Source organism: Pseudoalteromonas sp. NZS127 (assembly GCF_015864805.1).
GTDB classification, from domain to species: Bacteria; Pseudomonadota; Gammaproteobacteria; order Enterobacterales; family Alteromonadaceae; genus Pseudoalteromonas; species Pseudoalteromonas nigrifaciens.
The window spans coordinates 1-43290 of sequence record NZ_JADYWN010000027.1 but is presented as its reverse complement, the minus strand read 5'-3'; the positions used below and the strand labels follow the sequence as shown (position 1 = coordinate 43290).

General features: G+C 39.7%; 38 protein-coding genes and 6 tRNA genes. 36 read left to right on the top strand and 8 right to left on the bottom strand.

Translation table 11 applies throughout. The features are described 5' to 3' along the window. Nucleotides 1-515: 515 nt before the first annotated feature. The 5 genes from I6E78_RS17320 to ihfA all read left to right on the top strand — a co-directional run bounded on the left by I6E78_RS17320 (nt 516) and on the right by ihfA (nt 6051). Nucleotides 516-1571: a DUF2066 domain-containing protein gene (locus I6E78_RS17320; protein ID WP_197182993.1), complete on the top strand. Its 1056-nt coding sequence runs from the start codon at nt 516-518 to the stop codon at nt 1569-1571. Then, a complete protein-coding gene (gene hda, locus I6E78_RS17315) occupies nt 1571-2281 on the top strand; it encodes a DnaA regulatory inactivator Hda (RefSeq protein ID WP_172459224.1) in 711 nt (236 codons plus the stop codon). Before I6E78_RS17320 ends, hda begins: the two co-directional genes overlap by 1 nt. 84 nt (nt 2282-2365) lie before the next feature. Beyond that, on the top strand, nt 2366-3346 hold the full coding sequence (pheS, locus tag I6E78_RS17310) for a phenylalanine--tRNA ligase subunit alpha (protein WP_011328576.1): 981 nt from the start codon (nt 2366-2368) through the stop codon (nt 3344-3346). 15 nt (nt 3347-3361) lie between these two features. Further along, complete coding sequence (pheT, locus tag I6E78_RS17305; protein WP_086994471.1) at nt 3362-5749, top strand: phenylalanine--tRNA ligase subunit beta; 2388 nt, start codon at nt 3362-3364, stop codon at nt 5747-5749. Between the two features lie 2 nt (nt 5750-5751). Continuing rightward, nucleotides 5752-6051 (top strand): integration host factor subunit alpha, encoded by a 300-nt coding sequence (ihfA, locus tag I6E78_RS17300; protein ID WP_011328574.1) that lies wholly within the window; start codon nt 5752-5754, stop codon nt 6049-6051. 66 nt (nt 6052-6117) lie between these two features. On the opposite strand, the gene I6E78_RS17295 is transcribed toward ihfA, so the two are convergent. Continuing rightward, complete coding sequence (locus I6E78_RS17295) at nt 6118-6918, bottom strand: DUF2989 domain-containing protein (protein ID WP_089368513.1); 801 nt, start codon at nt 6916-6918, stop codon at nt 6118-6120. A 199-nt stretch (nt 6919-7117) separates the two neighbouring features. Between I6E78_RS17295 and I6E78_RS17290 the strand changes: the two genes are divergently transcribed. The 9 genes from I6E78_RS17290 (at nt 7118) to ccoG (ending at nt 18805) form a co-directional block, all read left to right on the top strand. Next, nucleotides 7118-8560, top strand: a complete 1443-nt coding sequence (locus tag I6E78_RS17290) for a glyceraldehyde-3-phosphate dehydrogenase (RefSeq protein ID WP_011328572.1) — start codon at nt 7118-7120, stop codon at nt 8558-8560. A gap of 174 nt (nt 8561-8734) precedes the next feature. Further along, nucleotides 8735-9862: a M14 family metallopeptidase gene (locus I6E78_RS17285; protein WP_011328571.1), complete on the top strand. Its 1128-nt coding sequence runs from the start codon at nt 8735-8737 to the stop codon at nt 9860-9862. Between the two features lie 148 nt (nt 9863-10010). After that, the gene (locus I6E78_RS17280; RefSeq protein WP_011328570.1) at nt 10011-11678 is read left to right on the top strand and encodes an alanine/glycine:cation symporter family protein; all 1668 of its coding nucleotides are present in this window, start codon (nt 10011-10013) and stop codon (nt 11676-11678) included. A gap of 58 nt (nt 11679-11736) precedes the next feature. Continuing rightward, nucleotides 11737-12063 carry a hypothetical protein gene (locus tag I6E78_RS17275; protein WP_011328569.1) on the top strand — a complete coding sequence of 109 codons (327 nt, stop codon included), beginning with the start codon at nt 11737-11739 and terminating at the stop codon, nt 12061-12063. A 1-nt stretch (nt 12064) separates the two neighbouring features. Then, on the top strand, nt 12065-12346 hold the full coding sequence (locus I6E78_RS17270; protein WP_011328568.1) for a YeaC family protein: 282 nt from the start codon (nt 12065-12067) through the stop codon (nt 12344-12346). Further along, a complete protein-coding gene (locus I6E78_RS17265) occupies nt 12336-15017 on the top strand; it encodes a DUF349 domain-containing protein (protein ID WP_197182992.1) in 2682 nt (893 codons plus the stop codon). Before I6E78_RS17270 ends, I6E78_RS17265 begins: the two co-directional genes overlap by 11 nt. A 93-nt stretch (nt 15018-15110) precedes the next feature. Continuing rightward, nucleotides 15111-15665: a DUF1439 domain-containing protein gene (locus tag I6E78_RS17260; RefSeq protein ID WP_011328566.1), complete on the top strand. Its 555-nt coding sequence runs from the start codon at nt 15111-15113 to the stop codon at nt 15663-15665. 192 nt (nt 15666-15857) lie between these two features. Beyond that, nucleotides 15858-17276 carry a sigma-54 interaction domain-containing protein gene (locus tag I6E78_RS17255; protein WP_197182991.1) on the top strand — a complete coding sequence of 473 codons (1419 nt, stop codon included), beginning with the start codon at nt 15858-15860 and terminating at the stop codon, nt 17274-17276. Nucleotides 17277-17422: 146 nt separating this feature from the next. Next, entirely contained in the window at nt 17423-18805 is a 1383-nt protein-coding gene (ccoG, locus tag I6E78_RS17250) for a cytochrome c oxidase accessory protein CcoG (RefSeq protein WP_182679092.1), read from the top strand. A 78-nt stretch (nt 18806-18883) separates the two neighbouring features. On the opposite strand, the gene I6E78_RS17245 is transcribed toward ccoG, so the two are convergent. Beyond that, nucleotides 18884-19798 carry a M14 family metallopeptidase gene (locus I6E78_RS17245; RefSeq protein WP_011328563.1) on the bottom strand — a complete coding sequence of 305 codons (915 nt, stop codon included), beginning with the start codon at nt 19796-19798 and terminating at the stop codon, nt 18884-18886. A 250-nt stretch (nt 19799-20048) separates the two neighbouring features. Here I6E78_RS17245 and I6E78_RS17240 point away from each other — a divergent pair, with 250 nt between their 5' ends. After that, on the top strand, nt 20049-22244 hold the full coding sequence (locus tag I6E78_RS17240) for a UvrD-helicase domain-containing protein (RefSeq protein WP_197182990.1): 2196 nt from the start codon (nt 20049-20051) through the stop codon (nt 22242-22244). A 49-nt stretch (nt 22245-22293) separates the two neighbouring features. Here I6E78_RS17240 and I6E78_RS17235 read toward each other — a convergent pair whose 3' ends face one another. Continuing rightward, the gene (locus I6E78_RS17235; protein WP_197182989.1) at nt 22294-22881 is read right to left on the bottom strand and encodes a hypothetical protein; all 588 of its coding nucleotides are present in this window, start codon (nt 22879-22881) and stop codon (nt 22294-22296) included. Nucleotides 22882-23126: 245 nt separating this feature from the next. Between I6E78_RS17235 and I6E78_RS17230 the strand changes: the two genes are divergently transcribed. Further along, entirely contained in the window at nt 23127-24758 is a 1632-nt protein-coding gene (locus I6E78_RS17230) for a cyanophycinase (RefSeq protein ID WP_197182988.1), read from the top strand. A gap of 78 nt (nt 24759-24836) precedes the next feature. On the opposite strand, the gene I6E78_RS17225 is transcribed toward I6E78_RS17230, so the two are convergent. Then, nucleotides 24837-25235, bottom strand: coding sequence for a YkgJ family cysteine cluster protein (locus I6E78_RS17225; protein WP_197182987.1), 399 nt, complete (start codon nt 25233-25235; stop codon nt 24837-24839). Between the two features lie 165 nt (nt 25236-25400). On the opposite strand from I6E78_RS17225, the gene I6E78_RS17220 reads away from it, so the two are divergent. Then, a complete protein-coding gene (locus I6E78_RS17220) occupies nt 25401-25649 on the top strand; it encodes a hypothetical protein (RefSeq protein ID WP_197182986.1) in 249 nt (82 codons plus the stop codon). Between the two features lie 128 nt (nt 25650-25777). On the opposite strand, the gene I6E78_RS17215 is transcribed toward I6E78_RS17220, so the two are convergent. Continuing rightward, on the bottom strand, nt 25778-26659 hold the full coding sequence (locus I6E78_RS17215) for an SDR family NAD(P)-dependent oxidoreductase (RefSeq protein WP_197182985.1): 882 nt from the start codon (nt 26657-26659) through the stop codon (nt 25778-25780). A gap of 180 nt (nt 26660-26839) precedes the next feature. Here I6E78_RS17215 and I6E78_RS17210 point away from each other — a divergent pair, with 180 nt between their 5' ends. Together I6E78_RS17210 and I6E78_RS17205 are read left to right on the top strand one after the other, a co-directional pair. After that, nucleotides 26840-27340 carry a nuclear transport factor 2 family protein gene (locus I6E78_RS17210; RefSeq protein WP_197108764.1) on the top strand — a complete coding sequence of 167 codons (501 nt, stop codon included), beginning with the start codon at nt 26840-26842 and terminating at the stop codon, nt 27338-27340. A 237-nt stretch (nt 27341-27577) separates the two neighbouring features. Further along, a complete protein-coding gene (locus I6E78_RS17205; RefSeq protein ID WP_197182984.1) occupies nt 27578-28552 on the top strand; it encodes a transposase in 975 nt (324 codons plus the stop codon). Between the two features lie 256 nt (nt 28553-28808). Here the strand turns inward: I6E78_RS17205 and I6E78_RS18740 are convergent, their stop codons facing one another. Further along, complete coding sequence (locus I6E78_RS18740) at nt 28809-29720, bottom strand: YbjQ family protein (protein WP_011328554.1); 912 nt, start codon at nt 29718-29720, stop codon at nt 28809-28811. A gap of 175 nt (nt 29721-29895) precedes the next feature. On the opposite strand from I6E78_RS18740, the gene I6E78_RS17195 reads away from it, so the two are divergent. After that, nucleotides 29896-30156 carry a hypothetical protein gene (locus I6E78_RS17195; RefSeq protein WP_192532648.1) on the top strand — a complete coding sequence of 87 codons (261 nt, stop codon included), beginning with the start codon at nt 29896-29898 and terminating at the stop codon, nt 30154-30156. 173 nt (nt 30157-30329) lie between these two features. On the opposite strand, the gene I6E78_RS17190 is transcribed toward I6E78_RS17195, so the two are convergent. Together I6E78_RS17190 and I6E78_RS17185 are read right to left on the bottom strand one after the other, a co-directional pair. Next, nucleotides 30330-30406 (bottom strand) — tRNA-Pro (locus tag I6E78_RS17190). Between the two features lie 124 nt (nt 30407-30530). Beyond that, a complete protein-coding gene (locus I6E78_RS17185; RefSeq protein ID WP_011328552.1) occupies nt 30531-31154 on the bottom strand; it encodes an arylesterase in 624 nt (207 codons plus the stop codon). Here I6E78_RS17185 and I6E78_RS17180 point away from each other — a divergent pair, their 5' ends adjacent. The 16 genes from I6E78_RS17180 to I6E78_RS17105 all read left to right on the top strand — a co-directional run bounded on the left by I6E78_RS17180 (nt 31155) and on the right by I6E78_RS17105 (nt 43290). Next, nucleotides 31155-31868, top strand: a complete 714-nt coding sequence (locus I6E78_RS17180; protein WP_011328551.1) for an ABC transporter ATP-binding protein — start codon at nt 31155-31157, stop codon at nt 31866-31868. Then, entirely contained in the window at nt 31858-34359 is a 2502-nt protein-coding gene (locus I6E78_RS17175) for an ABC transporter permease (protein ID WP_089368501.1), read from the top strand. The genes I6E78_RS17180 and I6E78_RS17175 overlap by 11 nt, the downstream gene beginning before the upstream one ends. A 129-nt stretch (nt 34360-34488) precedes the next feature. Continuing rightward, nucleotides 34489-35013: a crossover junction endodeoxyribonuclease RuvC gene (ruvC, locus tag I6E78_RS17170; RefSeq protein ID WP_011328549.1), complete on the top strand. Its 525-nt coding sequence runs from the start codon at nt 34489-34491 to the stop codon at nt 35011-35013. A gap of 2 nt (nt 35014-35015) precedes the next feature. Next, the gene (ruvA, locus tag I6E78_RS17165; protein WP_089368500.1) at nt 35016-35633 is read left to right on the top strand and encodes a Holliday junction branch migration protein RuvA; all 618 of its coding nucleotides are present in this window, start codon (nt 35016-35018) and stop codon (nt 35631-35633) included. Between the two features lie 7 nt (nt 35634-35640). Then, a complete protein-coding gene (gene ruvB, locus I6E78_RS17160; RefSeq protein ID WP_197182983.1) occupies nt 35641-36648 on the top strand; it encodes a Holliday junction branch migration DNA helicase RuvB in 1008 nt (335 codons plus the stop codon). A 1053-nt stretch (nt 36649-37701) separates the two neighbouring features. Next, nucleotides 37702-38406, top strand: coding sequence for a protein TolQ (gene tolQ / locus I6E78_RS17155; protein ID WP_041454480.1), 705 nt, complete (start codon nt 37702-37704; stop codon nt 38404-38406). After that, entirely contained in the window at nt 38393-38824 is a 432-nt protein-coding gene (tolR, locus tag I6E78_RS17150) for a protein TolR (protein WP_041454479.1), read from the top strand. Before tolQ ends, tolR begins: the two co-directional genes overlap by 14 nt. Nucleotides 38825-38828: 4 nt before the next feature. Further along, complete coding sequence (gene tolA / locus I6E78_RS17145; RefSeq protein WP_011328544.1) at nt 38829-39734, top strand: cell envelope integrity protein TolA; 906 nt, start codon at nt 38829-38831, stop codon at nt 39732-39734. Between the two features lie 9 nt (nt 39735-39743). Further along, on the top strand, nt 39744-41102 hold the full coding sequence (gene tolB / locus I6E78_RS17140) for a Tol-Pal system beta propeller repeat protein TolB (protein WP_011328543.1): 1359 nt from the start codon (nt 39744-39746) through the stop codon (nt 41100-41102). A gap of 35 nt (nt 41103-41137) precedes the next feature. After that, on the top strand, nt 41138-41680 hold the full coding sequence (gene pal, locus I6E78_RS17135) for a peptidoglycan-associated lipoprotein Pal (RefSeq protein WP_011328542.1): 543 nt from the start codon (nt 41138-41140) through the stop codon (nt 41678-41680). A gap of 13 nt (nt 41681-41693) precedes the next feature. Further along, nucleotides 41694-42440 carry a tol-pal system protein YbgF gene (gene ybgF / locus I6E78_RS17130; protein WP_011328541.1) on the top strand — a complete coding sequence of 249 codons (747 nt, stop codon included), beginning with the start codon at nt 41694-41696 and terminating at the stop codon, nt 42438-42440. A 179-nt stretch (nt 42441-42619) separates the two neighbouring features. Then, nucleotides 42620-42695, top strand: a tRNA-Lys gene (locus I6E78_RS17125). A 78-nt stretch (nt 42696-42773) separates the two neighbouring features. Next, a tRNA-Lys gene (locus I6E78_RS17120) sits at nt 42774-42849 on the top strand. Between the two features lie 69 nt (nt 42850-42918). Then, nucleotides 42919-42994: transfer RNA gene (locus I6E78_RS17115), tRNA-Lys, on the top strand. 85 nt (nt 42995-43079) lie between these two features. Next, a tRNA-Lys gene (locus tag I6E78_RS17110) sits at nt 43080-43155 on the top strand. 77 nt (nt 43156-43232) lie between these two features. Continuing rightward, a tRNA-Lys gene (locus I6E78_RS17105) sits at nt 43233-43290 on the top strand.

Here is a 43290-nt window from a genome sequence, read left to right as displayed (position 1 = left end):
GAAGTGTGGGTGAATAATGTACACAAGTCTCCCGCGTAGGTTGGGCGAGCGTAGCGACACCCGACACTCAAATCATGAAAACATCACCACTAGCCAATGAATGTGGTGCATTTGCACTGTGACTCTCCACCGCTGTGGGCACTTACGACATTCTACTGCGTTGTCGCTACGAAGTAGCGCACCGACATTCAAATCATAAAAACATCATCACTAGTCAATGAGTGTGGTGTATTTGCACTGTGACTCTCCACTGCTGTGGGCATTAAGACACTACCAGGCCTAATTAAAGACTCCGATTCTAATTATCGCTTTGTTATTGAGTTCGTTATTTAATATTAAATTACTCATTAACTTTATGCGATTAGTATAAAAACATTAAATTGTTAGACAAAAATAACCCCATCAGCAATCTCTGCTAGCACCTAGCACTTTTTCCTACAAATAAAATATAATTTTGCTTTGTGGGTTGCTTTGATTTAGGATCAAATCAGTTTAAAACTAAGAACAAATAGCCTGTGTATAGATTATTATTAAGTGCCTTATCAATTATATTTTGCTTTACTGCATCAGCGGTTGAAGTAACTGATCTTTATCAAGATATTTTAAAAGTTGATGATAAAACTCGAGACACGCGTTTAGCAGCAAGTCGTAAAGCATTGCTGAATGTTCTAGTGAAAGTCAGCGGTGATGAAAGTGCTGATCAAAACAGCTTAGCGCAACAAAAAACTCAAGATATTTCAGACTACATGCTCAAGTTTGAGTACGACGAGAGTACAACCGGTAACTTAAAACTTGTTGTTAAATTTGAAGCGCGAAAAATTAATGCATTAATTAAAGAGCTCGGTTTACCCTTATGGGGTGTGCAACGACCATTAATTGCAATATGGTTAGGAATTGAAGATAACTGGCGCAGAGAGCTAGTTACTCAAGAAAGCTACCCACAACTAGAACAGTTAATATACGATAAAGCAGGGCGACGTGGTTTACCGGTTGTAGTGCCTTTACTTGATTTACAAGACAGACGTCTAGTAGGTATTCCTGAAGTATGGGGTAACTTTTCAGAGCCAGTAGAAGAGGCCTCTAAGCGTTATAGTGCTGAGCGCAGTATTACAGCCAGAATGTATAAGCAATCAGATAGTGAAAACTGGGTTTTAGATTGGCGATTTACTAACGATGATCTTTTTGAATTAAATAGATTAACGGGTGATAAACAACAAGTTGTTGCGCAAATGATAGATACGTTAGCGAAAGGGCTAGCTAATGAATATGCAATTGATCCAAATGCTTATTACGAGCAAGCAGCGGCAACTTTAACTCTAAAAGGTACGCAAAGCTTTGTTGATATTGAGTTGGCTAAACGCCGGTTATCAAATTTAAGTGTGGTAACTCAGGCTACTATTATACGAAAAACCCCAGATTTAGTTGAGTTCAAACTTAATCATACGGGTAGTGTGGTTGATTTAAAAAAAGCATTAGGGCTTGATGCTGCGTTTAGAGATTATGTTGATCCAAGTGCTTTTTATCATATTGTTGATAAAAACAGTTTAGAGTATCAATGGATTGGTGAGTAATGCTAACTCATGAGCCAATGCAAATGGCATTGCCGGTTACTTTGCCCGATGACGAAACCTTTACCTCGTACTTTGGTGGTGAGGACTCTTTAGAAGTAAGTCATTTAAAAGACAGTTTTTCAAAATTGTCGCAATCTTTTCAATACACTTATTTATGTGGTTTGGGCGATTCAGGGAAATCTCACCTTTTGTACGCTACGTGTATTCAAGCGCAAGAGCGCGGCTTATCAAATATGCTGTTATCTATGCGAGAAGTTATTGATTTTGGCCCTATGGTATTAGAAGGCTTAGAAGCCCTTGATGTTTTATGCATAGATGATGTGCATTTGGTAGCGGGTGATGATGCGTGGGAAAAGGCCTTATTTAATTTTTTTAATCGCTTTAACGAGCCTAAAAAAATGTTAGTGGTGACCGCTGACTTACTCCCCGACATGCTAAATATTAGCTTACCAGACTTAGAATCGCGGCTAAAATGGGGAACTACGCTACAAATCCGCTCAATGAGCGATGACGATAAAGCACAAGCTTTAGTTAAACGCACAAAAATGCGTGGCTTAGAGCTAAGTGACGAATGCGCCCGATTTTTATTAACGCGCTTAAGCCGTGATATGCGTACATTACTCGACGTATTAGACAAATTAGATCATGCATCTATGGCCGCACAACGAAAATTAACAATTCCTTTTATAAAATCAACGTTAAAGCTCTAGTAGGTCTAGAATCTAGGCACTGCTTTCAGTTATCATAAGTTATTACTTAACAGCAATCACCTTCTGTGAAAGATCAGGTATCCAATGAACTTAGAAAATATATTAGCGCAAGCACTTGAGGCGGTAGCCAGTGCCAGTGAAATCGCGCAGTTAGAAGAAATGCGGGTTAATTACCTTGGCAAAAAAGGCGAGATCACCAGCTTACTTAAAACGTTAGGCAAAATTGCCCCTGAAGAGCGTAAAGAAGCGGGCCAAGTTATTAATCAAGCTAAACAAGATGTGCAAGCTGCTATAAACGATAAACGTGAGCTGTTAGCCAGTAAAGCGCTAGAAGAAAAGCTAGCCGCTGAAACTATCGATGTAACATTACCTGGGCGTGTTATGCCTACTGGTGGCCTACATCCGGTTACACGTACCATTGAGCGCATAGAAAGCTTTTTTGGTGAGTTAGGCTTTGCAGTTAAATCGGGTCCTGAAGTTGAAGATGACTTTCATAACTTTGATGCGTTAAATATTCCTGAGCATCATCCAGCCCGTGCTGATCACGACACTTTTTACTTCAACCCTAAGCTGGTATTGCGCACGCAAACGAGTGGCGTACAAATACGTACAATGGAAGTTGAGCAACCGCCGCTGCGTATTATTTCTCCTGGACGTGTATATCGTAACGATTATGACCAAACGCACACGCCTATGTTTCATCAGGTTGAAGGCTTAATGGTCGACACAGATGTTAGCTTTACTGAACTTAAAGGTATTTTACACGACTTCCTGCGTAACTTTTTTGAAGAAGACATGGAAATTCGTTTCCGTCCTTCATTTTTCCCTTTTACAGAACCTTCAGCAGAAGTAGACGTAATGGGTAAAGACGGCAAGTGGCTAGAAGTATTAGGCTGCGGCATGGTACACCCTAACGTTCTTAAGTCTGTGGGCATTGATCCTGAAAAATACACCGGCTTTGCTTTTGGCATGGGTGTAGAGCGCTTAACTATGTTGCGTTATGGCGTAAACGATTTACGTGCATTTTTTGAAAATGACTTAAAATTCCTAAACCAGTTCCGTTAAGAGTGAAACAATAATATGAAATTTAGTGAAAAGTGGTTAAGAGAGTGGGTTAATCCAGCCATTGATACGCAAGCTCTGTCGGAACAGCTTTCTATGGCTGGCCTAGAAGTTGATGGCGTAACACCTGCAGCAGCAAAATTTAATGGTGTATTGGTAGGTGAAGTTGTTGAATGTGGACAACATCCTGATGCAGATAAGCTACGCGTTACCAAAATTAATGTCGGTGGTGATGAACTACTTGATATCGTATGTGGCGCACCGAACTGTCGTTTAGGCATTAAAGTTGCGGTTGCAACTGTTGGCGCAGTGCTTCCTGGTGATTTTAAAATTAAAAAAGCCAAGTTACGTGGCCAACCTTCAAATGGCATGTTGTGTGCTTTTGTTGAGCTAGGTATTAGCGAAGAAGGCGATGGCATTATGGAATTGCCAAGCGATGCGCCAGTAGGTACAGATTTACGTGAATACCTAGGCCTTGATGATAATATTATTGATGTTGATTTAACACCAAACCGTGGTGATTGTTTAGGTATAAAAGGCTTAGCGCGCGAAGTGGGCGTACTTAACAGCATTGACGTAAACGTATTACAAATTCCAGCGGTTACAGCAACAATTGACGATAAAGTATCGATTGAATTAGTTAATGAAGATGCATGTCCTCGCTACCTTGGGCGTGTGATCAAAGGCATTAACCTTGATACAGCAACGCCGTTATGGATGGTTGAAAAACTACGTCGCAGCGGTGTGCGTTCAATCGACCCAGTAGTTGATGTTACTAATTATGTATTACTTGAACTTGGCCATCCAATGCATGCATTTGATTTAAATGCGATTGAAGGTGGAATTAAAGTACGTAGTGCAAACGCCGGTGAAGAGCTAGTTTTACTTGACGGTAATAGCGTTAAATTAAACGAATCTACATTAGTGATAGCCGATCATAATAAAGCACTAGCCATTGCGGGTATTTTTGGTGGCGAGCAATCGGGTGTTACAAATAAAACGTCTGATATATTACTTGAAAGCGCATTTTTTAACCCTGTAGCAATAGCTGGGCAAGCACGTAGCTACGGTTTACACACAGATGCATCGCATCGTTATGAGCGTGGTGTTGATTTTGCGCTACAGCATGATGCAATAGAGCGTGCAACAGCGTTACTACTTGAAATAGTAGGCGGTGAAGCAGGCCCAGTGGTTGAAGCCGTTGCCGCAGATAAACTACCTAAAGTGACTGAGGTTCGTTTACGTCGTAGCCGTTTAGACCGTGTTATTGGCCATCATATTGAAGATGAGAAAGTTACTGATATTTTAACTCGCTTAGGTTTTAACGTAAAAGTTGAAAACGACAGCTGGAGTGCAGATGTACCTAGTTACCGTTTTGATGTGCGTATTGAAGAAGATTTAATTGAAGAAGTGGCGCGTGTTTACGGTTACAACAGTATTCCTAATGTTGCACCGACTGCTAAGCTTAAAATGACTACCCATAACGAAGCGACTATCGCACTAAGCAAGTTTCGTAATACGCTAGTAGCCCGTGGTTATCAAGAGGCTATTACGTACAGTTTTGTCGACCCTAAAGCGCAAGCTATTTTGCACCCAGAAAGTCAGCCGCTAGTATTACCGCACCCAATTTCAATTGAAATGTCTGCAATGCGAGTAAGCTTAATGCCTGGCTTATTGGCGTCGCTAGCGTATAACCAAAATCGTCAGCAACCGCGTATTCGTCTATTTGAACACGGCCTTAAATTTTTAAGTGACGAAAATGCCGAAAACGGTGTTAACCAAGTGCCAGTAATTGGCGGTGTAATTACCGGTCTTGCGCATGGCGAACATTGGGTTGAAGAAAAACGCAACGTCGATTTTTACGATGTGAAAGGTGACGTGGAAGCACTACTGGCAATTACCAATGATATGAGCCGCTTTGAAATTAAAGCAGAGCAGTCAGATGGTTTGCATCCTGGTCAATCAGCGGTAATTTATGTTGCTGGTAAAAAGGTTGGTTTTTTTGGTGCATTACACCCTCAAGCGCAAAAGTCGTTAGATATCAATAATGCTACTTTCGTGTTTGAAATTGAAATGTCGGCAATCGAAAAAAGAAATTTACCGCAAGTTGCAGGGGTGTCTAAATTCCCTTCAAATCGCCGCGACATCGCGATTTTAGTGCAAGAGAGCGTAAATATTGGCGATATTTTAACAGCGATAGAAAAAGTTGGCGGAAATCAATTAGTTGACCTAAACTTATTCGATGTGTATAAGGGCAAAGGTATTGAGCCAAATTATAAGAGTTTGGCGATTGCTCTAACACTGCAATCGGTTGATAGAACACTCGAAGAGAAAGATATCAATCTAGTAGTTGATAACGTGGTGGCCACACTGGCCGAACAGTTTAATGCATCGTTGAGGGACTAGATATGGCGCTTACTAAAGCCGACATAGCTGAACACCTATTTGAAAAACTCGGGATCAATAAAAAAGATGCCAAAGATTTAGTTGAAGCGTTTTTTGAAGAAATCCGCTCAGCGCTTGAAAAAGGCGAGCAGATTAAGCTCTCTGGATTTGGTAATTTTGATCTTCGTGATAAAAAAGAAAGACCGGGACGTAATCCGAAAACAGGGGAAGATATTCCTATTTCGGCGCGTCGCGTGGTGACCTTTAGACCTGGGCAAAAACTTAAAACCCGAGTAGAAGTGGGCACAAGTAAAGCAAAGTAATATAAAAAAGGCAGCGTAAGCTGCCTTTTTTATTATTAATGTTTTATTTAACTACGCCTAGGTTACTTAAAACTCCCTAGGTGATACAAACTTACCAGCGCGAATTTGCTGAAAAGTTTGTTGCGCTAAAGAATCTAAACTATCAAGATTTTTTCTGCTGCTTGCCAATTGCTGCTCTACAGCAAATATATCAACGTTTTCTATCCCCGACATCTGCGCAACTTTAGAAAAAACATAGGCATGTTTATAATTTTGTTGTTTATAAAACAAACTGACCAAAGAAGTAAACACCTCGGGATCAGGTATTTGCTGTGCTTTATTAAGTTCTAATGTTTTGTAGAGCAAATCAATCGTTTTATCATCATCAAATTTAATATAATACGATGCCAAAAAAAGTTGCATTTCAGCACTTGTTGTCACCCTTTCATCATGCTCCAAAGCTAAAAATTTAGTCAGTGCTCGCTGATCGTTATTACGCGACCAATGATAGTAAAGTAAGCCTGGGTGATTAGTACTTTTAGTATCTTGATATAATCGCGTCATTTCTTTAATACTGGTTAATTTACCTTCTACACGAGAGGTCTTTTTTTCTTTTAATTTTATATGCTCAATTTTAGCTGCAAGCGTAATACACTGATTATATGATTCAAACTCTTTAAGTAGCTGATATTTATTTTCATCAGTTGGGTGCTTATATTCAATATAACGCTGCAAAATAGTGTTAGAACGCTGCTCCCGACAATGATTATCTTTATTTAGATCGTTGCAAAAACCGGGCGTTTCTTTACATACTTGGGCCAAGCTTAGTGGCTTTTCACATCCGGCTAAGGTGAGTACTCCAAGCACTACTATTAGTCTTATAACCATCCTCAACCCTTAAATATATTAATATAATGTTATTCTAACGCAATCATTTAGCCTCTAACAGTAGAGAATAAAGCAAGATTAAATTAGAATAGGGAAGTCACTAGAGTGCGTTGACTTATCAGGGTCGAAATCATTTCAACTTTTGATGGTTAAATGCTCTAGGGCTATCCGTTCAAAATGTTTAACTTAGGTAAATAAAATGACCTCATCTCACGAGTTAGAATACACAAATAGTTGGCAAGAACGCCAAGGTTACGCAGAAAGCATGCAACCAATCATTGGTAAGCTTTATCGTAGTCGTGGTATCGAAATTGCTGTTTATGGCCGCCCACTTGTAAATGCAAGCCCAATTGAAATTATCAAATCTCACAAATCAGTTGCGCAGTTTGAAGGTACAAAATTACGTTTACGTGAAAGCTTCCCATTTTTAGAAGCGATTAGCAAAATGGATTTAAACTCTGCACGTATCGATATTGGTAAGCTTGCTTACAGCTATTTGTATAATGATGCTGCAAACGGTCGTTCTGTTGAAGAGTTTGTAAAAGATGAGCTCGCTGAAATTGCTGATTTACCAGCTAAAGAATCACGCGATGTGGTGCTTTATGGCTTTGGTCGAATTGGCCGTTTACTTGCACGCCTACTAATTGAAAAATCAGGTCCTTATGCTGACTTACGCCTACGCGCAATTGTTGTACGTGGTGGTAAAGATGGCGACCTTGAAAAACGTGCCAGTTTATTACGTCGTGATTCAATTCATGGTCCATTTAATGGATCTATCACTGTTGATAAAGAACGTAATGCAATTAAAGCTAATGGTAGCTACATCCAGGTTATTTACGCTAACTCTCCTAGCGAAATAGATTACACAGCCTACGGCATCGACAATGCACTTATTGTTGATAACACAGGTATTTGGAAAGATGAAGCAGGCCTTGGTCAGCATTTAGAATGTAAAGGCGCTGCTAAAGTACTATTAACGGCTCCTGCTAAAGGTAATATCAAAAACATCGTATATGGTGTAAATAACAAAGATATTTTACCTGAAGACAAAATTGTATGTGCAGCAAGCTGTACAACTAATGCCATTACACCAACACTTAAAGCATTAAACGATAAGTTTGGCATTAAAAATGGTCACGTAGAAACGGTTCACTCGTATACTAATGACCAAAACTTAATTGATAACTACCACAAAGCAGACCGCCGTGGCCGTGCTGCTGCACTTAACATGGTAATTACTGAAACAGGCGCTGCAAAAGCGGTTTCAAAAGCACTACCAGAGCTTGAGGGCAAACTAACGGGTAACGCAATTCGCGTACCTACACCTAACGTGTCGCTGGCTATTTTGAACCTAAACTTAGAAAAGAGCACCTCGGTAGAAGAGCTAAATGCATTTTTACGCGATACCGCACTTCACTCAGACCTGCGTGACCAAATTGATTACACCGCTTCTACTGAAATCGTATCTACCGATTTAGTAGGTAGTCGTTACGCTGGTGTGGTTGACTCGCAAGCAACTATTGTTGATGACAACCGTATTGTACTTTACGTTTGGTACGATAATGAATTTGGTTACAGCTGCCAAGTGGTACGTTGTATGCGCGATATGGCCGAAGTGGCATTCCCAAGCTTACCTCACTAATTTATTAGTCGTTATACAAAAGCCAGCATTTGCTGGCTTTTTTGATTATCAATATTTTTAAAGCGCAGCGCTTATGGTACGCTTTATACATTAGATACGGCTAATCGCAGCGTACTTACATCCTGGCTATTTATGCAGTCCAGAGACACTTAGTCAACTTATAGGTTTTTTGTCATGAAAATCAGTAGCAATTTCGATAGTGGTAATATTAAGGTTATTGAAGCCACCGATCCATTAAATATCCAGTTAGAGATTAATAACGATTTCCAGTCTGAATTTTATCAGTGGTTTCATTTTCGCCTAGAAACAACCCCTTACCAATTACATAAGCTAAATATAAACAAGCTCGAAAATTCAGCTTATCCAGATGGCTGGGTAGATTATCAGGCGGTTGCATCGTATGACCGTCAAACGTGGTTTCGTGTACCTTCAAGCTACGAAAATGGCACATTAAGCTTTGAAATAGAGCCAGAGTGCGGCAGTGTTTATTTTGCTTATTTTGCACCATATAGCTATGAGCGTCATTTAGATTTACTTACGTGGGCGCAAAGCCAGCAAATTTGCCAATTAGAAACATTGGGCGAAACCCTTGATGGCCGCGACATGAGCGTACTTAAAATTGGTGAGCCAAGTGCAGATAAGAAAAACATTTGGATCACAGCTCGCCAGCATCCGGGTGAAACAATGGCGCAGTGGTTTGTAGAGGGAATACTTCACAAACTACTTGATGACGAAGACCCGCATGCTGCTGCATTACTATCAAAAGCAGTATTTTATATTGTGCCAAACATGAACCCAGATGGTAGTGCTCGTGGGCACTTACGTACTAACGCTAAAGGCGTTAACTTAAACCGTGAATGGCAAACGCCGAGCATGGAAAATAGCCCAGAAGTTTATTTAGTGCTTAATAAAATGCGTGAAACAGGCCTAGATATGCACCTTGATATTCATGGTGATGAAGCAATCCCGTATAACTTTGTAGCCGGCAGTGAAGGCATTCCAAGTTATGATGCGCGCTTAAAAGATCTAGAAGATAGCTTTAAAGCTGCTTTGTTAACCATTACTCCTGAGTTTCAAGACGAACATGGCTACCCTAAAGACGAGCCAGGCCAAGCTAACCTTACAGTAGGTTCATCTGCAACAGCAGAAGAATTTAAGGCGCTTACCTATACAGTCGAAATGCCATTTAAAGATAATAACGACTTACCCGACCCAGATTACGGTTGGTCAGATCGTCGTTCATATCAATTTGGCCAAGATACTTTGGCGGCTATCGTAAATGTCGTTGATAAATTAAGATAAATTAGTATAAGGTAAGGGCAACATTAAAATGTTGCCCTTTTTTGTTACAACACTTACAAAAATAACAAGTGCGCAACGGCACAATAAACTGTGGCTTAACGAATGTTTAGTCAGCAATTTCAAAATAAAATAATAAGAGGAATTTAGCGTGGATGCATTCGGACAACTTTTAGATAGCCTAGATGGCATGTTAGGAGGAGCAGTATGGTTTCCTTATGTGTTATTAGGGGTTGGTTTATTTTTTACTATTTATTTAAAATTTCCCCAAATACGGTATTTTAAACATGCTTGCCAAGTTGTTTCGGGTAAGTTTGATAAAAAAGATACAGAAGGGGATACCACTCACTTTCAAGCACTTGCTACAGCACTATCGGGCACAGTAGGCACAGGTAATATTGGTGGCGTAGCACTGGCTATATCAATTGGTGGGCCTGCGGCGTTGTTTTGGATGTGGATGACCGCATTTTTTGGTATGACTACCAAGTTTGTAGAAGTTACCTTGTCGCATAAATACCGTGAAAAAACTGAAGATGGCACTATGTCTGGCGGCCCAATGTATTACATGGATAAACGCCTTAACATGAAATGGCTGGCCATTTTATTTGCCGTAGCCACTGTAATTAGCTCGTTTGGTACAGGCAGCCTGCCACAAATTAATAATATTGCACAAGGTATGGAAGCCACCTTTGGTTTTGCGCCTATGGCCACAGGTGCAGTGTTATCTATTTTACTTGCCTTGGTTATATTAGGCGGCATTAAGCGTATTGCAGCAATTACATCACGCGTAGTACCGTTAATGGCGGCTATTTATATTATTGGTGCTCTGGCTGTTATTTTTTATAACGCTGAAAACATCGGTCCTTCATTTTCTGCTGTATTTATGGACGCATTTTCTGGCTCTGCTGCCGCAGGTGGCTTCTTGGGGGCGTCATTTGCTTATGCGTTTAACCGGGGTGTAAACCGTGGTTTATTCTCTAACGAAGCGGGTCAAGGTTCTGCGCCTATAGCGCATGCTTCGGCAAAAGCTGATGAGCCAGTATCAGAGGGTATAGTATCTATCCTAGAACCTTTTATCGATACCATTATTATTTGTACGCTTACGGGGTTGGTTATTTTATCCTCGGGGGTGTGGAATGAAAAATTTCAAACTCATTTTGAGCGCTCGGCTATGAGTATTATTAAAGGCGATTACACAGAAGAAAACCAAACACAGCGCGAAGACCTCTATAAATATCTTAATGGTCAAAAAAGTAATATAGAGACGTTTACCGGCAATATTGAAGTGGTTAATGGTGAGGCATTGAGTACAGGTTTTACGGTACTACATTCACGCTCAATTGCAGAGGATGTACGCTTTGGTATTACTGAAAAGCACAAATACACAGGTGTTGTAGAAGTAATAGATGGCATGCCAACAGATGACAGCATTAGTTTAGTGGGCAAATCATTGGTACATTCAGCAGAGCTAACTACCAAGGCTTTTAAACGAGGTTACTTTGGCGATAGTGGCCAGTACATTGTATCAATAGGCTTATTGCTGTTTGCGTTCTCTACTGCCATTGCTTGGTCGTACTATGGAGATCGCGCAATGATTTACTTATTAGGGCATCGCTCAGTAATGCCGTATCGCGTATTTTATGTGGCTGCATTCTTTTGGGCATCGTTCGCCGATACCACCTTGGTATGGAAGTTAGCGGCAGTGGCTATTGTTGTTATGACGCTACCTAACTTAATTGGCATTATGTTATTGCGTAAAGAGATGAAAGAATCGGTAGATGACTACTGGGTCAAATTCAAAAAAGACAACGAGAAATAAAACAAGTACAATAAAGGCGCCGCAAGGCGCTTTTTTTATGCGTAGTATGGAGAGATGTATGGCGATTATCCGTTGCCCTAAATGTGCCAAATCAATATCAGATAAACACGCGCAATGTCCGCATTGCGAAAGTAACGTTGCCGACTTAAATAATGAGCAAGTTCAACAGCTTCAACGTGAGCAGCGAATTAAAAAACAGCAAATGTTTATAACTCACTCATTTTTAGCACTTATCCTATTTTTAGGCGGTTTTTTCTGTTTGTACTTCTTACAACCGCAAGAAAAAACACCTCAGTGGTATGCTTACACCATCGCTATTGGCGTGGGGTGTATTTGGTACCTTATTAATCGTATTATTTTAGTGACTCTAAAAAAGAAAAAATGACATGAATATCGACAATCTTGTACAAAATATTACCCCAGAATTATTTGAACGTTTGCAATACGGAGCAGCAACTGGCAAATGGCCAGATGGCACTCCTTTATCAGATGAACAAAAACAGCAAACAGTGCAGTTAGTTATGTTGTATCAAGCAAAAGTTGCTCAATCGAATGAGCAATTTACTATTGGTGCAAATGGCGAAATGGTGCAAAAAACAAAAGCACAACTGCAAAAAGAATTTAACTCAGATAACGAAATAGCTAGGTTTAGTGAACATGATCTTTAAACACCTTTTTACGCCAAAATGGAAACACCCAAAGCTGCAAATACGTCTAGACGCAATCGAAAAGTTAGATGTACAACGCGACGCAATAATTTTAAGCACTTTAGCGCTGGAAGATAGTTCAGCAGAAATTCGTCGTAAGGCACTGCAAAAAGTAAACGACTTGCCACTGTGGTGGAAAGCCTATAAACAAGATCAAGCATTAAAAGATATTGCTGAACAACAAATATCTACCGCAGTTTTAAGTAGCGAAAGTACACTGTCGCCGCAAATTAAAAGCGAATATATAGAGCGTTTTGCACCAGTAAAAACCCTTGAAAAACTTGCCTTTGCAGAAAAAGAGTTGCAAGTGCGGGTTAAGTTACTAAAGCGCCTAGGAAACCCTAAACTAATAGAAAAAGCCTTTAAAGAGGGCAGCGAAGAGTTACAAGCGCAACTAGTTGAGCTGGTTATTACCCACCAGTTAACTAAACCATTATTAAAGCATGCACAAAACAGTGCTAAAACAGCGCTTAACACGCATTTAGAAAACGAGCGTTTAGCAATTGAAATGCCAGCGCAAGTTGAGGGGGAAACCCGTGTTATTTTAGCTAAGCTAAATGCGCTGCGCGATAAGAATGATTTTGCATTAGTCAACCCAAAAGCCGGTGAGTTAATGGCGCAATGGCAAGCCTTAGAGCTTAAATGGCTTAGCACTGAGCAAGTAAAACTGTTAAACGAAAAGTACAGCACAATTACCGAAAAGCTAAATGCCCATATTGCACAGCTTCGCAGTGAGCACGAAAAAGAGCAGCAATTACTTGCACTACAACAGCGTCAACTGTTGGCATTAGCAACGCTTGAAGCTTTAAGTGAAGAAATTGAAAATGCATTACAACTTGGCCTAGAAACGCCAGAGCAAATTCAGCAAGATTGGCTTGATGCAAAAGTAGCGCAGGCTCAACAAGCAATAAATGAAACAGAGTTAGCCAATAACCCGCAATCAAAGCAGGTTATTAATAAGTTAGAAAAGTCATTTACTCAAGTAGCTAAATTACCTGAGCTAACGTCTGCTATTAAAGATTATAAGCTGGCATTTGCTGCACTGTGTGAAATAAAACCAGCAGCCGATTTAGCCCAATACGACGAAACCCTAGCTGCATTTAATAGTGGCTTTAAAGCAGCGCGTAATCATCTAAATATATTAGATAGTGCATTGCAAGGTACGTTTAAAACACAACTTAATGCGCATAAAAAGCAATTTTTAGTGCCAATGAACGAGTTGATAAAACCGCTTGAAAAAAATCAAAGCCAAGCTAAACGCAAAGCCCGTGATGTAAAGCGCCTAATAGAAGAAGGTCGTTTTAACGTTGCATTTGGTGTGTTTAAAGGCTTTGAAGAGTTATTTAATACCTTAACTGAGCAGTATCAGCAACCACTTGTAAGCTTAAAAACCGATTTAGAAGCGCAGCTAGCTGACGCCAAAGATTGGCAAAAATATGCTGCAGCACCAAAGCGCGAAGCATTACTTGAAGAAGTTAGCACGCTCGCTTTAGAGGAGTGCGTAGATCCCCAGCAACGGGCTGATCAAGTTAAAGTGTTGCGTAAACGTTGGAATGAGCTTGGCCGCTTAGATACAGACGAAGAAAAGCACCAAGGTGAGCAATTTGATCAAAAAATCGAATTATTGTTTGCACCTTGCCGTAACTATTTTGCAGAGCAAGAAGTACAACGTGAAGCGTCAAAAGCGCAGCGCGAAAGTATTATTGCTGACATGCATGCACTGCACTTACTCGCAACTGACGAGCAGGGTTTTGATTGGAAGCAGTTTGAAAGCCAATACAATCGTTTAAACAAAGCATGGCGCAGTGTGGGTAAAGTTGACCCTAAAACGTACCGTGTATTAAACGATCGTTACAAAAACGAGCAGCAGCGTGTGCTAGCGGCGTTAAATGCGTTTCATAAAGGCAATGCTGCACTTAAAAATGCATTAGTAGAGCAAGCGCAGCAATTATCACAAAGTGATGACCTAGCAGCAGCATGCCAAGAGCTAAAACAATTACAGCAGCAGTGGCAAGCAATTGGCTTTGCCGGCTTAAAAGCTGAAAATGCCTTATGGCAAAAATTTCGTCAATTTAACGACGAAACTTTTACTAAACGCAGTAGCGAGTTTGAACAGCAAAAGTTAGATCAAAGCGAAAACGACAAGCAAGTAGTCGCTGAGCTTAACGAACTTGAATTGGCGCTAGGTCAAATTAACGAAAAAGCGCAATTACACGACTTAGAAACTAAAGTTAAAGGGTATACCCAGTTTAAGTCACTATCGCCAAAAGTAACGTCGTTACTTAGCGCCATAGAAGAGAAGCTTGCAGGGCTAACGAGCAAAGCCGAACAAGCTAATTTAGTGGCCTTATTTAACGCTCTTGAAAATAATGAAGCGATACCGAGCCAGTACCAAGCTGCACTTAAAACATCACTTAGTAGCGCACAGTTACTTACTAGAATGGAAATTTTAGCTAATGTAAGTAGTAATGATGCAATGCAAAGAATGGCAGAGCAAGTTGCCATGTTAGATGATAAGCATCGTGGCGAACATGCAGATATAAGCTATTATTTAAAACAGTTGTTAGCGCTCAGTGAAGGTTCAGTTGATGCTGACACACTAGCACGGCTAAAGGCTGTTTTTACAGCTTAGTGTAGTTACACCTAATAGAGTATTACTCTTTTAAAAGCCGCTCGTAAGCGGCTTTTTTATACCCATCACTTATAATAATTTAGAGAGTTTTTTATGAAAATATTATTTATTATTGCCGCATTATTTTTAACTGCATGTAACGCTACACAAGGAATGTCTGTTTATTCATTTACTAACGCCGACGTGGAGTCGTTATTAACAAAACAGCTTCCTAAATTAAGCGAACAGGTAAGTTTAATGGGATTACCAGTAGAGTTTGATGTAAACGATGTGAGTGTAAATATTGGTCCAGAAAATCGTGATGTTGTAGTGCTAGGCGCCGATTCAAGCGCTAACATTAGTGCTTTTGCATTAAAATACCCAGTACGCTTAAAGCTGCAAATAGAAGGTAGCCCATTTTACGACAGCGAGAAAAAAGCGGTGTTTTTACGTAATATAAAATTACTAGATTCGAGTGTTGATGCTGGTGGTTTTAAAGGTAATTTAGGTGCGCTAGACGAACAAGCTATGGATATTATTAACCGCTTTTTAGCTGTAAACCCAGTGTATGAGCTAAATATGAACGATCCTAAAATGGCCTTGCTAAGTAAACTACCACTTGATATGAAAGTGGTTGCAGGCGCTATAAAGTTGGTTCCACGCCTTTAAGTTAGTTGTAAATAAAGTCTAGTTAGCGTAATAAGGTAACTAGGCTTTGTTTTCTGTCATAAATTTTTGTATTTTCGTAATTCTATTGTCACTCCCTTCCTCCAGCGCTATTAATTACTAATAATAATTTTTGCAGTGCACTTTTTTAATTAAATTGTCATAATGATCGCGATATTTCGCGAGGGCTATTTTATGATAAAACAATTTTTAAACGATCCTAGTTTATTACTCAACGCAGTGGGCGAAGGAATTTATGGCTTTGATCTGTCGGGTAATGCCGTGTTTGTTAACCCTGCGGCCGAGCGCATGACAGGTTGGAGTGCAGAGACGCTATTAGGTAAAAAAATTCATCAATACCATCATCATACTCATGCCGATGGCACGCCTTATCCAGCCGACGAATGCCAAATATATTGCACCATGTTTGACGGTAAACGCCGTGAAGTGAAAAACGAAGTTTTTTGGCGCAAAGATGGCAGCTCTTTCCCTGTTGAGTACACATCGACACCAGTTTACCGAAATAATGAATTGATAGGTGCGGTAGCGGTATTTCGCGATATTTCTCAGCAGCAACAAACACAAAATGCATTACAAGATGCACTTGCACAAGTAAAACATTTGAGTGAACAGTTACAAGATGAAAATAATTATTTAATAGCAGAATTAAACGAAGATTGGCAAGACTCTGGCTTAGTAGGTAAAAGCCACGTGTTTCAAACCATGTTAGAGCAAATTAAGTTAGTGAGCGAAACCGATACCACAGTGCTTATTTTAGGCGAAAATGGTACAGGTAAAGAGCTGGTTGCCCGAAACCTATACAGATTAAGTAAGCGTAATAAACAGCCCTTTATAAAAGTGAACTGCGCAGCATTTACGCCAAGCTTATTAGAGTCAGAGCTGTTTGGCCATGAGAAAGGCGCGTTTACTGGTGCTAATGAGCGCCGTAAAGGGCGTTTTGAACTAGCCGACAAAGGTACCTTATTTTTAGATGAAATAGCAGAGCTGCCGCTTGAAGCGCAAAGTAAGTTGCTTAGAGTGTTGCAAGAGCAAGAATTTGAACGTGTTGGGGCAAGCAATACATTAAAGGTAGATATTCGCGTTATTGCAGCAACTAACCGCGATCTATGGGAAATGGTGCAAAAAGGCAGTTTTAGAATCGATTTATACTATCGCTTAAATGTATTTCCTATAAAAGTGCCAGCGCTGAGAGAGCGCAAGGAAGATATTCCTTATTTATGTAGTAATTTAATAGTGCAGTTAAATAAACGTTTAACTAAGCAGCTTAAGGGATTAAGTAATAAGGCAATTTCTCAACTACAAGCTTATGACTGGCCAGGCAATATTAGAGAGTTACAAAATGTACTAGAGCGCGAGGCCATTTTGTCTAAGCAAGCCGTTTTACAATTAAGTCAGCCATTACAAGCAATATCACAAAGTACTATAAACCCAGCATTAACGCTCAATGAAATGCAAAAACAGCATATTATTACTGTGCTTAAGCTGTCGGCTTGGCAAATATCGGGGAGTAAAGGTGCCGCTGCAAAACTTGGTATGCCAGAGAGTACCTTACGCTCTAAAATGCACAAGTTAGGGATTAGCAAGGTTTCGTGATATATCGCGACTATCGCTTTATATCGCGAGTTTGAGGTTTTTAATAATAAATAAATCACTTAAATATCAATGTAATGCCTTTGCTTTTAGTTTGGTCTGAAAGTTGCAAATACTTAACTAACATCCGTTATGATTAAGTAAGTACTATGAAGTTTGATATTAAAGAAGAAGATATGATCATCAAGCCCTACAAAAGCGAAGGGCCAATTTATATACGTGAGCAAAAAGGCTTTTTTCAACGTATACGCCGTAACTTAGGCTGGTTATTAATGCTTACGTTTATTGCAATACCGTGGATCCAATATAACGGCCAACAAGCGGTGCTATTAGATGTAGCAACGCAAAAGTTTACTATTTTCACTTTAACTTTATTCCCGCAAGATTTTATTATTGTAGCCATGTTGTTTATGGTGGGGGCCTTTGCGCTATTTTTTGTAACCAACTGGTTAGGCCGCGTTTGGTGTGGTTATACTTGCCCTCAAACTATTTGGATGTTGATGTTTTCGTGGGTTGAGCAACGCGTTGAAGGCACACGTAATCAGCGTATACAGCTTGATAAATCTGCATGGGGTTTTACCAAATGGCGTAAAAAGCTTACTAAACACAGTGCTTGGTTAGTGCTATCACTATTAACTGCCACTTCATTTTTAACTTATTTTATACCCGCAAAAACATTGTACTTAGAAATGCTTACTTTTGAGTGGTCGGGTATTACCAGCTTTTGGGTGTTTTTATTTGCTTTGTGTACATATGGTAACGCAGGGTTTTTACGTGAAAAAATGTGTACTGTGGCGTGTCCGTATTCGCGTTTTCAATCGGTTATGTTTGATAAAGATACACTCGTGGTTACTTACGATAGCGCACGCGGTGAAAACCGTGGCCCACGTAAACGTAAGGCCGACCCAAAAGCACTTAACTTAGGTGACTGCGTAGATTGTAATTTATGTGTAGAGGTATGCCCAGCTGGAATAGATATTCGAAATGGTTTGCAATATGAATGTATAAACTGTGGCTTATGTATTGATGCTTGCGACGATACTATGAATAAATTTGGTTATGAAAAAGGGTTAATAAAATACGCTAGTGGAGAGCAAATGGCGGGTAAAAAAACCAACCCTTTTAGGCTTAAATTGGTTGGATATGGTGTTTTGACCTTGATGCTAATTGTAGCTATGTTTGCTTGGGTGGTACAAAGAACACCAATTGAAGCCTCGGTACTGCGCGATAGAGGCGCCTTGTACAGAGTAAATTATGAGGGTTTAGTAGAAAACCCTTATACGTTAACGATTATAAATAAAACCCAACAAACATTGCACTACACTATTGCTATATCAGGCTTAGCAGAGGCTAAATTAACTAGCCCAGATACAACACTAATTCAACCTGGAATGATGAGGCGTATACCCGTAACGGTGACTGCAGATGGCTTTGATATTTCAAACAAGGTAAGTAAAGTTAAATTTATTATTTTTGCAGAAGAAGATCCGAGCATTAGCATAACGAAAGATAGTTACTTTTATAAAAATTAAAAGTATAAAAATGCCCAAGCTAGTTTACCTACTTGGGCATTTTAATAGGATTATTAATTGTATATATTTAAACCCAGATCACAGATTAATTATGTAATCTAATGCGCTCGTAATTACGGCTACTTGTGCCAAAATACATTCTTCGTCACTTGCTGTAGGGCTATCTGGGTATACTTCAGTGGTGGTTACATAAGGTGCATTGGTAAAGCCCATACATAAACCTAATTCGCGAGCAGCGTAGTTGATCACCCCAAATTGCTCTTGTGGCACACCAATAAGTTGGTTATTTTCATCACTTGGGGCAATGTGGGTTACTTTTGCTACGCTATCAATAATGGCTTTTTGAAATGCAGCCTCAGGTTTAGTGCTATCGGCCACTAAATAAAAACCATCGGGAATATTCCAATTAGTATTTACTGTGCCTTCGCGTGCAGCTAGTGCCGGGCGAAACTCGCTGTTGTCGCTGTCGGTCGTTTCGTGCAAATCAATATGAGCAATTAAATCTAACTCAAGGGATTTTACATACGCCATAATCGCCGCCGACTCTTGCGCTGGGCTACCTTCATAAAATGAGCGGTTAGGATCAATGGCTTCTGGGTTCCAGCGGTTTATCGTTTCGTACCCCCAAGGGCTAATACAAGGTGCGATTACAATATTAAAATGCAGACTATATTTTTGCGCTGCCGTTTTTGCAAACCTAAGCGCGCCGTGTACGCCACTAGTTTCGTAGCCGTGTACACCACCGGTAATTAAAACGGTAGGTTTGTTAGTGTTAAAGTCAGCGGTTTTTAAAACAAATAAAGGATATTTGCCTGCAACGTAATTTAGTTCGCCATATTGTTCTACATTTAGCTCATCTTTGAGCTCGTTAATGAGGGTTACTACTTCATTTTGATAGCTGCGTTTAATATTTTGGCGGGTTAACCAATCGGCTTTATCGTTGTTATTCCACTTAGTGCCAGGTGTGCCAATAGGATATGTGCTGTTAGTCATAATAAACCTTTAATAATAATTATAATTAACCTTATAGCAAGGCTATATAGCAAATGCAGTTAATATAATTAGTAAATAAAAGCACAGCTTAACGCTGACTAAAATAAGGCGCAAATTAAAACGATAAACAGCTGTTTTAATTTTTTAAATTAGCTATTTACTAAGCTCAGTTATAGTAAGTTGTTAAATTAAATGTATTATAAAAGAGTATGTTACAATTGTTTTATTACCTACTTAGATATTGAGTATTATGGCGCAGTATTTTGCCACACCTAGTTGGTTAGGCCGTTTTTTCACCCGTATTAAATTACTCAGTATTGAGCAGGAAAGCTTAGTGATTGAGTTTAAAAACGCGACTAAGCAATCGTTTTTAATCAAGGATTTTAACGATTTTTCGCAGTTGCAAAACCGGATATTTAGCGCCAAAATTAATTTAACTCTAGGTGAAAATAGTGCTCATACTACTATTAGCTTTTTAAACAAAGCACAGGCAAAAGCACTAAACATTGCAATTAACCAATATTTTTCGCAAGCGCTTGAACACAAAATAAATAATGCTAAAGCTTTATTAAAGCGCACTGCGTTAGATGAGTATTTACGCGACAGTAATACCACAATTTTAAGCGCTGAGGTGTTTTCACTGAGCAAGCGCTATCAGCAAAACCGCAATGTGTGGCAAGGGTATTTACCTTCAAATAGTAGCCAGTTTTTATCGGTATTGGCCAGTGCAAAAAATAAGAATGATGCTATTGCACAACTGCGTAATAAATATGAGCGCAAGCAACTTGCTCAACGAGCTGATTTTTATAATAACGTGGAGTCAAACCCATTAACTAATGAGCAGCGTCTTGCTGTAATACGCAATAACGATAAAAATTTAGTATTGGCTGCTGCAGGTACCGGTAAAACCTCAGTTATGGTAGCCAAAGCACTTGATCTAATTGCCACAAAACAAGCAATGCCAGAGCAAATACTGGTACTTGCTTATAATAAAACAGCGGCGCAAGAGCTTAAAACACGCTTTATTAAACGCGCCCAGCAGGCTAAATTATCAAGCAAGTCACCAGAGGTTTTAACTTTTCATGCGTTAGGGTTGCAGCTGCTACAGCAGGCAGGTAAAGGTTGCAACATATCGCCTTTTGTAAGTGATTTTGGCGCGCTGTCGAGCTGGCTAACATCATGGCTAAGTGAGCAAGTACAAGGCCAACCGGTATTATTAAGCGCCTTTATTGCTATGCTCGATAAGCCTTTAGTATCCTGCGATACTCATAAAAGTAAGTTTAATGCTACGCAAGTACTGGCAATATTAAAAGACTCAGGGCAGCTTAAGCATGAGGTTGATAAATATTTAAAATGCTTAGCAGCTATAAGGGCTGAACAGTTAACCGATAGCGAAATTACTCAGCGGCTTAAGCGCCAAAATAATCAATTAAATACTGTTCAACTAAGTACCAATCAATTAAATACGAGTCAAGTTAATAGCAATCAAAAAAGCACTAATCATCACAGTGCGGCCGCGCAGTTATTAATTGCTATGCATCGCGCTTATAAAACGCAACTCATTGCGCAAAACTGTATTGATTTTGACGATATGATTTTACAAGCTACTCAGGCTGTAAATAAGCAGCAAGTGAATGTGCCATGGCAGCATATTTTAGTGGATGAATTTCAGGATATTTCTGCTGCACGTATGGCTTTATTAAACAGTTTAATTAAGCATGGTCATAAGGTGCGTTTTACCGCTGTAGGTGACGACTGGCAGGCAATTTATCGGTTTTCTGGTGGTAACTTAGCACTTACCACACGTTTTAATGAGTTAGTGGGTAGTCATTCGTTAACGTTGTTGCAAAAAACATTTAGGTATAACAATAGTATAAGTGACGTAGCGGGGTGTTTTGTTATGCAAAACCCTGAGCAGTATAAAAAGCTCATTATTACTCATACACAAGTGGCTGAGCCTCAAGTTATTTTATTAGATGACGTGTACCAAGGTAAAAAGTCGTTAGAGCTAAAAACCCAGCAAGCTATCAATACTATTCAAAAACACCATGCAAACGCGAGTATTGCTGTATTGAGCCGTTATCGTTATACGCTCAACAAAGTGCAACAGCATTTAGCCTCACAACAAAAAAGTGCAAACGTAGCATTTTTAACCCTGCATAGCGCCAAAGGGTTAGAAGCAGATTACTGTATTATTATAGGGTTAGAGCAGGGGAAGTTTGGCTTTCCGAGTAGTCAGCAAAATAATCCGCTGCTGGAGGCTTTACTACCTAGCCAAGACACCTTTGCTTATTCAGAAGAGCGGCGTTTATTATATGTGGGGCTTACCCGAGCAAAACATAAGGCTTACTTAATTGCCGATGCTAAACAGCCGTCGTTATTTATTAAAGAATTAATAAATGACAACTATCCAATTCATATTGCATCTACTTTGTTTAGCAAATAACAAAAAGCAATAGTATGCAGTGACTGTAACCAGAGGCTGTTGTTAAGCGCTAACTTGGTGAGTTAATTAATGGTTCATACTGATATAAATTAGCGTATTGACGTTGGTGTTCGGCAAATAAATAAGCTCTTAATTGTTCTTTACCAGTATGAATGTGTTTTATTTTAGCTGCAAGGCCATGCTTGCTTTGCCTTACAGGCTCAATATCCATAGATACAGATTCTTTATTTGGTAGGGTAAATTCTACGTGTTGAACTTTTGATAAGTTTTTGTGTTTACCTGTGGGCTTTAAAAATACACCTGTGCTTGAAATTGATTCAATGCAAAAGCCTTGGCTTTTAATATTTAAATGGCTCCAGCGCCAACTGCGTTGAGTACCTTTAGTATCAATAACTTCAGGAGCGCTTAAAGTGGGTGTAATTGTGCCGGAACTATTAATTTTTAAGTGTAGCGGAAACCACAGTTGATAATGGGCAACCTCAGCCAGCAGAGTTAAATTGGCATTGCTAAGTAACTGCGCAACACTAACAGGCACACTGCTTTGCATGGTTAACATAGGCTCATGAGGTAATGCAGGTTTTTGATCGGATTTAAATAAGTCAGATAAAAAGTCTATTTCTTCAGCAGAAAAATCCATATTCCATACTCGGGTTGCCTAAAATATAAGCATAAGTTAAACAAAACACCGGCTCAATAAACAGCGTGTTTAATTTTGTTTAGGTACTATTTAACCGCTTTAGGTAGTTAGTATCTTTAGCTAAACAAAGCGATACGCGCGTTATTGGCTTAACACCATATCTAGATTCAGATATAAAGTTGCAGCCCAAGTTATTAAAAATTAACATGATGTAATTACAAGCCACTTCTTATTTGGGTTATATCATGACGCATGCATTTACACATTACAGACAACAGCAATTGGCCCGCTTTTTAGCTGTGTTATTAAGCATTACGTTTTGTGCTAGTTTAACGGCCGCAGAGCAAAGCCAAACGTTAATTTTAGTTGGTAGCGAGCTAAGTAGCTGCAGTAGTTTAAACACGCAGCAGTGCGATAAAAACACCCAAATAGCGGGTAAAGCAGAGCATTTATTTAGCGTTACGGCTGAAAAAGTTAAAAAAATCACTCAGCGGTGGCCAAGTACTAATCAAGAAGTTAAAAGTAGCACAGCTAAAGTTTTATTTGCGATACAGGCTAAGTCATCAGCATCAATAACTAAGCCTGCACTGTTATGGCACTGGCGCGATATTGATAATACCCAGCTTAATAGCCTGTCGGAGCAAGAGTATCATTTTGTTATGGATATGCTTGAAGTGCCTCAGTTTAGTTCTCAAGGGCAGCGATTAGCAGAGCAAGTTAACCCTAATTTGAATAATGAACCGACTATAAACAATATACTACAATTTATAACGGGTAGTTTAAAGGTAGCTAACGAACAACCAAGTATGTTGGCAATTACAGCAGCAAGCCGTGACCCTTATGCTGCTGCCGATTTTACTCAAGGTTTATTGAGCACGGCAAGTGTAAACAGCCAATGGTTAGCATTGACCCCTGCATTAGTTAAAGCAATTACTACAAACACCTGTGAAAAATTACCACAATATAGGCAATCAGAAATGCGCTTGTATAACCGTGAGGCTATTTATCCCGATCGCATCCAAGCAGAAAATACCCTTTGCAGTAATGGCGTTAATAGCTTGGTAAAGCTAATAAACAACAGTACAGGAGTGATTTTTAATAATGGCGAGCAAGACTTAACGCGCAGCGTACTGTTTGATGAAAACAACCAAGCTTACCCGTGGACTAAAGCATTGCAAACACGCCCTGTTGTTATAGGTAGCGGCGCGGGGGCGGCTATTCAAAGCGGTGGCAAAAACACAAGTGGTAACATAGCTACAATTACTAAAGGGTCGAGCCTTTTGGCTTTACAGGCAGATATTAACGATAGTTCTATGTTTAATCTTGCTGGTGGCCTTGCAACATTTAATTATGGCATGATCGATACTCACTTTAGTGAACAAAACCGTACATTAAGGTTGGCAACAGTACTTGATAAAACGCAACAAAAGTTTGGTTTTGGTATTGATGAAGCCACGGCATTAGTCGTTATAAAGTCATCCGCAGGTAACTTAATTACCGTAATAGGTAAAAGTGGTGTGGTATATTTAAAAGCAAAAGGCAATCAGCATTATAACTACTCATACTGGCCTGCAGGCAGCGTTATTGATATTAAAAATGAAGACTTTACCCTAAGCCAGCGCAGCATTGAAAAAGCTTTAGCAAATATTAAAATACCAGCATTACCGCTACAACGATTTGGCTCTATATTAACGAATGCAAAATTACGCTCACTTATTCAAGCTATGTGTTTAAGCCAAGAGCAAAGTACAGTTGCCCAACAAGATCAGTTTATATTGAGCTTAAGTGTACAAGCTAACACTGCGTATCATCGTATTAATAAGGATCAATATGGCTGTGCTATCAGTCATTTAGAACTTGCAGTGAGTACATTTTAGTTCTGAAAGTTTACTAGAGCGTGTTTAATTAAAACGGCCAAAATATTGTTTATAAAACTATATTGGCCGTTTTAATACTTAGTAGCCAGCGGGGCGGCTATCACGCATGATAAAATCTAGTTTTATTTGTGCTTTTATTGGCTGCGACAGATCAGTTATTTCAATCATTTCGCATTCATCTCTGATCATTTCAGCTATTAGGCTCGGATAATGACGGCAGTCTTCGGGGCGGTCTAAGTAAATACTGCAAGTATATTTATTTTTCGCTTGAGGGTTTGTTTTAGGCTCAACCTCTAAAAAAGGGCATCTGCTTAGCCTAACGCCCGATTTAGGATCGAACCATATCTCATTATTTTTAACAAATTCAAAGATTTCAGGGTTAAATATTTCCCATAAATCAATTTCTTCTTGGGTAGCACTCAAGTCGCCATCGCCGTATTTAATACAACATTTACCGCATTGATTACAGTCTTTCATAGTTTGCCAGTTAGCATAATAACCAGGCCACAGTGTAGCACTTATATTGATATGCGGTGTTGTTGGCTAAAAGGTTTAAGTTTTTACCAAGAGTATATAAAATAGCGAGCATATTGTATTACTAAGCTTTGCAGTACGCGGAGCATGATTAAAAGAGTTATAAAAATGAGCGAAGAGCAAAGTGTAATTGATAATCTAGCCGACCTTGAAAGTTTTTTACTTAATGTAGAAAGCGGTGGTTTTGGACTTAAAGGTGTTGCCGGTGTTGGTATGGCTACTAATAACAAGGATGGCAGCCGTTTTGTTGCTGTGTTTGACGATAATCAAAAGCTACTTTTAGCACGCATGATTACAGAAAACGTATTCCAAACAGGGCAAGACATGGTTCGTAATGGTGTAGGGCGCAAGCATTAACTATAATAGTTAAAACGCCGCTTTAATTTAAACTGTTAAATTAAAGCGGCGTTTATTTTGTTTTTAGCCTATAAGCTTATTTAAGGTTTATAGGCGCTATCAACTTCAACAGCCTCATCTATAACTTATTAATAAATAATGGCAGGGTTTGGCTTATTCGGCGAACCTAACATTTCGCGATAAGATGGTGGCTGCAAACCTTCTCTGTCGGTAATATTAAAATGCTTAGCTATTTCGGCAGCAATTACAGTGTGCCCGTTAAGCTCGTCACCTTTAGGGTCATTAGCAATAGCATAAACAATATCACCAATAAATTCTGGTGACTCTGCGGTTGCCATAAACTGCTGGTATTGCTCTTTATCTAGTTTACCTATAATGGCCGAACGTTCGGTTAAGAGTGGCCCCATCCAAATAGATACAGCACGCATACCTGTGCCTTTAAAGTCTACCGCCATATCATGAGCAAGCTTATCAAGGCCCGCCTTTTGTGCACCATAAGCAGGCCCATGAATATAACAACTAGCACCAAATGATGAACCAAACATAATTAAGCCACTGTTATGCTTAGCCATTAGTTTTGCGCCATGCCAACTAGCCACGTAAGCAGAGCGTAAACCTACATCTAAAATTTTACCCGCATCAATCTCTTTTTCCCAAAATGGCTTTTGTTCAACTAATTGATCATGAATAAATGCAGCGTTATTAACCAAAATATCTAATCGGCCTTGCTCTTTTTCAACCTGAGCAAACAATGCGGCGGTTTGTGCATCGTCACTGTGATCGCACACCACAGCAATACCTATACCACCTGCTTGATTAATTTGCTCGGCAGTTTCATATACTGTTCCGGGTAATACCGAGCCATCCCACCCTAAAACTGAGCCTGTTTTTATACTGCGGCCAGTAACATAAACTGTCATGCCTTTTTTACCTAAAGCTAAGGCAATGCCTCTGCCTGCACCGCGGCTAGCACCGGTTACAATGGCAACTTTTGCTTCTTCCTGTTGCATGAATTCCCTCATTTAAAAAACGACACATAAAAAATACTAAAGGTTAAATTGGCTAACCAGCTCAATTTAGTTTCGATAGTAGTCGTACTAGTAATAAAGATATATTTGTATTGAAATTAGCATGTAAAGCCTTAGTATAAAAGCCTAGCTTAAAAATCAACCAAAAAACAAAGGGCTGCTATGAAATATACAAAGACTACCGAGCAACGTTTACAGCAACTAGAAGACAAGCAATCAATATTAGAGTTGAAATATCGCTACCTAAATGCCTGCGATGAAAAACAACCTGAGGTGGTAACTAATTGTTTTATTAGCGGCGAAGTAGATATTAACTTTGGTCACATTGGCCAATTTAACCGACGAGAAGATTTTGTGGCTGTTTTTAAAGATCTTGGTTGCCACGACCATATAGTTGATATGCATCACGCACAAAATCCGGTTTTTTTAGAGCTCACCAACAATACAGCCAAGACTAAAATTAACCTTCGCTTTCAAAGTATCAACACCAAAGATAAGCTCCATGTGCAATTAGGTGGCTACTACCTCGACGAATTTGAAAAGCAAAGAGACGGTCAATGGCTGATCAGCAAAAGTGCATTTATAATAAATTCGGTAAGCATGAGTGATTTTTCAGGTGAATATAGCAAAGTGGTTTATAGCGGAAGCTGCATGCCAGACTAGGTTACTGTATATTTTTTAAATTCAGGAAAGGTAGCAATAAAGTAACTGAGCGTGTTGCGAAGTAATTGATTTTGGTTATTTAAAAGGCTTTTAAAGTTGGTCGGTATGGAGAGATATTAAACAGACACCCATCTTAATATTTGTAAAAAGATATTAAACAGACACCCATCTTAATATTTGTAATATCAGTGTAATTAACTAAGCTCTGGTTAGTGCAATAATTAAGCAGGGTGTCACATGGTTATCGCAAGAAAGCGTCAGGTAAGTTTGGTCGATACAAAATACTATCACTGTATTTCGCGCTGTGTACGCCGTGCATTTTTATGCGGCGTAGACAACTTTACTAATCAATCGTATGAACATCGCAGAGGGTGGGTTGAAAGCAAATTACTTGCCCTCGCTAACGTATTTTGTATCGATGTGTGCGCGTATGCAGTAATGAGTAATCACACCCACGTAGTACTCTATGTTGCTGATAAAAAAGCCAAGCGACTAACCGATAAAGCCATTATTCAGCGGTGGCACAGGCTTTGTAAAGGCACTGTACTCACTAACAAATATCTGCAAGGTGAAGAGCTAAGTAAAATTGAATGGCTCTTTCTAAATGAAACAATCATTGAATACCGAGAACGCTTAGCTAATATCAGTTGGTTTATGCGCTTATTAAATGAAGACATTGCGCGCAGAGCTAATAAAGAAGATAACTGTACCGGCCGCTTTTGGGAAGGACGCTTTAAATCACAAGCCCTCTTAGATGAAGCCGCATTAATCGCCTGTATGGCATATGTTGACTTAAACCCAATAAGAGCAAAGGCAGCAACAACACCAGAAACATCAGAGCATACCAGCGTAAAAATACGCATTGAAAGTGCCACTGCAGGTAAGCAACCGAAGCAACTCCTGCGCTTTTCAGGTAAATCAAAAAAGCACATGGCAAAAGGATTACCCTTTGCGCTTAAATCTTACCTTGAACTAGTAGAATTAACCGGACGTTGTATACGCGAAGGTAAAGCAGGCTATATCGAAAGCAGCACTTTACCCCTGTTACAAAGAGTAAACATTACCCCCGAAAACTGGCTAAAACTCACCACGCAATTTAGTCGCGTATTTCATGGTGCAGTAGGTCGCCCAGCGTCACACGAAGGATACTGCGAACACCTAAACAGAAAGCGGCGCGCAAACGTTAGTAACTGCGAAAAACTACTGGCTTAAAGCGTTACTTCAAAAAGTTACCCGTTATTTCCCTTCACTGTGAAAGCACAGTATTTCGCATGCCTAAAAATGAATAAAAAGTAGGTAAAAACGATGTTATTTGAGCTAGCGGAAGCATTTTGAATATTTAGGACACTTTAAGCCAAACGATATTTATCTTAGTAAAAATTAAAGCGATTAATTATTAGAATGGGTGTCACATTAATTTTTTATTTGTCCTTACAATTTATTTAAGATATTTGCAGGGCTTTGTAAGCTACTGCTCTATTATCACTGCTGTACCCGAGGCGACAATAAACAACATGCCAGCTTTACCACCGCCTGATATTTCACTGTAGTCTAGGTCTATACCAATTACAGCGTTAGCGCCTAAAGAATAGGCTTCTTTTCTTAGCTCAGTTAAAGCTGTTCTGCGGGCATCTCTTAAAGTGTTTTGTATACTTTTATTTCTGCCACCAAAAGTATCACTGAGACTGGCTAATATATCTTTGAAGATATTCATCCCATAAACACACTCAGCAGTTATAACATCCAACCTTTTGAGTACTTTTAAATTTGATGCTGTTTCAGTAGTAAGCACAACTTCGTTAGGGCCTCTAATTACTTTAAAGTTTTTTGTAGTGAGGCTATCTTTTCTTTTTTCAATTTCGCTTAGGTTATTTTTTATTCTTTCATTTAAAGCTGAGAGTTTAGTATTTAGATATATATCTTTTGTAGCTTCTATCTTATGAGCAGTTTCTTTAGAAACACTCGTTAAATATTTACCATAGAAAAGGAGATCATAAGAGGAGTTACATTCAACAGTCCTCAAACCCGCTATACCATAGTCTTTTGATTTAAAGCTGAGTAGTACACTAGAGAGCGTAATTTCATTGTTGTTTACATCTAAAAGCTTTTCATTAATATTATTATTTATCGTTGTGTTTTCTTTGATGCCATGTTTTTTATACACACCAGATAAGCTATAAGTCGTGATTAAATTGCAAAGGAATTCATTCTTATAAAATATTGATGCGACACCTTTGTAACCATCTTTTTTTAGTGAAAAGCTGAGGTGCTCAATCTCATAAGTTGTTTCAGTAAAGTTATTGGTTAGGCCTTTGTCGTTTAAAGTCCATTCGGTTTTGGTATTTGAAGCTTTTGATTGTTGATTATCTGATAAAAACATAACCGTCCTTAGTAGTTTTAGTGTTATTAGAATTACAAAAGGCGCTAGCAAATTCAAGTCATTTAAGTTTAATTATCCATAGCCTTCTTATTGAACACAATTTTATGCCTAACTGAATCGCCCGAAATGATTGTAATAAAAGGAAGGGTATAATATGACCTTCTAAGGAGGATATATGAATACACAGCATAGAATTGATAACGATAAACTAGTATTTAAAGCGCTGGTATTAAAGCTTAATGAATCGCATAAATATAAAAACCCTAGCTACCAGTATTTAGTTAATCATTTAAATAACATAAACTTAAAAACTAGTTGGGGTAATACATGGACGCGTAAAAGCTTATTTAGATATTTACAAAGAAACGGGTTTTCGGGTGTATGGGGGCTTAGAAATAGCCTAGAACAATACAGCAAGCTAGCTAAATTTTTATAGGGTATTTTCCTACACCGTAGAAGGGGGATTCGCAACCAGTACGCGCAAGCAATTAAAGAGTTGAATTTTAATTCCCGACTATAAAAAAGAGTAGAGTGGCTACACATTGGCTACACGCAATGCGTTAGGCTAAAACGGAAGTCTTATAATTAGAGGTAAGGTATTGATTTAAATGGTCGGTATGGAGAGATTCGAACTCTCGACCCCTGCCACCCCATGACAGTGCGCTACCAAGCTGCGCCACATACCGACTGAGGTTGCAATAGTACGTGTATTTTTTTAAAAATCAATAAGCATTTGTTTGTTTGAGTGTTTTTTGCGCAAGCAGGCTGAAAATAGTTTCCTTGCGCAATTAAAAGTAGTTAAGCATGGCGCTAGTCTTTATTTAACCACAGTTTGATCGTGTTATACATTTCGTCTCGTAGTATTGGTTGCGCAGTTTTGTTAGGGTGCAAGTTATCGTTTTGCATTAAGTCGTTTTGCCCAGCAACTTTAAGTACAAAAAAGTCCATAAGGTAAGCGTTTGTATTTTTACTTACTTGTGTAAAACTATCGGTAAACATTTTACTGTAACGTGGCCCGTAATTTGGGGGAATATAAATTTCCATTAAAGCGCTGGTGGCATTGGCTGCTTGGCTTTTTTTGATTAATTCGGTTAAGTTAGCTTGTAGCTTACTCACCGGAAAACCACGTAAACCGTCGTTTGCGCCCAGCTCAATAAGTACATGAGTTGGTTGATACTGCGCTAGCAAAGCATCTACACGGCGCAGTGCGCCACCGGTTGTTTCGCCACTGATACTGGCATTAATAAGTTTGATATTACTTTGCTCAGCATCGTATTTATCTTGTAACAATTGTACCCAGCCTTGTTCTTGTTTAAGTCCGTAGGCTGCGCTTAAACTGTCACCAAGTATTAAAATGGTGTTATTAGCTGCTGCACTTAGTGGTTTGATAACTAAAAATAAAATGAATACAAAACGTAGGATTGAATGAGTCATATGTCAGCGCTTTCTCAATTAAATATAATTCAAGTAAATGGTTTGTCTAAAGTGGTATCTACCTTTGAAGGTGAGTTGCCCATCCTCAGCGACATCAGCTTTAATGTCAAGCATGGCGAATCTGTTGCAGTAGTGGGCACTTCTGGTTCTGGTAAATCTACGTTACTTAGTTTGTTAGCTGGGCTTGATACGGCGAGTGGCGGTGAAATATTTTTAGATGGCGAGCCGCTACATAATCTCGATGAAGAAGCGCGTGCTGGGCTGCGCGCCGCAAAAGTAGGCTTTGTATTTCAGTCGTTTATGTTAGTACAAAGTTTAACAGCGCTTGAAAACGTAATGCTACCCGCTGAACTTGCAGGGGAGCGCGACGCTAAACAGCAAGCACTTATTTTGCTAGAAAAGGTAGGTTTGGGTCATCGCATCGACCATTATCCGTCGCAACTCTCTGGTGGTGAGCAGCAACGTGTTGCAATTGCGCGGGCATTTATTGGCACGCCAAAAATACTGTTTGCCGATGAGCCTTCGGCAAATCTAGACAGTAAAAACGGTAAAATGATTGAGTCGTTATTATTTGATCTAAATTCGCAGCACGGTACTACGCTTATTTTAGTAACGCATGACGAGGCACTTGCACAAAAATGCCAGCATATTATTCAAATTGAAGGTGGCCGATTAGTAGAAAACTCAGCAGAGGAAATAGCAAATGTGGGCTAAGTTAGCGCTTAAGTTATTTTCGCGGGAGTTTCGCCGTGGTGAGCTTACGGTGATAAGTGCGGCTATAGCGCTTGCGGTACTTACCGTGCTTACTTTATCTATGGTTACCGAGCGTATTGCACAGAGTATTGCGCAAAAAAGTAGCGCCTTTATTGCCGCCGACCGAGTGCTTGGCAGTAATCACGTAATCGACACTTCTTATATAGCTAAAGCAGAGCAACAAAATTTAAAAACCGCACAAATGCTTTACTTCGACACTATGTTATTTGCCAACGACGAAATGCAATTTAGTTCGGTAAAAGCGGCCTCAAGTGGTTACCCGTTAAAGGGGCAACTTAAGGTTAAGTCGAGCCTAAATGGAGAAACCGAAGTTGCTAACGGCGGACCAACACTTGGCAATGTGTGGCTTAGCGAGTCGGTATTTTATAGTTTAAATATAGATATAGGCGATGTAGTAGAGCTAGGTGCTGCATTATTTAACGTTGAAAAAGTAATTGTAGAAGAGCCCGACGCGCCTTTTAATGTGTTTTCGAGTAGCCGCAGGGTGCTTATAAACATTAACGACGTGGAAAAAACAGAAGTAATACAACCGGGTAGCCGAGTGTTTTATCGTCAGCTTTATGCCGGCGATGAAAGCGATATAAATAGTTTTTACGATTGGCTAAAACCGCAGTTAAAAGAAAACCAGCAATGGTATGGCGTAAAAGATCGCCAATCGCCAATATCTAATAGTTTAAACCGTGCAGAAAGCTTTTTGTTGCTAGCAGGTTTGCTGGGCATTATTTTAGCCGCAGTGGCAATTGCGGTGTCTGCAAAGCGTTATTGTGAACGCCAATACGACCCAGTTGCTATGATGAAAACCTTAGGTGGTAGCCGGGCAATGATCCGCAAAATTTACCTTACACACTTATTAATGGTGTGTTTAATGGCGGTAACAGTGGGTTTATTAATTGGTTATGGTTTACAAGAAATTGCAACACATTATTTAGCAAAAAGCATGGGTACAACGTTGCCAATGGCGGGTTTTAAGCCGTGGTTAGTGGCAATTAGCACAGGTGTAATTTGTGCAGTGATGTTTTCTATCAAGCCGTTATTTGATTTATTTGATATTCCGCCATTGCGAGTGCTGCGTCGTAACTTAGGCGATAAACTAGCGGTTAGCCGGGTGCACTTAGCTATGAGTGCGTTTACCGTGTTTTTACTCATGTGGCTATTTAGCAATAATATAAAAATTACTCTGATTTTGTTTGCCTCAACCCTAACTTTAATTGGCGTGTTGTTTTTGGTGTCTAAAGTTATATTTGGTGGTGGCCGTAAATTGGGCTTAAAGCCGGGTAATAGTTGGTCGCTGGCAATTGCGTCAATTCAAAAGCGTGCAAATGTGAATGCAGTCCAGCTGATCAGCTTTTCCCTCGCTATTAAGCTATTACTATTTTTAGTGGTACTTAAAAACGACATGATAGCCGATTGGCAGTCGCAGTTACCAGACGATGCTCCCAATGCATTTTTAGTCAATATTACCCAAAACGAACTTGAGCCAATTAATACTTATTTGGCGCAAAAAAACATTCAGGTATCGGAGTTTTATCCCACCATTCGTGGCCGGGTAAATGCGGTAAATGGCGAGCTGGTAGCGCGAGAAGTATCATTGCAAGACAACGAGAAAAAAGATGAAGAGGCACGCGCTGGTATTGGTCGCGAGCTAAATTTAACCTGGCTTGAAACGCCGCCAGCGCAAAACGAAATAGTGCAAGGGCAGTGGTTTAATGAAAACACATTAGCAGAGGCATCTATTGAGGAGTCTATGCTTGAGCGTTTAGATGTTGAACTTGGCGACACGTTAACGTTTTTAATTGGTGCGCAGTCGTTTGACGCTAAAATTACCAGTGTGCGTAAAGTAAACTGGGCCACCCTTAAGCCAAACTTTTTTATTATTTTAAGTCCTGATGTGCTCAAAGACTTTCCGGCAACCTATATATCGTCGGTACGTATTGAGCCTGATCAAAAACGCGACTTTAGTCAATTGCTGCGCAGCTACCCAACGGTTACCGCCATAGATGTAGGTAACTTTGTTAAACAAATACAATCAACCATAGAGCAAGTGTCACTTGCAATTGGCTTTGTACTTACTATTGTGGTGTTGTGTGGTGCACTGGTATTAATATCGCAAGTGCAAGCAAGCTTAGGCGAGCGCATGCAAGAAATTGTAATACTGCGCACACTTGGTGCAAAAAGCCGGCTTATTAAAAACGCCACTTTATATGAGTTTTTATTGCTTGGTGGTTTGGCCGGCTTAGTTGCCGCTTTTTTTAGTGATATTGCGCTATTAATTGTACAGCAGCAGTTATTTGATCTGGCGGGTAAATTACATCCACATATTTGGATAATAGGACCGGTGGCAGGTGGAGTGTTTGTAGCGGGGTTAGGCTATTTTATGATTGCTCGCACACTTAAGCAAAACACCCAAGGGCTGGTGCGTGCGTTAGGTTAAGTTGCCAATATTTAAGCAAAAGGAAAACGCCCACTTAAGTGGGCGTTTTTGTTTTATTGTTACTGGTAATTTATACAGTGCTCTGGCATTATTAGCCTAATTAACGAATAACAATAATGAGGGTGCTTTTTGGCCATAATTTTAGGGATTGATCCAGGCTCACGCTTAACTGGCTACGGTGTTGTAGCGCATCAGGGATCTAAATTCACTTATTTAGGCAGTGGTTGCATTAAATTAGCGGATCATGAGTTTCATATAAGACTTAAAATGATTTACCAAGGCATTACCCAGCTTATAGAGCAGTTTTCGCCAGAAACCTTCGCGATAGAAAAAGTGTTTATGGCGCACAATCCCGACTCAGCCTTAAAGCTAGGCCAAGCACGTGGTGCTGCTATTGTAGGCGCTGCAATGGCCGACTTACCAGTATTTGAATACTCAGCAAGGCAAATAAAACAAGCCGTAGTAGGCAATGGTGGCGCCGATAAAACTCAAGTACAGCATATGGTTAAAAACATTTTAAAACTACCTGGTACGCCACAAGCTGATGCCGCCGATGCACTGGCTATTGCTATTTGCCATGCGCACTCAGAACAAAATTTAATAAAACTAGCGGGTAGCGCAAGCAAAACCGTTAGAGGACGTTTAAGGAAATAACTATGATTGGTCGCTTAAATGGTATTTTAGTAGAAAAACAACCTCCCGAAATATTATTAGAGGTAAATGGTGTTGGCTACGAAGTGCAAATGCCAATGACCTGCTTTTACGACTTACCTAAAGTTGGCGAAAATGCCATTGTTTATACTCATTTTGTAGTACGCGAAGATGCACAACTATTGTTTGGCTTTAACAATAAAGTAGAGCGTGCCTTATTTAGAGAGTTATTAAAAGCCAATGGCGTAGGGCCAAAGCTAGGTTTAGCTATTTTGTCGGGTATGTCGGCGCAGCAATTTGTAAGCTGTGTAAATAACGAAGACTCCACAAGCTTAGTTAAATTACCCGGTGTAGGTAAAAAAACCGCCGAGCGGCTAGTACTCGAAATGAAAGACAGATTAAAAAATTGGGGCAACGATTTATTCACCCCTTTCAGCGACAGTGCGGTTATTGAGCCGTTTAGCGACGCAACAATTGCTAATAATGCCGCCGATGATGCTGTGTCGGCTTTGGTGTCGCTAGGTTATAAATTGCCACAAGCGCAAAAAGCAGTAAAATCAGTAAGTAAACCCGATATGTCTACTGAGGTTCTTATTAAAGAATCTTTAAAATCAATGCTGTGAGTAACCTATGATCGAAGCTGATCGCTTAATTGACGCGACTGAAAAACCCAACGAAGACTCTATAGACCGTGCAATTAGGCCAAAACTACTCGCCGATTACCGTGGTCAACCGCATGTTAAACAGCAAATGGAAATTTTTATTGAAGCGGCCCGTAGCCGAGGCGAAGCACTCGATCACCTGCTTATTTTTGGCCCACCAGGTTTGGGTAAAACTACATTAGCTAATATTGTTGCCAACGAGCTGCAGGTAAATATAAAGGCAACCTCAGGGCCAGTGCTCGAAAAAGCCGGTGATTTAGCCGCATTGCTAACCAACCTTGAAGAAGGTGATGTATTATTTATTGATGAAATACACAGGTTAAGCCCACAAGTTGAAGAAATACTCTACCCAGCAATGGAAGACTACCAACTTGATATTATGATAGGTGAAGGCCCAGCAGCACGCTCGATAAAATTAGATTTACCCTCGTTTACGCTTATTGGCGCAACGACTCGCGCGGGTTCGTTAACCTCGCCACTGCGTGACCGCTTTGGTATTGTGCAGCGCTTAGAGTTTTATTCAGTAGAAGACTTATCGTACATAGTAGGGCGATCGGCGCATTTTCTTGATTTAGAAATGTGCGACGAGGGTGCAGTTGAAATTGCTAAACGCTCACGCGGTACCCCCCGTATTGCCAATAGATTACTACGCCGAGTGCGTGACTACACCCAAGTAAAGTCAGACGGTACGGTAAACGCCGAAGTGGCAGAGCTGGCACTTAATATGATCGATGTAGATAAAAGCGGTTTTGATTATATGGATCGTAAGTACTTACTCGCCATTATAGAAAAATTTATGGGCGGCCCAGTTGGGCTCGACAATATAGCTGCAGCTATTGGCGAGGAAAAAGAGACTATTGAAGATGTAATCGAACCCTTTTTAATTCAACAGGGCTTTATTCAGCGAACACCCCGTGGACGAATAGTGTCAGACAACGCATATTATCACTTTGGTTTACTACCAAAGCAAGACTAATAAAAAGCTTTACCCAATTTAAAAAGCCATTGCGATTAATTAATTGCAATGGCTTTTTAGTTTATGCTTAGCCGTGTTTTATGTTGCTTTGCGCTGCCGTTATATTCATTCTATAGGCACGTTATTGGCGCTATACTTGGTGAGTTTTAATGTGGTTGGTATGCGTACTTAAATTTAGCAATAATTCACGATGCGTTAAGTCAATCAAGGTTATTGTGCCTGCGTTATATTGCTGGTGTTAACTAATAGGTGGCTTGCTGTGGCGCACTAGCTTAGGCTTTATGCAATTGTTATAAACGCTAAAGTTGTGATGCTAACTTAATACTTAGGTATTAATGTTATTTATGGGCAAAAAAAAGCCCGCAAATAATGCGGGCAAACAACAAGTTGAAGGAAGTAATCTTGGGAACTCTATTTTACTTACTTAGGTTTTATCCTAAAAAAAGTAAAACAATGTAATACGATGAAATGTCATATTACGAAGAACTGGGTGCAATGAAAACTTTCATTTAATGCGTTAGTTCGGTATGAGGTAATAATACCGAAGAGTTGTTTTTTGTTCAAACTAGAAAATTTATAATTTCAGATAAAAAAAACTAATCTGAATGCTTTATATGAATGTTCAATTATTGCACGTTAATTAATCGTTAACATTATAACTTTATGAAATTATTTGCTTATATTGTATTTTGCAGTAAATTTCGGTATTAGTTTTACTATTACGTTAAAGTAAACCTTAGGTTGTTTTGCGTGCTTATGCTTATATTTTGAATAAACAGCTAATTTAACTGAGTGTTACCTTTATAATAGCGCATTAATAAACACTAATATTAATTACGCAATTATAATAAACGGGTTATTTTACGGTTTAATAAAAATAAAAGAATTTTTTAACGTTTTTTGTTGTCTATTCATAGCAAGATCGTTGTAAGCGGGAAATACACTATATACACTAGCTACAATTTTAGACGCTTACCCTTTGTAGTTCTGGTGTAAGGTCATATTATCCAAATAAATCAATTTGATGTGTTTTTAATTTTTTAGGAGTTTAACGTGGGATCAGGGCTTAATTTTTTAGATCTAATTCTAGAAGCAAGTTTGCTTGTGCAACTAGTGATGCTAGCGTTAGTAGCGATGTCGGTAATGTCGTGGGCTATTATTTTTCAGCGTAAAAAAGCAATCTCAGACGCTTTAAGCAATGCCAAAAAGTTCGAACAAAAGTTTTGGTCTGGAATTGATTTAAGTAAGCTGTATAGCGAAATTTCATCACGTAGTGGGCAATCAAAAGGTATAGAAGCATTATTTACCGCTGGCTTTAAAGAGTTTGCACGTCATAAAAAAAATACATTTCAAAGTGCTGGCATTGTTATGGAAGGCACACATCGCTCCATGCGCGTGGCGCTTTCGCGTGAGGTAGAAAAATTAGAATCAAGTTTGTCATTTTTAGCAACCGTGGGCTCAATTAGTCCATATATAGGCTTGTTTGGTACAGTATGGGGCATAATGAATGCCTTTATTGCACTGGGCGAAGTTAAGCAAGCTACGCTACAAATGGTAGCACCAGGTATTGCTGAAGCGTTGATTGCTACTGCAATGGGTTTATTTGCAGCTATTCCAGCTGTTATTGCTTATAACCGTTTTGCTAATAAAGTTGAAAAATTAGAAACGCATTACATTAACTTTATGGAAGAGTTTGCTAATATCCTACACCGTCAAGCAGCTACTCAAATAGAGGCCCAAGCGAATGTATCAGCGTAAAAAGCGCCGTCCGGTCGCAGAAATTAATGTAGTGCCTTACATTGATGTAATGTTGGTACTACTAATTATATTTATGGCTACAGCACCTCTCATTACTCACGGTGTTAAAGTTGACTTACCAAAAATGGAAGAGTCAGACTTAGTTGATACTAAAGATACGCCACCTATTATTGCCTCTATAGATGCTGATGGCCGATACTATGTAAGCGTAGGCACCGACCCTGAAGAGCCAATGGAAGCGCTAGATGTAGCTGCCGTAATTAAGTTACAGCTGATGAAAAATCCAGATGTACCTGTAATGATAAAAGGCTCGGGCAAAGTGTCATATCAAGAAGTATTACTATTAATGGACTTTTTAAAAAGAGCAGGCGTGCCATCGGTAGGGTTAATGACAGAATCCTTTGAGGGGACGAAGTAGCCTTATGCAAACACCATTAATTAAATCAGTACTTTTACATGTGGCATTAGGTGGGTTTTTGTATGCCACCGCAAATATTCATCCGCCAGCGCCTAAGGTAATGGAAGTTACACTTAATTCGGCTATTCCCGATGTAGATAAAGCGGTGTCTGCGGTAACGGTTGATCAAAAACAGGTTGAGCAAAAAATTGCGCAACTTAGAAAAAAAGAAGACGATCAAAAGCGAGCTGAAGACAAACGTATTCGCGATTTAGAGCGCAGAGCTAGTAATGCGCGCAAAGAGCGAGAATCAGAAGCACGACAAATTAAAAAGTTAGAGCAACAGCGTAAAGCCAAAGAGAAAGAAACGGCAGAGGCGCAAGCACAAGCTAAAAAAGCACGTGCCATAGAGCAGCAAGAACGTGCTAAAGCTAAGCAAGCCGAAAAGCAAAAGCAAGAGTCTGAAAACGCTGCAAAGGCTGCCGCTGATAAACGCAAAGCTGAGGAAGATGCGCTTAAAAAAGCACAAGCTGAACGCAAAAAACGCGAAGCAGAAGCCGAACGTAAGCGTGAGCAAGCAATGCAAGAGCAAATGTTACAAGAGCAACTTGCTAAAGAGCAGGCTGCCCGCAGTAAAATACGCCAACAACAAGTAGTGAGTGAAGTAGATAAGTACCGTGCCTTAATAATGGCGCGTATACAGCAAAACTTACTTATTGACGAAAAAATGAAAAATCAGCAGTGCCGAGTTAACATTCGTTTAGGCTTTAATGGCTTAGTAACGCAAGTGACTTCATTAGGCGGCGATAGATTAGTGTGTGAAGCTGCATTAAGAGCGGTGCGTATGGCCGACACATTACCGGTATCAAAAGATAAAGACGTATTCGACCAACTTAAGAATATAAATTTAACAATCAAGCCAGAATTTTAAAGGAATGATATGTTCAACAAAGTAAAAGTAGCCTGTTTAATTTTATTATTGGGTTTTCAGGGCGTTGCAAATGCAGCCCTGGAAATTGTAATAACAGAGGGTATAGATGGCGCACGACCAATTGCTATTGTGCCATTTAAGTATCAAGGTATTGGCCCTATTCCACAAAAGATCAGCGAAGTTATTGCTGCAGATTTAATGCGCAGTGGTAAATTTAAGCCTGTAGATGTAGCACAAATGCCGCAACAGCCAAGTAAAGATAGCGATATTAACTATGCTTCTTGGGTAAACAAAGGAGTAGAGGCGATATTAGTTGGCGAAGTTGAGCAGCAATCTAATGGCCGCTACTTGGTGCGTTATGAACTGGTTGATGTTATTCGTGGGCAAATTACCGGTGGTCAAACGCAAATGATGACTAACGGTAAATTAATTAAAAACCAAGACCATATTTTAGAAGCACGTGAAAGTATTATTAGCGACACCGGCTTTCGTCGTTATTCACACCGTATAAGTGATGTGATTTACGAAAAGTTAACCGGTGAAAAAGGCGCATTTTTAACTAAAATAGCCTATGTTATAGTACGTGATAATGACGACAGACCTTATCAACTGGTAGTTTCTGATTACGATGGTTTTAATGAGCAAGTATTACTGCGCTCTAAAGAGCCGTTAATGTCGCCAGCATGGTCGCCCGATGGCACTAAGTTAGCCTATGTAACGTTTGAAAATCGTCAGAGCCAAATTTACATTCAAGACCTATACTCAGGTAAACGTGAATTGGTTACTAGTTACCCTGGTATTAACGGTGCACCGCAGTTTTCGCCCGATGGTAAAAAGTTACTATTAGTACTTTCAAAAGATAAAACCGGTGCAACCGAAGTTTATTTACTAGACTTAGTAACACGCAAAGAAACGCGTCTTACTCGTCATCGCAGTATAGATACAGAGCCATCGTGGCATCCTAATGGCCAAGATATTGTATTTACATCTGAAAGGGGTGGTAATGCCCAGATTTATAAGTTAAATTTAAAAACTGGCAGAACACAAAGATTAAGCTTTGACGGTGATATGAACCTAGCAGGTTCAATAACACCCGATGGCAAAGAATTAGTGATGGTTAACCGTACCAACGGGCAGTACCATCTTGCTAAAAAAGAGCTGGCTACAGGTGCGTTTCAAGTATTAACACGAACTCGCCTTGATGAATCACCGAGTATAGCGCCAAATGGCTCGATGATTATATATAGCACGCTTCATAATAATAAACAGGTACTTGCGCTGGTATCGATGGACGGTCGCTTTAAAGCACGGTTACCTGTGCTAGACGGACAAGTAAAGGCGCCAGCTTGGTCGCCATATTTACAGTAATAATTGCTGGTTTACTCAAAATAGGAATCTACTCAATGCAACTTAATAAAATACTTAAAGGCCTGCTAATTGCTGTGCCAGTAATGGCTTTAGCAGCTTGTAGCTCATCTTCAGATATAGATGAAGGCGCAGCTAACCAATCAAATCAAGGTATGGTTGAGCAATCAACAAATACTGACACAGTTGAAGTAGCGACAATTTCGCCAGAGCAACGTGCAGAAGAGCAACTTCGTCAAAAATACGAAGCACTTCGTCAAGAGCAAGTAATTTACTTTGATTTTGATAAAGCGACAGTTGAAGGCAAGTACGCTGATTTATTACGCGCACACGCTGAGTTTTTAGTTCAAAACTCATCTGTTAAAGTACTTATTGAAGGCCACGCAGATGAGCGCGGTACGCCAGAGTACAATATTGCACTAGGTGAGCACCGTGGCCAAGCAGTTGAAAAATACCTACAAAGCTTAGGTGTTTCTGCAAGCCAAATGTCAGTGGTAAGCTACGGTGAAGAGAAACCTATGGTTAAATCTCGCACTGAATCAGCTTTCGCTAAAAACCGCCGTGCGGTACTAGTTTACTAAGATAAGAGATATTATGAAGCCGAAAATTATTTTGGCAGCCATGATATTGAGCGGGAGCACCCAGTTAATGGCTGCTCCCGCTCCTGTTTCAGAAGCTGCAAGTTCACAATCGAGTATTGAAAAGCGTTTAGCGTCGTTAGAGAATATGATGCAACAACGTAACTTTTTACAAGTTGAGTTACAGCAACAGCTTAATTTATTGCAAGATGAAGTAAGCCAAATTCGTGGTGTAACCGAAGAGCAAAGTTATAAGCTAGAAAAAGTGCTGCAGCGTCAGCGCGAGCTTTATCAAGAAATTGAAAACCGCGTAAGCCAAGCTTATAGTCAACCGGCTGCCACAGCGCCTGGAGTTGATCACACGCAAGCAAGCGATACTCAGACATACAGTGCCGATTTATCTGAAAACGAAGCATACGAGCGTGCTGTTGCGTTAATAATGAAAGATAAACGCTATGATCAGGCGATCCCAGAGTTTCAAACTTTTTTAACTACCTACCCAAATTCTGTGTATGCATCAAATGCACATTATTGGCTTGGGCAGCTGCTCACGATAAAAAATAACCCAGCTAAAGCAACGGAGCATTTTAAAGTGGTGGTTAATGAATTTCCAAATTCAAATAAGCGCCCAGATGCCATGTTAAAGTTAGGTACTTTGCTACAAGAGCAAAATTTAGCAGCCGAAGCGCAAAAAATACTGAACGATTTAATTAATCAGTATCCAAGTACCACTGCTGCAAAATTGGCCACAAAGCGCTTATAAAATTAATACAAGAGACTTGATTAGGCTGCTTTTTGTCATAAGCGGTCTAAAATTGTTCAGCTAAGCATAAAAACTTAAAAAAAGAGACAATTTCGGTTGCACTCATTTTATAAATAAGTATTATAAGCGCCCGCAGCAAACGAATGGTTACCCCACTCGAAATGCGACAAAAATAGAGCGGGTCATTAGCTCAGTTGGTAGAGCAGTTGACTTTTAATCAATTGGTCGATGGTTCAAATCCATCATGACCCACCATTATATTTATAGTAATAATGGTCTATTATCGGCGGATTTACGTAAGCTTAATTAATTATTAAATTAAGTACCCAGAGCGGGGCATTAGCTCAGTTGGTAGAGCAGTTGACTTTTAATCAATTGGTCGATGGTTCAAATCCATCATGCCCCACCATTCTTTATATTTAAGAATGGCTGGAATCGGCGGATTTACGTAAGCTTAATTAAATTAAGTGCATAGAGCGGGGCATTAGCTCAGTTGGTAGAGCAGTTGACTTTTAATCAATTGGTCGATGGTTCAAATCCATCATGCCCCACCATTCTATGAGCAGTGAAAGTAAAGTATTAGTCGGCGGATTTACGCAAGCAACTAAACAGCAAGGTTTGCTAGTTAGTTATCAGAGCGGGGCATTAGCTCAGTTGGTAGAGCAGTTGACTTTTAATCAATTGGTCGATGGTTCAAATCCATCATGCCCCACCATTCTTTATATTTAGGAATGGCTGGAATCGGCGGATTTACGTAAGCTTAATTAAATTAAGTGCATAGAGCGGGGCATTAGCTCAGTTGGTAGAGCAGTTGACTTTTAATCAATTGGTCGATGGTTCAAATCCATCA

Bases quoted from the DNA above. Each gene is read 5' to 3' on its own strand.
- hda (WP_172459224.1), top strand. From the start codon at position 1,571: ATGCTAACTCATGAGCCAATGCAAATGGCATTGCCGGTTACTTTGCCC.
- pheS (WP_011328576.1), top strand. From the start codon at position 2,366: ATGAACTTAGAAAATATATTAGCGCAAGCACTTGAGGCGGTAGCCAGT.
- pheT (WP_086994471.1), top strand. From the start codon at position 3,362: ATGAAATTTAGTGAAAAGTGGTTAAGAGAGTGGGTTAATCCAGCCATT.
- ihfA (WP_011328574.1), top strand. From the start codon at position 5,752: ATGGCGCTTACTAAAGCCGACATAGCTGAACACCTATTTGAAAAACTC.
- I6E78_RS17295 (WP_089368513.1), bottom strand. From the start codon at position 6,918: ATGGTTATAAGACTAATAGTAGTGCTTGGAGTACTCACCTTAGCCGGA.
- I6E78_RS17290 (WP_011328572.1), top strand. From the start codon at position 7,118: ATGACCTCATCTCACGAGTTAGAATACACAAATAGTTGGCAAGAACGC.
- I6E78_RS17285 (WP_011328571.1), top strand. From the start codon at position 8,735: ATGAAAATCAGTAGCAATTTCGATAGTGGTAATATTAAGGTTATTGAA.
- I6E78_RS17275 (WP_011328569.1), top strand. From the start codon at position 11,737: ATGGCGATTATCCGTTGCCCTAAATGTGCCAAATCAATATCAGATAAA.
- I6E78_RS17270 (WP_011328568.1), top strand. From the start codon at position 12,065: ATGAATATCGACAATCTTGTACAAAATATTACCCCAGAATTATTTGAA.
- I6E78_RS17265 (WP_197182992.1), top strand. From the start codon at position 12,336: ATGATCTTTAAACACCTTTTTACGCCAAAATGGAAACACCCAAAGCTG.
- I6E78_RS17260 (WP_011328566.1), top strand. From the start codon at position 15,111: ATGAAAATATTATTTATTATTGCCGCATTATTTTTAACTGCATGTAAC.
- I6E78_RS17255 (WP_197182991.1), top strand. From the start codon at position 15,858: ATGATAAAACAATTTTTAAACGATCCTAGTTTATTACTCAACGCAGTG.
- ccoG (WP_182679092.1), top strand. From the start codon at position 17,423: ATGAAGTTTGATATTAAAGAAGAAGATATGATCATCAAGCCCTACAAA.
- I6E78_RS17245 (WP_011328563.1), bottom strand. From the start codon at position 19,798: ATGACTAACAGCACATATCCTATTGGCACACCTGGCACTAAGTGGAAT.
- I6E78_RS17240 (WP_197182990.1), top strand. From the start codon at position 20,049: ATGGCGCAGTATTTTGCCACACCTAGTTGGTTAGGCCGTTTTTTCACC.
- I6E78_RS17235 (WP_197182989.1), bottom strand. From the start codon at position 22,881: ATGGATTTTTCTGCTGAAGAAATAGACTTTTTATCTGACTTATTTAAA.
- I6E78_RS17230 (WP_197182988.1), top strand. From the start codon at position 23,127: ATGACGCATGCATTTACACATTACAGACAACAGCAATTGGCCCGCTTT.
- I6E78_RS17225 (WP_197182987.1), bottom strand. From the start codon at position 25,235: ATGAAAGACTGTAATCAATGCGGTAAATGTTGTATTAAATACGGCGAT.
- I6E78_RS17220 (WP_197182986.1), top strand. From the start codon at position 25,401: ATGAGCGAAGAGCAAAGTGTAATTGATAATCTAGCCGACCTTGAAAGT.
- I6E78_RS17215 (WP_197182985.1), bottom strand. From the start codon at position 26,659: ATGCAACAGGAAGAAGCAAAAGTTGCCATTGTAACCGGTGCTAGCCGC.
- I6E78_RS17210 (WP_197108764.1), top strand. From the start codon at position 26,840: ATGAAATATACAAAGACTACCGAGCAACGTTTACAGCAACTAGAAGAC.
- I6E78_RS17205 (WP_197182984.1), top strand. From the start codon at position 27,578: ATGGTTATCGCAAGAAAGCGTCAGGTAAGTTTGGTCGATACAAAATAC.
- I6E78_RS18740 (WP_011328554.1), bottom strand. From the start codon at position 29,720: ATGTTTTTATCAGATAATCAACAATCAAAAGCTTCAAATACCAAAACC.
- I6E78_RS17195 (WP_192532648.1), top strand. From the start codon at position 29,896: ATGAATACACAGCATAGAATTGATAACGATAAACTAGTATTTAAAGCG.
- I6E78_RS17185 (WP_011328552.1), bottom strand. From the start codon at position 31,154: ATGACTCATTCAATCCTACGTTTTGTATTCATTTTATTTTTAGTTATC.
- I6E78_RS17180 (WP_011328551.1), top strand. From the start codon at position 31,155: ATGTCAGCGCTTTCTCAATTAAATATAATTCAAGTAAATGGTTTGTCT.
- I6E78_RS17175 (WP_089368501.1), top strand. From the start codon at position 31,858: ATGTGGGCTAAGTTAGCGCTTAAGTTATTTTCGCGGGAGTTTCGCCGT.
- ruvA (WP_089368500.1), top strand. From the start codon at position 35,016: ATGATTGGTCGCTTAAATGGTATTTTAGTAGAAAAACAACCTCCCGAA.
- ruvB (WP_197182983.1), top strand. From the start codon at position 35,641: ATGATCGAAGCTGATCGCTTAATTGACGCGACTGAAAAACCCAACGAA.
- tolR (WP_041454479.1), top strand. From the start codon at position 38,393: ATGTATCAGCGTAAAAAGCGCCGTCCGGTCGCAGAAATTAATGTAGTG.
- tolA (WP_011328544.1), top strand. From the start codon at position 38,829: ATGCAAACACCATTAATTAAATCAGTACTTTTACATGTGGCATTAGGT.
- tolB (WP_011328543.1), top strand. From the start codon at position 39,744: ATGTTCAACAAAGTAAAAGTAGCCTGTTTAATTTTATTATTGGGTTTT.
- pal (WP_011328542.1), top strand. From the start codon at position 41,138: ATGCAACTTAATAAAATACTTAAAGGCCTGCTAATTGCTGTGCCAGTA.
- ybgF (WP_011328541.1), top strand. From the start codon at position 41,694: ATGAAGCCGAAAATTATTTTGGCAGCCATGATATTGAGCGGGAGCACC.